The 56,665-nt window shown below is 64.2% G+C and carries 56 protein-coding genes and 1 riboswitch; of the genes, 23 read left to right on the forward strand and 33 right to left on the reverse strand.

Annotated features, from left to right (window positions below; translation table 11 throughout):
• Positions 1-254: 254 nt before the first annotated feature.
• Both CH305_RS25615 and CH305_RS25620 read right to left on the reverse strand, forming a co-directional pair.
• Positions 255-1,676, reverse strand: coding sequence for an FAD-binding oxidoreductase (locus CH305_RS25615; protein WP_094705406.1), 1,422 nt, complete (start codon positions 1,674-1,676; stop codon positions 255-257).
• Positions 1,673-3,178 (reverse strand): gamma-aminobutyraldehyde dehydrogenase, encoded by a 1,506-nt coding sequence (locus tag CH305_RS25620; protein ID WP_094705408.1) that lies wholly within the window; start codon positions 3,176-3,178, stop codon positions 1,673-1,675. Before CH305_RS25620 ends, CH305_RS25615 begins: the two co-directional genes overlap by 4 nt.
• A 142-nt stretch (positions 3,179-3,320) precedes the next feature.
• Between CH305_RS25620 and CH305_RS25625 the strand changes: the two genes are divergently transcribed.
• Complete coding sequence (locus tag CH305_RS25625) at positions 3,321-3,785, forward strand: Lrp/AsnC family transcriptional regulator (protein WP_032376836.1); 465 nt, start codon at positions 3,321-3,323, stop codon at positions 3,783-3,785.
• A complete protein-coding gene (locus CH305_RS25630; protein WP_037147909.1) occupies positions 3,782-5,149 on the forward strand; it encodes an aspartate aminotransferase family protein in 1,368 nt (455 codons plus the stop codon). Before CH305_RS25625 ends, CH305_RS25630 begins: the two co-directional genes overlap by 4 nt.
• A gap of 25 nt (positions 5,150-5,174) precedes the next feature.
• Here the strand turns inward: CH305_RS25630 and CH305_RS25635 are convergent, their stop codons facing one another.
• Both CH305_RS25635 and CH305_RS25640 read right to left on the reverse strand, forming a co-directional pair.
• Positions 5,175-6,458, reverse strand: coding sequence for a thymidine phosphorylase (locus CH305_RS25635; RefSeq protein WP_094705410.1), 1,284 nt, complete (start codon positions 6,456-6,458; stop codon positions 5,175-5,177).
• Complete coding sequence (locus CH305_RS25640) at positions 6,451-6,864, reverse strand: cytidine deaminase (protein ID WP_032405044.1); 414 nt, start codon at positions 6,862-6,864, stop codon at positions 6,451-6,453. The genes CH305_RS25635 and CH305_RS25640 overlap by 8 nt, the downstream gene beginning before the upstream one ends.
• A 334-nt stretch (positions 6,865-7,198) precedes the next feature.
• Between CH305_RS25640 and sdhC the strand changes: the two genes are divergently transcribed.
• Genes sdhC through CH305_RS25660 form a run of 4 tightly spaced genes read left to right on the forward strand, consistent with a single transcriptional unit; the run spans position 7,199 to position 10,541 of the window.
• Positions 7,199-7,540, forward strand: a complete 342-nt coding sequence (gene sdhC / locus CH305_RS25645; RefSeq protein ID WP_032378103.1) for a succinate dehydrogenase, cytochrome b556 subunit — start codon at positions 7,199-7,201, stop codon at positions 7,538-7,540.
• Positions 7,540-7,992, forward strand: a complete 453-nt coding sequence (locus tag CH305_RS25650) for a succinate dehydrogenase hydrophobic membrane anchor subunit (protein ID WP_027496419.1) — start codon at positions 7,540-7,542, stop codon at positions 7,990-7,992. Before sdhC ends, CH305_RS25650 begins: the two co-directional genes overlap by 1 nt.
• A gap of 16 nt (positions 7,993-8,008) precedes the next feature.
• A complete protein-coding gene (sdhA, locus tag CH305_RS25655; RefSeq protein WP_032376833.1) occupies positions 8,009-9,760 on the forward strand; it encodes a succinate dehydrogenase flavoprotein subunit in 1,752 nt (583 codons plus the stop codon).
• A gap of 1 nt (position 9,761) precedes the next feature.
• Positions 9,762-10,541, forward strand: coding sequence for a succinate dehydrogenase iron-sulfur subunit (locus CH305_RS25660; protein ID WP_037147905.1), 780 nt, complete (start codon positions 9,762-9,764; stop codon positions 10,539-10,541).
• Between the two features lie 65 nt (positions 10,542-10,606).
• Here the strand turns inward: CH305_RS25660 and CH305_RS25665 are convergent, their stop codons facing one another.
• The 4 genes from CH305_RS25665 to CH305_RS25680 all read right to left on the reverse strand — a co-directional run bounded on the left by CH305_RS25665 (position 10,607) and on the right by CH305_RS25680 (position 14,786).
• On the reverse strand, positions 10,607-11,812 hold the full coding sequence (locus CH305_RS25665; protein ID WP_052057984.1) for an acyl-CoA dehydrogenase family protein: 1,206 nt from the start codon (positions 11,810-11,812) through the stop codon (positions 10,607-10,609).
• A gap of 95 nt (positions 11,813-11,907) precedes the next feature.
• On the reverse strand, positions 11,908-12,690 hold the full coding sequence (locus tag CH305_RS25670) for an ATP-binding cassette domain-containing protein (RefSeq protein ID WP_094705412.1): 783 nt from the start codon (positions 12,688-12,690) through the stop codon (positions 11,908-11,910).
• A 3-nt stretch (positions 12,691-12,693) separates the two neighbouring features.
• On the reverse strand, positions 12,694-13,752 hold the full coding sequence (locus tag CH305_RS25675; RefSeq protein ID WP_094705414.1) for an ABC transporter permease: 1,059 nt from the start codon (positions 13,750-13,752) through the stop codon (positions 12,694-12,696).
• 29 nt (positions 13,753-13,781) lie between these two features.
• On the reverse strand, positions 13,782-14,786 hold the full coding sequence (locus CH305_RS25680) for a substrate-binding domain-containing protein (protein WP_094608031.1): 1,005 nt from the start codon (positions 14,784-14,786) through the stop codon (positions 13,782-13,784).
• A gap of 215 nt (positions 14,787-15,001) precedes the next feature.
• Between CH305_RS25680 and CH305_RS25685 the strand changes: the two genes are divergently transcribed.
• From CH305_RS25685 to CH305_RS25695, 3 genes are read left to right on the forward strand one after another with little or no spacing between them, the layout of a single operon-like run.
• Positions 15,002-15,313 (forward strand): hypothetical protein, encoded by a 312-nt coding sequence (locus CH305_RS25685; RefSeq protein ID WP_094608032.1) that lies wholly within the window; start codon positions 15,002-15,004, stop codon positions 15,311-15,313.
• A gap of 24 nt (positions 15,314-15,337) precedes the next feature.
• A complete protein-coding gene (locus CH305_RS25690; RefSeq protein WP_094705544.1) occupies positions 15,338-16,807 on the forward strand; it encodes a cell wall metabolism sensor histidine kinase WalK in 1,470 nt (489 codons plus the stop codon).
• A complete protein-coding gene (locus CH305_RS25695) occupies positions 16,792-17,454 on the forward strand; it encodes a response regulator transcription factor (protein ID WP_032404727.1) in 663 nt (220 codons plus the stop codon). Before CH305_RS25690 ends, CH305_RS25695 begins: the two co-directional genes overlap by 16 nt.
• Before the next feature lie 35 nt (positions 17,455-17,489).
• Here the strand turns inward: CH305_RS25695 and CH305_RS25700 are convergent, their stop codons facing one another.
• Positions 17,490-17,915 carry a hypothetical protein gene (locus tag CH305_RS25700; RefSeq protein ID WP_094705546.1) on the reverse strand — a complete coding sequence of 142 codons (426 nt, stop codon included), beginning with the start codon at positions 17,913-17,915 and terminating at the stop codon, positions 17,490-17,492.
• Between the two features lie 247 nt (positions 17,916-18,162).
• Here CH305_RS25700 and CH305_RS25705 point away from each other — a divergent pair, with 247 nt between their 5' ends.
• Positions 18,163-19,473 carry a D-alanyl-D-alanine carboxypeptidase family protein gene (locus CH305_RS25705; protein WP_094705416.1) on the forward strand — a complete coding sequence of 437 codons (1,311 nt, stop codon included), beginning with the start codon at positions 18,163-18,165 and terminating at the stop codon, positions 19,471-19,473.
• 33 nt (positions 19,474-19,506) lie between these two features.
• Here the strand turns inward: CH305_RS25705 and yhjD are convergent, their stop codons facing one another.
• The 9 genes from yhjD to CH305_RS25750 all read right to left on the reverse strand — a co-directional run bounded on the left by yhjD (position 19,507) and on the right by CH305_RS25750 (position 27,461).
• Positions 19,507-20,526, reverse strand: coding sequence for an inner membrane protein YhjD (gene yhjD, locus CH305_RS25710; RefSeq protein ID WP_179278408.1), 1,020 nt, complete (start codon positions 20,524-20,526; stop codon positions 19,507-19,509).
• A gap of 84 nt (positions 20,527-20,610) precedes the next feature.
• Positions 20,611-21,651 carry a tryptophan--tRNA ligase gene (gene trpS, locus CH305_RS25715; protein ID WP_037176679.1) on the reverse strand — a complete coding sequence of 347 codons (1,041 nt, stop codon included), beginning with the start codon at positions 21,649-21,651 and terminating at the stop codon, positions 20,611-20,613.
• Positions 21,652-21,725: 74 nt separating this feature from the next.
• Positions 21,726-22,532 (reverse strand): exodeoxyribonuclease III, encoded by an 807-nt coding sequence (locus tag CH305_RS25720; RefSeq protein WP_094705550.1) that lies wholly within the window; start codon positions 22,530-22,532, stop codon positions 21,726-21,728.
• A gap of 65 nt (positions 22,533-22,597) precedes the next feature.
• Entirely contained in the window at positions 22,598-23,500 is a 903-nt protein-coding gene (yidC, locus tag CH305_RS25725; RefSeq protein ID WP_094705418.1) for a membrane protein insertase YidC, read from the reverse strand.
• Positions 23,501-23,564: 64 nt separating this feature from the next.
• Positions 23,565-23,879, reverse strand: coding sequence for a DUF6412 domain-containing protein (locus CH305_RS25730; RefSeq protein ID WP_052077843.1), 315 nt, complete (start codon positions 23,877-23,879; stop codon positions 23,565-23,567).
• Between the two features lie 92 nt (positions 23,880-23,971).
• The gene (locus CH305_RS25735; RefSeq protein WP_052057980.1) at positions 23,972-24,256 is read right to left on the reverse strand and encodes a DUF6412 domain-containing protein; all 285 of its coding nucleotides are present in this window, start codon (positions 24,254-24,256) and stop codon (positions 23,972-23,974) included.
• A 39-nt stretch (positions 24,257-24,295) separates the two neighbouring features.
• Positions 24,296-25,726, reverse strand: coding sequence for a DUF4153 domain-containing protein (locus CH305_RS25740; protein ID WP_094705420.1), 1,431 nt, complete (start codon positions 25,724-25,726; stop codon positions 24,296-24,298).
• An 89-nt stretch (positions 25,727-25,815) separates the two neighbouring features.
• Positions 25,816-26,787, reverse strand: coding sequence for a HAMP domain-containing sensor histidine kinase (locus tag CH305_RS25745; protein ID WP_094705552.1), 972 nt, complete (start codon positions 26,785-26,787; stop codon positions 25,816-25,818).
• Entirely contained in the window at positions 26,787-27,461 is a 675-nt protein-coding gene (locus CH305_RS25750; protein WP_094705554.1) for a response regulator transcription factor, read from the reverse strand. The genes CH305_RS25745 and CH305_RS25750 overlap by 1 nt, the downstream gene beginning before the upstream one ends.
• Positions 27,462-27,626: 165 nt before the next feature.
• Between CH305_RS25750 and CH305_RS25755 the strand changes: the two genes are divergently transcribed.
• Positions 27,627-28,682 (forward strand): ABC transporter substrate-binding protein, encoded by a 1,056-nt coding sequence (locus CH305_RS25755; protein WP_094705422.1) that lies wholly within the window; start codon positions 27,627-27,629, stop codon positions 28,680-28,682.
• 14 nt (positions 28,683-28,696) lie between these two features.
• On the opposite strand, the gene CH305_RS25760 is transcribed toward CH305_RS25755, so the two are convergent.
• Positions 28,697-29,839, reverse strand: a complete 1,143-nt coding sequence (locus tag CH305_RS25760; protein ID WP_094705556.1) for an MFS transporter — start codon at positions 29,837-29,839, stop codon at positions 28,697-28,699.
• A gap of 351 nt (positions 29,840-30,190) precedes the next feature.
• Positions 30,191-30,314: riboswitch (SAM riboswitch) on the forward strand.
• A gap of 171 nt (positions 30,315-30,485) precedes the next feature.
• Here CH305_RS25760 and CH305_RS25765 point away from each other — a divergent pair.
• Positions 30,486-31,835: a bifunctional o-acetylhomoserine/o-acetylserine sulfhydrylase gene (locus CH305_RS25765; protein ID WP_080734248.1), complete on the forward strand. Its 1,350-nt coding sequence runs from the start codon at positions 30,486-30,488 to the stop codon at positions 31,833-31,835.
• On the forward strand, positions 31,832-32,977 hold the full coding sequence (locus tag CH305_RS25770; protein ID WP_052057977.1) for a homoserine O-acetyltransferase: 1,146 nt from the start codon (positions 31,832-31,834) through the stop codon (positions 32,975-32,977). The genes CH305_RS25765 and CH305_RS25770 overlap by 4 nt, the downstream gene beginning before the upstream one ends.
• Positions 32,978-33,025: 48 nt before the next feature.
• Here the strand turns inward: CH305_RS25770 and CH305_RS25775 are convergent, their stop codons facing one another.
• Genes CH305_RS25775 through CH305_RS25785 form a run of 3 tightly spaced genes read right to left on the reverse strand, consistent with a single transcriptional unit; the run spans position 33,026 to position 34,876 of the window.
• The gene (locus tag CH305_RS25775) at positions 33,026-33,343 is read right to left on the reverse strand and encodes a DUF3017 domain-containing protein (RefSeq protein WP_052057976.1); all 318 of its coding nucleotides are present in this window, start codon (positions 33,341-33,343) and stop codon (positions 33,026-33,028) included.
• An 11-nt stretch (positions 33,344-33,354) separates the two neighbouring features.
• The gene (locus CH305_RS25780) at positions 33,355-34,212 is read right to left on the reverse strand and encodes a bifunctional methylenetetrahydrofolate dehydrogenase/methenyltetrahydrofolate cyclohydrolase (protein WP_037147890.1); all 858 of its coding nucleotides are present in this window, start codon (positions 34,210-34,212) and stop codon (positions 33,355-33,357) included.
• Positions 34,213-34,267: 55 nt separating this feature from the next.
• Entirely contained in the window at positions 34,268-34,876 is a 609-nt protein-coding gene (locus CH305_RS25785) for a pentapeptide repeat-containing protein (protein WP_032404717.1), read from the reverse strand.
• A gap of 33 nt (positions 34,877-34,909) precedes the next feature.
• Between CH305_RS25785 and CH305_RS25790 the strand changes: the two genes are divergently transcribed.
• Genes CH305_RS25790 through CH305_RS25800 form a run of 3 tightly spaced genes read left to right on the forward strand, consistent with a single transcriptional unit; the run spans position 34,910 to position 36,799 of the window.
• Positions 34,910-35,374: a tRNA (cytidine(34)-2'-O)-methyltransferase gene (locus tag CH305_RS25790; RefSeq protein ID WP_170944539.1), complete on the forward strand. Its 465-nt coding sequence runs from the start codon at positions 34,910-34,912 to the stop codon at positions 35,372-35,374.
• Between the two features lie 43 nt (positions 35,375-35,417).
• Entirely contained in the window at positions 35,418-36,302 is an 885-nt protein-coding gene (locus tag CH305_RS25795) for an SDR family oxidoreductase (RefSeq protein ID WP_094705424.1), read from the forward strand.
• 29 nt (positions 36,303-36,331) lie between these two features.
• Positions 36,332-36,799 carry a MerR family transcriptional regulator gene (locus tag CH305_RS25800; protein ID WP_094705426.1) on the forward strand — a complete coding sequence of 156 codons (468 nt, stop codon included), beginning with the start codon at positions 36,332-36,334 and terminating at the stop codon, positions 36,797-36,799.
• Between the two features lie 118 nt (positions 36,800-36,917).
• Here CH305_RS25800 and CH305_RS25805 read toward each other — a convergent pair whose 3' ends face one another.
• On the reverse strand, positions 36,918-37,190 hold the full coding sequence (locus CH305_RS25805; RefSeq protein WP_037147885.1) for a hypothetical protein: 273 nt from the start codon (positions 37,188-37,190) through the stop codon (positions 36,918-36,920).
• Between the two features lie 160 nt (positions 37,191-37,350).
• Between CH305_RS25805 and CH305_RS25810 the strand changes: the two genes are divergently transcribed.
• On the forward strand, positions 37,351-37,905 hold the full coding sequence (locus CH305_RS25810) for a DUF6764 family protein (protein ID WP_176457479.1): 555 nt from the start codon (positions 37,351-37,353) through the stop codon (positions 37,903-37,905).
• A gap of 49 nt (positions 37,906-37,954) precedes the next feature.
• On the opposite strand, the gene CH305_RS25815 is transcribed toward CH305_RS25810, so the two are convergent.
• Positions 37,955-38,701 carry an SDR family oxidoreductase gene (locus CH305_RS25815; RefSeq protein ID WP_218828618.1) on the reverse strand — a complete coding sequence of 249 codons (747 nt, stop codon included), beginning with the start codon at positions 38,699-38,701 and terminating at the stop codon, positions 37,955-37,957.
• Between the two features lie 65 nt (positions 38,702-38,766).
• Here CH305_RS25815 and CH305_RS25820 point away from each other — a divergent pair, with 65 nt between their 5' ends.
• A complete protein-coding gene (locus CH305_RS25820) occupies positions 38,767-39,090 on the forward strand; it encodes a helix-turn-helix domain-containing protein (protein ID WP_256983991.1) in 324 nt (107 codons plus the stop codon).
• 104 nt (positions 39,091-39,194) lie between these two features.
• On the forward strand, positions 39,195-40,148 hold the full coding sequence (locus CH305_RS25825; protein WP_094705432.1) for a HAMP domain-containing protein: 954 nt from the start codon (positions 39,195-39,197) through the stop codon (positions 40,146-40,148).
• A 32-nt stretch (positions 40,149-40,180) separates the two neighbouring features.
• Here the strand turns inward: CH305_RS25825 and CH305_RS25830 are convergent, their stop codons facing one another.
• A complete protein-coding gene (locus tag CH305_RS25830; RefSeq protein WP_094705434.1) occupies positions 40,181-41,110 on the reverse strand; it encodes an SDR family oxidoreductase in 930 nt (309 codons plus the stop codon).
• Positions 41,111-41,229: 119 nt separating this feature from the next.
• Positions 41,230-42,069: a helix-turn-helix transcriptional regulator gene (locus CH305_RS25835; protein WP_032404708.1), complete on the reverse strand. Its 840-nt coding sequence runs from the start codon at positions 42,067-42,069 to the stop codon at positions 41,230-41,232.
• Between the two features lie 74 nt (positions 42,070-42,143).
• Here CH305_RS25835 and CH305_RS25840 point away from each other — a divergent pair, with 74 nt between their 5' ends.
• The gene (locus CH305_RS25840; RefSeq protein ID WP_037147874.1) at positions 42,144-42,869 is read left to right on the forward strand and encodes an SDR family NAD(P)-dependent oxidoreductase; all 726 of its coding nucleotides are present in this window, start codon (positions 42,144-42,146) and stop codon (positions 42,867-42,869) included.
• A 15-nt stretch (positions 42,870-42,884) separates the two neighbouring features.
• Here the strand turns inward: CH305_RS25840 and CH305_RS25845 are convergent, their stop codons facing one another.
• Both CH305_RS25845 and CH305_RS25850 read right to left on the reverse strand, forming a co-directional pair.
• On the reverse strand, positions 42,885-43,385 hold the full coding sequence (locus tag CH305_RS25845; RefSeq protein WP_094705560.1) for a metallophosphoesterase: 501 nt from the start codon (positions 43,383-43,385) through the stop codon (positions 42,885-42,887).
• A gap of 33 nt (positions 43,386-43,418) precedes the next feature.
• Positions 43,419-46,694: an error-prone DNA polymerase gene (locus CH305_RS25850; protein ID WP_094705436.1), complete on the reverse strand. Its 3,276-nt coding sequence runs from the start codon at positions 46,692-46,694 to the stop codon at positions 43,419-43,421.
• Positions 46,695-46,818: 124 nt separating this feature from the next.
• Between CH305_RS25850 and CH305_RS25855 the strand changes: the two genes are divergently transcribed.
• Together CH305_RS25855 and CH305_RS25860 are read left to right on the forward strand one after the other, a co-directional pair.
• A complete protein-coding gene (locus tag CH305_RS25855) occupies positions 46,819-48,948 on the forward strand; it encodes an MMPL family transporter (RefSeq protein ID WP_094705438.1) in 2,130 nt (709 codons plus the stop codon).
• Positions 48,949-48,982: 34 nt separating this feature from the next.
• Entirely contained in the window at positions 48,983-50,983 is a 2,001-nt protein-coding gene (locus tag CH305_RS25860) for an SDR family oxidoreductase (protein ID WP_094705440.1), read from the forward strand.
• A 96-nt stretch (positions 50,984-51,079) separates the two neighbouring features.
• Here the strand turns inward: CH305_RS25860 and CH305_RS25865 are convergent, their stop codons facing one another.
• Positions 51,080-51,844, reverse strand: a complete 765-nt coding sequence (locus CH305_RS25865) for a bifunctional 2-polyprenyl-6-hydroxyphenol methylase/3-demethylubiquinol 3-O-methyltransferase UbiG (protein ID WP_032404703.1) — start codon at positions 51,842-51,844, stop codon at positions 51,080-51,082.
• A 55-nt stretch (positions 51,845-51,899) separates the two neighbouring features.
• Here CH305_RS25865 and CH305_RS25870 point away from each other — a divergent pair, with 55 nt between their 5' ends.
• Positions 51,900-52,850 carry a helix-turn-helix transcriptional regulator gene (locus tag CH305_RS25870; protein WP_179278409.1) on the forward strand — a complete coding sequence of 317 codons (951 nt, stop codon included), beginning with the start codon at positions 51,900-51,902 and terminating at the stop codon, positions 52,848-52,850.
• 23 nt (positions 52,851-52,873) lie between these two features.
• On the opposite strand, the gene CH305_RS25875 is transcribed toward CH305_RS25870, so the two are convergent.
• Genes CH305_RS25875 through CH305_RS25890 form a run of 4 tightly spaced genes read right to left on the reverse strand, consistent with a single transcriptional unit; the run spans position 52,874 to position 56,569 of the window.
• Positions 52,874-53,383, reverse strand: coding sequence for a hypothetical protein (locus CH305_RS25875; RefSeq protein ID WP_032404702.1), 510 nt, complete (start codon positions 53,381-53,383; stop codon positions 52,874-52,876).
• A gap of 9 nt (positions 53,384-53,392) precedes the next feature.
• Positions 53,393-54,157, reverse strand: coding sequence for an alpha/beta fold hydrolase (locus tag CH305_RS25880; protein WP_373454591.1), 765 nt, complete (start codon positions 54,155-54,157; stop codon positions 53,393-53,395).
• 22 nt (positions 54,158-54,179) lie between these two features.
• Positions 54,180-55,754, reverse strand: a complete 1,575-nt coding sequence (locus tag CH305_RS25885) for a DNA polymerase Y family protein (protein WP_094705444.1) — start codon at positions 55,752-55,754, stop codon at positions 54,180-54,182.
• Complete coding sequence (locus CH305_RS25890; protein WP_032404699.1) at positions 55,751-56,569, reverse strand: hypothetical protein; 819 nt, start codon at positions 56,567-56,569, stop codon at positions 55,751-55,753. Before CH305_RS25890 ends, CH305_RS25885 begins: the two co-directional genes overlap by 4 nt.
• Positions 56,570-56,665 lie beyond the last annotated feature (96 nt).

Below are 56,665 nucleotides of genomic sequence, written 5' to 3' on the forward strand. Positions count from 1 at the left end.
CAGTCCGTCCTGCGGTAACCAACCCGCGTATATGAGAGTTGACGACGCGTCGAACACTACGACACGCTCACCTCCCACTCGCATCGATCACCATCCCGGCAACAGGAAGCGGTGGCACACACGACGGTGCGTGCCACCGCTTCACCATGCCGTCGTTGACAGGCCGACCTCCATATGAGAGCGGCTGCGCCGCATGTGAGCGAAACTTCGTAGCAGAGTACGAGTTTCCGTGCACGTGCGGCGCAGCCGCTCCCTCAGCTGTCGAAGCCCAGACCCAGCGCGTCCATTCCCTTGAGCCACAGGCCGCGCTTTCCGCCGTTGCGGTCGGCTCGGGCGAATGCCGCGCGGGTGATGTTGATTCCGATCGACTTGATGGGCTCGGGCGGAAACGGCAGCGGCATGCTGCGCACCATCTTCAGTCGCGTTCGTTCGGTGTCCTTGCCGTCGAGTAGGTCGAGCGCGGTGCGGGCTCCGAAGTGGGACGCGCCGACGCCGAGTCCGGTGAACCCGGCCACCGTCGCCACCCGTCCGTTCATGCCGAGATCCCAGAACGCACTGAACCGCGAGCACGTGTCGATCGATCCGCCCCAGGCGTGGGTGGCGCGGATTCCTTCGAGGCCGGGGAACATCTGCAGCAGGTGTTCGGCGAGCAATGCGAACTCTTCGGGATGCTGGGTTCGACGAGGGTCGGTGTCGCTACCGTAGAAGTAGTGCGCGTCCCACCCGCCGAACAGGATGCGATCGTCCGCCGTCAACCGGAAGTAGTGGAATCGGTTGCCGGAGTCGGCCAATCCTTCGCGGCCGGACCAGCCGATGTCGGCGAGCTGAGACGGACTCAGCGGCTCGGTCATGATGACGTAGTCCCACACGGGCACGATCCAGTGACGGAGCTTTCGTCGCAACGACTTCGATGCCGAGGTGGCCAACAGTACCTTGCCCGCCTCGATGGTTCCGTAGCCCGTCTTCACCCGAATACCGTTGCCGGACTTGTCGATCGACAGTGCCTTGGTGTTCTCGTGAATGTGTACGCCGAGCGACTCGGCCGCGTCGGCCAGGCCCCAAGCCAGTTTGGCCGGGTCGATCATCGCGACATCGGGGTCGAACAGTGCACCGCGCGCCATCGGTGAGGTGATCCTGGACTGCACTGCAGCGGCGTCGAGGTATTCCATCGGCTGCGACAGGCGTGCACCCTCGTCACCGAGCTCGCGCAGGTCGTCCACCTGCCAGTCGAAATTGGCGATGTCGAGCTCGCCGGTGCGTTCGATGTCGGCGTCTATTCCGTACCTCTCCGCAGTCGCGCAGATCGCGTCGAGCGTCTCCGTGCCCATCCGCAGCAACTCGGGGAGTTCGTCGGCATACCGGTCGAGCCCGTTGCTCAGTCCGTGCGTCAGGCTGGCCGCGCAGAAGCCGCCGTTGCGACCGGTTGCACCCTCGGCGATGCGGTCGCCTTCGAGCAGCACGATCGACCGGTTCGGGTTCTCCTCTGCCGCATGCACCGCCGCCCACAGGCCGGTGAATCCGCCGCCGACTATCACCAGATCTGCTGTTGCAGAGCCGGTGTGCCGACTGCGCGGAGCGGGCCGTTCGGGACGGTCGAGCCAATAGGACTCCGGTGCCGCGCCCGCCACCATCGCCACGCCGCGGTCGGTGGGTTCGGTTGCCCATGATGCACTCATCGGGCGTCCTCCTGTGCTTCGGGATCGGCCGACGCGAACACCGTTCGATGCCAAGCCTTTCGAGCCACTCCGGTGATGTCGGTCATGACGTGTTTGACGGTGAGGTACTCGTCGAGCGAGTAGCTCGACATGTCCTTGCCGAAGCCCGAAGCCCCGAATCCTCCGTGTGGCATCTCGCTGATGATCGGAATGTGATCGTTGATCCACACACAGCCGGCCGCGATCTCGCGCGTCGCTCGTCCTGCGCGGTACACGTCTCGGGTCCACGCGGAGGCGGCGAGTCCGAACGCAGTGTCGTTGGCGCGCCGGATCGCATCGTCGTCGCCATGATGCTTGGACACCGTGAGCACCGGGCCGAACACCTCGTCGCGATAGATTTCGTCCTGCTCGCCGACATCGGCGACCAATGTCGGTGGGTAGAACGCACCCCTGCCCTCAGGAACGCGGCCACCGGTGACGATCCTGGCTCCGGTGTCGCGAGCTCGATTCACCATGGCCGCAACACGATCGCGATGAGCGATCGAGATCAACGAACCCATGTCGGTAGCCGGATCGGTCGGGTCTCCCATCACAACGCGTCCCATCAACTCGGCCACTCCAGCAACGAAGTCGTCGTAGAGGGATTCTGCGACGATGGCGCGGGTGGCCGCCGTGCAGTCCTGGCCGCCGTTGATCAGGGATCCGGCGACGGCACCGTGAATGGCGGCATCGAGATCCGCGTCGTCGAACACCACGAAGGGTGCCTTGCCGCCGAGCTCGAGCTGCACCCGAGTGCCGTGGACGGCGGCCTGTGCCATGACTCGCCTGCCGACGGGAGTCGAGCCGGTGAAGGTCATCAGATCGAGGCCCGCGTGCGAGGACAACGCGACCCCGGCATCTTCTCCGGTTCCGGTGACGACGTTGAACACGCCGTCGGGAACTCCCGCCTCGGTGGCCAAGCGCGCCAGACGCAGTGTGGTCAGCGGAGTGAGTTCGCTGGGCTTGAGCACGATGGCGCACCCGGCCGCGAGAGCCGGAATCGCCTTCCACACCGCCATCTGCAGTGGATAGTTCCACGGGGTGATCGACCCGACGACTCCGATGGCGTCGCGGCGAATCGACGAGGTGTGCTCGCCCGAGTACTCCGCAGTGGCCTTGCCGTCGAGGTACCGTGCCGCTCCGGCGAAGAATTCGATGTTGTCGATGCTGCCCGGCACGTCGAACTCCGTTGCCAGCCGCACGGTCTTGCCCGTCTGCGCCACTTCCTCGGCCGCGAAGTTCTCGGCATCGGCGGCAACCAGCCGAGCCAACTCCGTCAGGACCGCGCTGCGCTCAGCGGGCGTTGCGCCGGACCATTCCGAAAATGCCGACCGAGCATGTGCGAGTGCCGAATCGACGTCGTCTGCCGTCGCCAGCCCGACCTCGGCCAAGACCGACCCCGTTGCGGGATCGTCGACGGCATATCGCTGACCACTACCGTCCATCGCGCGTCCGTCGATCCAACAACCAGGAATGTTCGCCATACCTGCACAGTACCGCCGAAGCTACTGATTCTCTCCATTTCACGCCTCGTGACAACTGATTCTGTCGTCCGAATCGACAATTGATACGCATTTCATCGTCGAAGGGTTGTGTTCACCACCGCGACAATGACAAGATCGACGCATGCCCGAGCAGCCACCCATCGCACTCGACGACGTCTCCAAGGCGATCATCGAACAACTCCAGGAGGACGGGCGACGCTCGTACGCCGCGATCGGCAAAGCAGTCGGTCTCTCGGAAGCTGCTGTCCGCCAACGTGTTCAGCGGCTGACGGACTCCGGCGTCATGCAGATCGTCGCGGTGACCGATCCGGTACAGGTCGGATTCAAACGGCAGGCCATGATCGGCATCAAGTGCACCGGAGACAGTTATGCGCTGTCCGAGGAACTGTCGGCCATCGACGCGATCGACTACGTCGTCCTGACCGCAGGGTCGTTCGACGTCGTCGTGGAAGTGGTGTGCGAGGACGACGAACAGCTTCTGCAGATTCTCAACAAGCAGATCCGCAGTCTGGACGGTGTCACCAGTACCGAAACCCTGGTCTATCTCAAACTCGTCAAGCAGCAATACAATTGGGGAACACGATGACACGAACGACAGCCGAACTCGACGCCTCCGCAGCCAAGCACCTGTGGGGCCACTTCACCCGCCACGGTGCCGGGGTCACACCTCCGATCATCACCCGCGGCGAAGGTTCGACCATCTGGGACTCGAACGGCAAGAGTTACATCGACGGACTGTCGGGCCTGTTCGTGGTTCAGGTGGGGCACGGCCGCGAGGAATTGGCCGAGGCGGCGGCCAAGCAGGCAAAGGAATTGGCCTTCTTCCCGCTGTGGTCGTACGTCACCGAACCAGCCATCGAACTTGCCGAGCGCCTCGCCGGCTACGCCCCCGGCGACCTGAACCGGGTCTTCTTCACCACCGGTGGCGGCGAGGCCGTCGAGAGCGCGTGGAAGCTGGCCAAGCAGTACTTCAAGAAGGTCGGCAAGCCCGGCAAGCACAAGGTGATCTCGCGGGCAATCGCCTATCACGGCACCCCACAGGGTGCGCTCGCGATCACCGGAATCCCCGCGCTCAAAGAGCCTTTCGAGCCGTTGACGCCGGGCGCGTTCCGAGTCCCGAACACCAACATCTACCGAGCTCCCGCTCCCCTGGATACCGACCCGAAGGCGTTCGGAATCTGGGCTGCGGATCGGATCGCCGAGGCCATCGAATTCGAGGGCCCCGATTCGGTGGCCGCGGTGTTCCTCGAGCCGGTCCAGAATGCCGGAGGTTGCTTCCCTCCCCCGCCCGGATACTTCGAGCGGGTCCGCGAGATCTGCGACCGCTACGACGTCCTGCTGGTCTCGGACGAGGTGATCTGTGCGTTCGGACGGATCGGATCGATGTTCGCCTGCAACGACTTCGGCTACGTTCCCGACATCATCACCTGCGCCAAGGGATTGACCTCGGGCTACTCCCCGATCGGCGCAATGATCGCCTCCGACAGACTGTTCGAGCCGTTCGACGACGGCACCTCCAGCTTCGCCCACGGCTACACCTTCGGCGGCCACCCCGTCTCCGCTGCGGTCGCCATGGCCAATCTCGACATCTTCGAGCGCGAGGGGATCAACGCGCATGTCGCAGACAAGGCACCGGCGTTTCGCGCGACGCTCGAGAAACTGCACGATCTGCCTATCGTCGGGGACGTGCGCGGCGAAGGATTCTTCTACGGCATCGAACTGGTCAAGGACAAAGCCACGAAGGAAACGTTCAGCGATGCCGAAGCAGAACGCATCCTCCGCGGGTTCCTGTCGACCGCTCTGTTCGACGCAGGGCTGTACTGCCGCGCCGACGATCGCGGCGATCCGGTAGTGCAGCTGGCTCCGCCACTCATCTGTGGTCAGAAGGAGTTCGACGAGATGGAACAGATTCTGCGCAGCGTGTTGACCGAGGCGGGGAACCTGATCTGACCGAGACTGCTACCGACCGAGCTCGTTACCGACCGATGCGGTCGATGACGAGAGAGCTCGGCTCGACAGCCGTTGCACCGATTTCCCAGCTCCCGACGAGTGCTTGCTGCGCGTACTCGAAACGCTCGGGAGTGTCGGTGTACAGGGTTGCGAGCCGATCCCCGGCCCGCACCCGATCCCCCGGCTTGGCGTGCAGCCGCACACCGGCCGCGCTCTGCACCGGCTCACCCTGACGTTCTCGGCCTGCCCCCAGCCGCCACGCAGCGAGTCCGACGCCCATCGCGTCCAACCCGGTGACGACGCCGTCCTGCGTCGCGGTGAATTCCTGACTCTCCCGGGCGACGGGCAGCGCGGCGTCGGGATCGCCGCCCTGTGCCGCGATCATCGTCCGCCACCGGTCCATGGCGGACCCGTCGGCGAGCTTGTCGGCCGGATCGATGCCCTCGATCCCGGCCGCGGCGAGCATGGTGCGTGCCAGCGTGATCGTCAGCTCCACGATGTCGGCGGGGCCGCCTCCGGCGAGCACCTCGACCGACTCCTGCACTTCGAGCGCATTGCCTGCGGTGAGCCCGAGCGGGGTGTCCATCGCCGTCAGCACCGCCAGAGTGCGCACACCCGCATCGGTTCCGAGCTCGACCATCGCGGTCGCGAGTTCGCGCGCATCGTCGATGTTCTTCATGAACGCGCCGGCGCCGACCTTCACGTCCAACACGAGTGCGCCGGTGCCCTCGGCGATCTTCTTGCTCATGATCGAGCTGGCGATCAGCGGAATCGACTCGACGGTTCCGGTCACGTCGCGCAACGCGTAGAGCTTCTTGTCGGCAGGAGCCAGATCGGCACCGGCGGCGCAGACGACCGCACCCACCAACGGATCGGCCAGAATGCGCTGCATCTCCTCACCGCTGAGGTCGGCTCGCCACCCGGGGATGGACTCGAGCTTGTCGAGCGTTCCGCCGGTGTGCCCAAGGCCGCGCCCCGACAGTTGCGGCACCGCTGCCCCGCACGCAGCGACGAGGGGAGCCAACGGCAGCGTGATCTTGTCTCCGACACCGCCGGTCGAGTGCTTGTCGACGGTGGGCAGCGGCAGTGCCGAGAAATCCATGCGTGTGCCCGAGGCGATCATCGCGCCGGTCCACGTACTCAGTTCCCGACGGGACAATCCGCGCAACAGAATTGCCATCGCCAGTGCCGACATCTGTTCCGGCGCGACGGTTCCGCGAGTGAACTCGGCAATCACCCACTCGATCTGCTCGTCGTCGAGAACGCGACCGTCGCGCTTGGCGCTGATGATCGATACGGCGTCAGGCATGGTTGTTCACGCGTCCTTCGTCGAGGTTGTCGGGTCCGAATGCATCCGGAAGCAACTCTGCCAGTCGACGCGGTCCCGAGGTGGTGTCGACGAGCAGATCCGCGCCGCCGAATTCGTACAGCAACTGCCGGCATCGCCCGCACGGCATCAGGATCTCACGCCGAGAATCGCAGCAGGAGAAGGCCACGAGTCTGCCGCCGCCGCTCGAGTGCAGGTTCGAGACCAGCCCGCATTCGGCGCAGAGCCCCAAACCGTATGAGACATTTTCCACATTGCACCCGGTGACTATTCTGTTGTCGTCCACCAGAGCGGCCGCACCGACCGGAAAGTTCGAGTACGGGGCGTAGGCATGTCGCATCGCCTCATGAGCATTGTCGCGCAACGTATTCCAGTCGATTTCGTCCATGGTTACCCATCCAATCACGCCGTCTGAATTGATGCAGATATCTGCCCCGAACTTCGATCGGTAATTGGGAAGGCAAACCTAACACCGAATTTCGGCACCGTACGAACCTCGAGTCGAATTAGTTCCGTGTTTCGAATGGGTTTACAGTTTCGAGTAAGCGGCTAGTACAACCAGCACTAGGGCCGAATCGCGACAAATCGAGCCAGGACAAGACCGGCCACCGGGCTCGAAGCGTCCACCAACGACGTTGGAGGCATTGCACTCGATGAGTAGCACGACGGAAGTCGCTCCGGTCAAGGAGCGCAAGCGGTCTCTGTACCGCGGGGACCCGGGCATGTGGTCCTGGGTTCTGCACCGCATCACTGGCGTGTTGACGTTCTTCTTCTTGTTCGTCCACGTCCTCGACACGGCGATGGTTCGGGTCAACCCCGAAACGTACGACGCCATCATCGAGACCTACAAGACTCCGCTCGTCGGCCTGATGGAACTCGGCCTCGTTGCCGCAGTGCTTTATCACGCGCTGAACGGCATCCGGGTCATGCTGGTCGATTTCTGGTCCAAGGGACCGCAGTACCAGAAGCCGATGCTGTGGGTCATCGCAGTCGTCTGGCTCGTCGTCATGATCCCCGGCGCGGGACGAATCTTCTACAACATGTTCACGGCGGGTGGTCACTGATGTCGACGCAGGGTCCCGAGGCGAAGGTCCTCGGCACGAACTACGACCGTCCGGCCAGCTTGGCCAACCCCCGTTCACCGCGTCGGCAGAGCAAGGGCAACTTCGAGCTCTACGCGTGGCTGTTCATGCGCTTCTCGGGCCTGGCACTCGTCGTGCTGGTGCTGGGACACATGTTCATCATGCTGATGCTCGACGACGGTGTGCACCGCATCAACTTCGCCTTCGTGGCCGGTCGCTGGGCCAGCCCGTTCTGGCAGTTCTGGGACCTGACGATGCTGTGGCTCGCTCAGCTCCACGGCGGCAACGGCCTGCGCACGATCATCGCGGACTACTCCCGCAAGGATTCGACGCGATTCTGGCTGACCACGTTGCTGGTGCTGTCGATGATCCTGATCATGGGCGTCGGCACCTACGTCATCTTCACGTTCGATCCCAACATCTCGGCGAGCTAAGGACACTGACGCTTACATGCAGGAACATCGTTACGACGTACTGATCGTCGGCGCAGGCGGTGCCGGTATGCGTGCTGCGATCGAAGCCGGACCCCGCGCTCGCACCGCCGTACTGACCAAGCTCTACCCCACTCGTTCGCACACCGGTGCAGCCCAGGGCGGCATGTGCGCCGCTCTGGCGAACGTGGAGGAAGACAACTGGGAATGGCACACGTTCGACACCGTCAAGGGTGGCGACTACCTCGCCGACCAGGACGCCGTGGAGATCATGGCGAAGGAAGCAATCGACGCCGTTCTCGACCTCGAGAAGATGGGTCTTCCGTTCAACCGGACGCCCGAGGGCAAGATCGATCAGCGTCGCTTCGGCGGCCACACCCGCGACCACGGCAAGGCACCGGTTCGTCGTGCGTGCTACGCAGCCGACCGCACCGGCCACATGATTCTGCAGACGCTCTACCAGAACTGCGTCAAGCACGACGTCGAGTTCTACAACGAGTTCTATGCGCTGGATCTGTGCCTGACCGAAACCGACGACGGCCCCGTCGCAACCGGCATCATCGCCTACGAGCTCTCCACCGGTGAGCTGCACATCTTCCACGCGAAGTCGATCATCTTCGCCACGGGCGGTTCGGGCCGGATCTACAAGACCACGTCCAACGCCCACACCCTCACCGGTGACGGCATGAGCATCGTGTTCCGCAAGGGTCTTCCCTTGGAGGACATGGAGTTCCACCAGTTCCACCCGACAGGTCTCGCCGGCCTGGGCATCCTCATCTCCGAGGCAGTACGAGGCGAGGGCGGCATCCTGCGCAACGAGTCGGGTGAGCGCTTCATGGAGCGCTACGCACCGACCATCAAGGACCTCGCGCCCCGCGACATCGTTGCTCGCTCGATGGTGCTCGAGGTACTCGAAGGACGCGGCGGTGGCCCCAACAAGGACTACGTCTACATCGACGTCACGCACATCCCCGAGGAAGTACTCGACGAGAAGCTCCCCGACATCATGGAGTTCTCGCGCACGTACCTCGGCGTCGACCCCGTCAAGGAGCCGGTGCCCGTCTACCCGACGTGCCACTACGTCATGGGTGGTATCCCCACCAAGATCCACGGTGAGGTTCTGCGCAACAACACCGACATCGTTCCCGGTCTGTACGCCGCCGGTGAATGCGCCTGCGTCTCCGTGCACGGAGCCAACCGCCTCGGCACCAACTCGTTGCTCGACATCAACGTCTTCGGACGTCGTGCCGGCATCGCCGCGGCCGAGTATGCCAACTCGGTCGACTTCACCCCGCTCCCCGAGGAGCCGGCCAAGATGGTGCAGGACTGGCTCGAGCTGATTCTGTCGGACCACGGTCACGAGCGCGCAGCCGACATCCGTACCGAGATGCAGCAGTCCATGGACAACAACGCATCGGTGTTCCGCACCGAGGAGCGCCTGGAGACGGCACTCAAGGATGTCCGTGCCCTCAAGGAGCGGTACAACAAGATCACCGTCGAGGACAAGGGCAAGCGCTACAACAGCGACCTGCTCGAAGCCATCGAACTCGGCTTCCTGCTCGAGATGGCCGAGGTCACGGTCGTCGGAGCACTGAATCGCAAGGAATCGCGCGGCGGTCACGCCCGCGAGGATTACCCCGAGCGCAACGACGCCGAGTACATGAAGCACACCATGGCCTACAAAGAGGGCGAAGGTCTGCTCACCGAGATTCGCCTGGATTACAAGCCGGTAATCCAAACCCGCTACGAGCCGATGGAGCGGAAGTACTGATATGAGCGCACCTACCCTGGACAAGAAGTCCGAGTCCGATCTGCCACCCGTGCCCGAAGGCGCGGTGATGGTGAACCTCAAGATCGCGCGCTTCAACCCCGAAAGCGGAGACGGACAGCGATGGGACACCTTCCAGGTGCCCACCCTGGAAACCGACCGTCTGCTCAACTTGCTGCTGTACGTCAAGGGCTACCTGGACGGCACACTGACGTTCCGGCGTTCGTGCGCACACGGTGTATGCGGCAGCGATGCGATGCGCATCAACGGCGTCAACCGTCTCGCCTGCAAGGTGCTGATGCGCGATATGCTCCCCAAGGACTCGTCGAAGACGCTCAACATCACCATCGAGCCCATCAAGGGCTTGCCGGTGGAGAAGGACCTCATCGTCGACATGGAGCCGTTCTTCGACGCGTTCCGCGCCGTGAAGCCGTTCCTGATGACGACCGGTAACGAGCCGACTCGTGAGCGGATCCAGTCCGCCGCAGACCGCGCCCGGTTCGACGACACCACCAAGTGCATCCTGTGCGCGTGCTGCACGACCTCGTGCCCCGTGTTCTGGAGCGACGGCAGCTACTTCGGCCCCGCCGCGATCGTCAATGCACACCGGTTCATCTTCGACAGCCGTGACGAGGGTGCAACCGAACGTCTGGACATCCTCAACGACGTCGAGGGTGTGTGGCGTTGCCGCACCACCTTCAACTGCACCGACGCATGCCCCCGCGGCATCCAGGTGACCAAGGCGATTCAGGAAGTCAAGCGCGCGTTGCTCTTCGCTCGCTAGCAGGCACATCGACCGACGGCAAGCGCCCCTTCGCACATGCGAAGGGGCGCTTGCCGTTTCAAGGGTCAGACGAACGCGCTGAAGCCCGTCACACCACGGCCGACGATCAGGTTGTTGATCTGCGCTGTGCCCTCGTAGGAGTACAGCGCCTCGGCATCGGCGAAGAACCTGATGACGTCATGCTCGATCAGAATTCCGTTGCCGCCCATGATCTCTCGGGCCCAACTGACCACTTCGCGCAGCCGCGTCGTACAGAACGTCTTCGCGAGCGCTGCATGCTCGTCGTAGTGGACGCCGTTGTCCTGCAGCTGCGAAACACGAATTGCCATACCGAGCGAGGCGGTGATGTTGGCGGTCATCCGTGCAATGAGATCGGCGATCAGCTGAAACGAGGCGATCGGAGAACCGAACTGCTCGCGTTCACGCGCATACGCGACAGCCCGCTCGTATGCACCCATCATGACGCCCACCGCCTGGAACGCCACTCCCCCACGGGTCAAGCGGAGCACCTTCGCGGTATCGGCGAAGGAGTTGGCCTCGGCGAGCTTGTTGGCGACCGGAACTCGGCAGTTCTCGAGATGTACGTCCGCGTTCTCCACCGCGCGGAGCGAGTACTTGCCCTCGATCTTCTCGGCCCGGAATCCCTCGAAGTGCTTTTCGACCACAAAGCCCTTGACCTCGCCGTCGGCCTCGTCCTTGGCGAAGACGATGGTCAGGTCTGCGAAGGTGGCGTTGCCGATCCAGCGCTTACTACCGTTGAGGACCCAGTGATCGCCTTCGAGGCGGGCTGTCGTTTCCAGCCCGCCCGCGACGTCGGATCCGCCGTGCGGCTCGGACAGGCCGAAGGCACCGATGGTCTCCATCCGGCGCATGGCGGGCAACCACCGCGCGCGCTGCTCCTCGGAGCCGAGAATCGAGACACTGCTCATCGCCAGCGAACTGTGCACGCTGAACATCGTTCCCGTGGACGGATCGATTCGTGCGAACTCCATCTCCAGCCATCCCGTGAGCAGCTTGCGCGAGGCCTTTCGATCGTCGAACTCGTAACCGAGACCGGCGATCTCGAGCTCGGCGATCAGCGGCAACAGATGTACCGGCGAGCTCGCCTTCTCCCAGAATTCGTTCGCCCTCGGCGCGACCTCCTCCTGCAGGAACCGACGGGCGCGCAGTACCACCTCGATCTCGTTGTCGTCGAGCATCCCCTGATATCCGTAGAAATCGGACTCGAGAAAATCGGGCGACAGTGGTCCGAGGGGCTCGTGCTCACTCATGTTCGGCTCCTTCGTCTGGTGCCTCCGTCGGGCACCGCTACCGATCTTCTACCCGCCACACCCGCTTCTCACTCATGCGAAGCAGCGGTCAGAGGTCAGCGGCGCAGTTCGTCGGTGAGGGTCGCCAGTTCGTCGCCGCCCGCCATTTCCCTGGTGAGGTCGTCGAGCGAGATGTCGTCGTAAGCACAGTCGAGCGTCTGGCGACCACGGTTGAGCAGAACGAAATGATTTCCGACCAGGTACGCGTGGTGTGGATTGTGGGTGATGAACACGACGCCGAAGCCTTGCTCTCGGGCCGCGGAGACGTAACGCAGAACCATGCCCGACTGCTTGACGCCCAGCGCGGCCGTCGGCTCGTCGAGGATGAGCACACGCGCACCGAAGAAGATGGCGCGGGCGATGGCCACGCACTGTCGCTGTCCACCGGAGAGAGAGCCGATCGGAGCATCGACGTCGGGCAGATCGATGCCGATCTTGCGAAGTTCCTCGATGGTCGTCGCGCGCATTGCGTGGATGTCGAGTGATTTCAGGACCTTGCCACGACGCAACTCCTGACCGAGAAAGAAGTTGCGCCACACCGGCATCAGGGATACCACCGCGAGGTCCTGATAGACGGTGGCAATCCCCTTGTTTAGGGCGTCTTTCGGCGATCCGAAGGTCGCTGGTTCGCCGTCGACGAGCAACTGACCCTCGGACTGCTGATGTAGGCCGGCCATGATCTTGATCAAGGTGGACTTGCCTGCACCGTTGTCGCCCAGAACGCACGTGACCTCACCGGCACCGACACGCATATCGATTCCCTGCAGCGCAGTGACGTTGCCGTAACTCTTGCCCACGTTCCGAAGTTCGATGAGGGGCGTGTTCGCGGAGGAAGTCATCGATTACCTTTTTGCCGCGAAGTTGCGGAATGAGTTGTTGGCGATCACGGCGAACAGCAGCATCGCGCCGAGAAAGAACTTGAACCAGTCGGGGTTCCACCCGGCATAGACGATGCCCTGATTGGTCATGCCGAAGATGAATGCGCCGATGAATGCGCCGACGGCTGTCCCGTATCCGCCGGTGAGCAAGCACCCGCCGATGACGGCGGCGATGATGTACAGGAACTCGTTGCCGACGCCCTGGCCGGACTGCACGGTGTCGAAGGCGAACAGCAGATGCATGCCGACGAACCAGGCGCAGAAGCCGACGAACATGAACAAGCCGACCTTGACCCTCGTGACCGGCACCCCGACGGCTCGCGCCGATTCCTGATTGCCGCCGACGGCGAAAATCCAGTTGCCGGTACGAGTTCTCATCAACACCCAGGTTGCCGCCAGCGTCAACACGATCCACCACACGACGGTGATTCGGATCGACACTCCGAATACCGAGAACGAAGACGAGAACACAGCTTTGGCCGAATCGAATCCCTCCATATCCGAGATCGACGGGGTGGCAACCTGTCCGGTGACGAGTTTGGTGACGGCGAGATTGATGCCGGTGAGCATCAAGAACGACGCCAGCGTGATCAGGAACGACGGGATTTTGGTCCGCATCACCAGATAGCCGTTGAACACGCCGACCGACAGCGCCAAGAGCAGTGCCAACGCAGAGCCGGCCCACACGTTCAGATGCAGGTTGTAGGCCAACATCGACGCCATGATGGACGAGAAGGTCACTGCAACACCGGTGGAGAGGTCGAACTCGCCGCCGATCATCAACAACGACACCCCGATCGCCATGATGCCGATGGTCGAAGACGCATACAGCACGGTCGCGAGAGCCTCGGGCGATCGAAACGGTGGTGCCACGATGCAGAAGAAGACGAAGATGGCGACCGCGCCGAACAGGGCGCCGACCTCCGGACGGATCAGCAAGCGCTGCAACGGCTTTTGCTTCGTAACGCGCTCGTCCGTGATCACGGTGTGTTTCGACAGAGCCGGATCGGCCTGTGTGGGCATGATGTTCCTTCCGCGCCGAGGCGATGCACTCAGCGTGTGCCGTTACGGGCGTACTCGGCGACCGCGTCGATGTTGGTCGAATCGATGAACGCGGGTCCGGTCAGCACCGGGGTGCCGCCGCCGATCGTGTTGCCGTTGTTGAGGTAGAGCCACAGCGAGTCGATCGCCAGGTAGCCCTGCAGGTACGGCTGCTGATCGATCGCCCACGCCACATCGCCGGACTCGATCGCATCGACCAAGGCGGCATTGGTGTCGAACGTGACAACCGTGGCATCGCTGCCCGCGTTGACCGTGGACTGCACAGCTGTCAATGCGATCGGAGCGGCGAGGGCGATGATGTGATCGATCGTCGGATCCTGCTGCAGCTTGGCCGTGATGGTCGACTCCACGGACGGCATGTCCTTGCTGTTGACGTTCAGGATCTCGGTGGTGCCTCCGGTGAAGCCCTGCCTGACGCCAGCACAGCGAGCCTCGAGCGACACTGCACCCTGCTCCTGGATGATGCACAGTGTCTTTCGAGCACCGTCGGTGGTGAGACGCGCTCCTGCCGCCTGGCCGGCAATGGTCTCGTCCTGACCGAAGTACTGGCCGACTCCCATGTCCTTCCAGGAGTCGTAGCCGGAATTGAACGCGACCACGGGAATGCCCGCGGCAGTGGCCGTCTCGACGGCGGGGGCCATCGCGTCGGGCTTGGCCAGCGTGACCGCGATGCCGTCGACCTTGGAATCGATTGCACTCTGGACGAGGTTGGCCTGATTGGGCGCTTCGGGATCTGCGGAGTAGCGCAGCTCGATGTTGTCCTTCGCTGCCGCGGCTTCGGCACCCTTGCGCACCAGATCCCAGAAGGTGTCGCCGGGAACCTCGTGCGTGATCATCGCTATCGTCGCCGCCGGCGTGTCGGCTACGCCCGCATTGTTTCCGTCGTCGGACGAGCGAGGAGCACCACCGGTGCTCGAACAGGCAGCGACAGTCAGTGCCGCGACCGCACAGACCGCGACGACCGCGATCTGCCCGCGCCTTTGCCGAAACCTCATTGCACTTCCCTTTCCAACAACCGGCTCTCGAACACCGACGAATCCGAGCCGCCGACCTGATCACTGTAAGAAACGATTGGTACTCGTCACGCATCTTCGACGATTATTCGTCAGGCAACACAACCGGTGTGCGCACCACCGGACCTCGGACCACATGAGAGAACTCTCATCTCCGATTCACGTAGCCACAATCCGCCGTCGTCAGACTCGGTTGTGTGCGAACTATCATCGTCTCGGCCCTGGGACTGCTCACGCTCGCCGTTCTCGTCACGGCCTTGCTGACGACGCGATCCACGGGCGAGCAGACCCCGTTGCCCGCACCCATCGTCGCACCCGCCGCACCCGCGCAATCCGCCCCGGGTACCCCGCAACCCGTTACCCCTGCACCGGGGACGGGGAATCCCGCTCCCACCGCCGTGGTTCCGCAGCCGGTGGCACCGGACGGATTCGTGCCCCCGCCGCCATTGCCGCCCGCGGACTGGGACGATGACTTCGACGACGACTGGGATGACGATGACGACGACTGACCCCACTGCGAGACCGACCACGTGATGCGGACCCGACTGCACGCACTGCGCCCGACGAGCGCCCGCAGCCGCATCTTCTCGTGGGTACTGCTGCTCGTGCTGGTGTCGCTGGCGGCCGTCACCGTCACCACCTGGCTGCTGATGATCCGCGCGACCGACAACCGCATGCGCGAATCGCTGCGCACCGAGATCGCCGAGTTCACCACCCTCACCGATGCGGGCGTCGATCCCGGAACCGGCGAACCGTTCGACGGCATCAACGACGTGCTCCGAGTGGTGATCACCTACAACCTCGCTCGCCCCAACGAGAAGTTCCTGGGGTACGTGGACGGACGATTCGCGGTACAGAGCAGGCAGCAGGCACCGGTACGACTGTCCGACGATGGCGGCTTCACCGCTGAGGTCGGCTCTGTCACCGCGCCGGTCGAAGGCTCTTATTCGAGCGCGGCAGGCGAAGTGCTGTACCTCGCTGTGCCGGTCTCGTTGGCGGGCGACCCGGTGCCGGGTGTGGTGGTTGCCGCCTACTTCGCCGATCAGGAACGTGCCTCGGCAGACGAGACCGCAACCTTGATGCTCGTCGTCGGCGGCGTCACCTCGGTTCTCGCGGCGATCGGCGCATGGTTCGTTGCGGGTCGCATCCTGTCCCCGATCAGACACATCACCGCCACCGCCAGAACGATCAACGAAACCGACCTGTCCGGTCGGATCACCGACGCGAGAACGACGGGTCGAGGCGACGACATCGGAGCCCTGGTCGACACACTGAACTCGATGCTCGACCGAATCGAGTCCGGCGCGGCGAGTCAACGCCGATTCCTCGACGACGCCGGCCACGAACTCCGCACTCCCATCACCATCGTCCGCGGTCATCTCGATGTGCTCGACCACGGCGACGCCGCCGATGTTCGCGACACCGTCGCGCTCGTCGACGACGAACTGGACCGGATGAACCGACTCGTCGCCGACCTGTTGCTACTCACCCGTGCCGACCAGACGAGCTTCGTCACGCCTGTGGTCACCGATGTCGATGCGCTCACTCGAAGCGTGTTCGACAAGGTGACCACTCTCGCCGACCGGGAATGGGTGCTGGAGGCGAGCGCAACCGTCCACGCTCCGCTCGACGCACAACGCCTGACTCAAGCTCTGCTGGCGTTGGCGGACAACGCAACTCACCACACGATGCCCGGCAGTCGCGTCGGCATCGGATCGCAACTGTCCGACGGTGACATCCGGTTCTGGGTCACCGACTCGGGCCCGGGGATCGAGCGCGACGAGCAGGAACGGATCTTCGAGCGCTTCGCCCGCGGTCGCAACGGAACCAGACGCACCGAAGGGGCCGGGCTCGGATTGTCCATCGTCACCGCAATTGCTCGAGCCCACCGCGGACGGGTGAGTGTCGGCAGCGCACCGGGCCACGGTGCCACGTTCACTATCACCATTCCACTGATCGATTCCGTTGCCCCGCAGAAGGACCGACCATGGCCCGCATCCTGATCGCCGAAGACGAACCCCGCATCGCCTCGTTCGTTCACAAGGGGCTGAGAGCGAGTGGATTCAGCACGACGACGGTATCCGACGGCAGGTCCGCCTACGAACACGCCCGCAGCGGCGACTTCGATCTGGTGGTGCTCGACATCGGTCTGCCGATCATGGACGGCTTCGAGGTCCTGCACCGCCTCCGCGGAGAGCAGTGCGAGATACCGGTCATCGTGTTGACTGCCCGCGACAGCGTTCAGGACGTGGTGTCCGGTCTCGAAACCGGTGCCGACGACTACATGGCCAAGCCGTTTCGCTTCGAGGAACTGCTCGCCCGTATCCGAGTTCGCTTGGGCACCAAACGAACCGTCGACACCACGCAGCTCACGGTCGCCGATCTCACCCTCGACCTGCGCACCCGGCGAGCTGTGGTGGGAGACCGAACCGTCGACCTGTCGGCCCGTGAGTTCGCCTTGGCCGAGACCTTCATGCGCCACCCCGGCCAGGTCCTTTCGCGAGAGCAACTCCTGTCGCAGGTGTGGGGCTACGACTTCGACCCGGGCTCCAATGTCGTCGACGTCTACGTCCGCTATCTTCGGGCGAAATTCGGTGCCGCACGAATCGAGACCGTCCGCGGAATGGGATACCGACTGTCCGAGACATGAGTGGCGTCGGCCGGTGCCGACGCCACTCCAGAGTCTCAGTCGTCGTTGTCGTCGTCCAGGTCGTCGTTGTCCGGATCGTCGTCGTCCAGATCGTCCCAGTCGTCACGGTCGTCCAGGTCGTCGTTCAGATCGTCCCAGTCGTTGCGGTCGTCCCAGTCGTTGCGGTCGTCCCAGTCGTTGCGGTCGTCCCAGTCGTCGTCACGGTCGTTCAGGTCGTCGTTGCGGTCGTCCCAGTCATCGTCGAAGCGGTCGTCCGGGATCTGTGTGGGTGTCTGCTGCTGCGCTGGGGCCGCCGGCTGGACTGGAGCCGGATCGGCCACAGGCAGCCGCTGTTCCACCGAGATCGAGGACGGACGCTGCTGGGTGGGGTCGTCGTCGGCGATCGCGAGTGCGCCGACGCTTCCGAGGGTGAGTACAACGGCTGCTGCACCGACGATCACGAACTTTCCTGGCATTCTCATGGCTGCTCCTTGAATCCGAGTTCTGTAGGCCACCTTTTCGGTGATGACTCAACGATCGCTGTCGAACGTGAGAAGCGAAGGAGCACAACATGAGCGAGTTCTCATACTGGCGGCGGACGCCTACCCATCAGCGGGGCCGGCCGATTCAGCGATGGACAGTGGCGCCGAACCGCCACCGGACGCGCGAGAGCGCTTCGCCGGTGAGTCGCGGCGTCGACCGACTGCGGAACGCCTATGGTGATTCGCGATGAAAAGGATCAGAAGTTTTGCGGCTGTGTGTGCTGTATCGATTGCGCTCGTCGGAATCGGTGCCGGACCTGCCCTGGCACAGCCGGCCGCCGAACCGCCGGTTCCGACGACGACACCGCCGTTCACGACGCCGGACACAGACAGCTGCCCGTACGCCGCGTCACCTCCCCCGGCGATCGACCTGTCGGAGGTACCGGCCCCTGGAAGCACTGCCCCGCAACCACTTCCGATCCCAGCCGACGCGGTCGGCGGCGATCGCCTCGCCGAGTGCGGAGTGGTGTTGCCGGACGGTGCTCCCCCACTACCGGCGGATATTTCCGCGACCGGGTTCGTGGTGGCGGACATGGACTCGAGGGCGGTTCTTGCGGCCAAGGATCCACACGGACGGTACCGACCTGCCAGCACGATCAAGACCCTGCTGGCCCTTGTCGCACTGGACGAGCTGAATCCGAGCACACAGATCACCGCAACCGCCGAGGATGCCGAAGCCGAGGGCAGCGCCGTCGGCATCGGCAAGAACGGCGTCTACACCAATCTGCAATTGATGCAGGGTTTGGTGATGGCATCGGGAAACGATGCGGCGCACGCGTTGTCGACTCAACTGGGCGGGGATGCCGCTACTGTGGACAAGATGAATGCCAAGGCGGCAGAACTGGGCGCCCTCGACACACGCACGGCCACGCCGTCGGGTCTCGACGGGCCGGGGATGGCGAGTTCCGCCTACGATCTTGCTCTGATCTTCCGCGAGGCGATGCGCAATCCGACGTTCGCCCAACTGATTTCGACGGAGACCGTGCAGTTTCCGGGCTACCCGAAAGATCCTGCGATCCCAGAAGATCAGGACAGACCCGGTTTCGCACTCTCCAACGACAACCAGCTGCTCTACAACTACGAGGGTGCCCTCGGAGGAAAAACCGGATACACCGATGACGCCCGCCAGACCTTCGTCGCCGGGGCCGAACGCAATGGCCGCCGGCTCGTCGTGACGATCATGAAGGGCGATGTGCTGCCTATACGTCCGTGGGAGCAGGCGGCGCGGCTGCTGGACTACGGGTTCGCCATGGATCCGAACGACACCGTCGGTGATCTCGTCGAACCGCAGTCGACGGCGGCGGTGACCAGCACACGAGCGAGCGAGGCCACGCCGACTCTCGCCCAGCCACCCGCGACTGCATCGGGGTCTGGCTTCCGCCAGTCCGAGATGCAGGCCCAGGGTGACACCGTTGTCCGTATCTCGATCGGTGTCATCGGTGCGATCGTGGTGATCGGCTTGCTGTGGGGCGCGCGCAGACTTTCCCGCAACCGCTGATCAGACCTTCGGTCGTGCGCCGTCGCGAGGCATTCAGCGGCGCCGGTTACGCAGTCCCGCGACTCCGACCGCGGCGAGAACACCTGCACCCACCAGCGCCAACCCGCCGGTCACGCCAGGACCTTCACTGACCTCGACCCTCGTGTTGATCACTGCCGGTTCCGGTGCCGGAACGTGGGCTTCGGCGAGGCTTTCACGAGTCGTGGCAGCGAACGACGTGGAGAACAGCACCAGTCGTGAAGTCGTGAACACGAACACCAACAGACCGATGATGGGTCCGAAGACGACGCCTGCAGGACCGGTGGTCACCGACGCCAGATAGAGGGCACCGAGCTGCTTGAAGATCTCGAACCCGATTGCGGCCAGCAGAGCACCCTTGGCTGCGCTACGCCACGACACCGGTTCGCGCGGCAGGCGCGAGATCACCCAAGTGAACAGGGCCCAGGTGCCCGCCAGCGCGAGGAGCACCGAGAATATGCGCAGCGCAATTCCCACTCCCGGTACGGAGTCGAGATTCGCCCATTCGAGGATGCTGCGCATGACGCCGCCGCCGGCCAGAGCCGAGAGGGCGAGCGAAAGAACCAATGCGGTCCCGAGCCCCAGCAACGCAGCGAAGTCCTTGGCCTTGGTCGCCAGAAAGCCACCCTGCTCGTGCTGGCTCTCCCACATGGCGGTCAGCGCTTCACGAAGGTTGGCGATCCATCCGAGACCGGCGTACAAGGCACCGAGCAAACCGATGATGCCGACACTCGTGCGCGATTCGATGGCCGTCTCGATCAGAGAACTGATCGTTTCGCCGAAGCTCCCCGGCACGTTCTCCGCGATCTGCGACTGGATCTCGGCAAGCCACTCGGGCTGGTTCACGAGCACGAAGCCGGCGACCGCAAACGCGACCATCAGCAGCGGAAACAACGCCAGCACACTGAAATACGTCATACCGGCCGCGTAGTAGTCACCCTTCTGACCTTGATAACGCTGCGCCGCAACGACGGTGTGATCGAGCCAGGGCCACCGGGCGCGCCGGTCGTCGAGCATGGCCTTGAAATCGGGCATCGCGCTCACCTTCTCGCTGTCGTCGGCCGCTGTCGGATGGTGTTGCCGCATCGCTGCGCAACGAAACCCGGTGTGTCGTAAATGCTATGCGCCGGGAGGCAGGAAACCCACCCGGTCGTACACCTGAGCGAGCGTTCGACTCGCCACTTCTCTGGCTCGATCCGCCCCAGCCGCGAGGATGCGATCGAGTTCGGCGACGTCGGCCATGAACCCGTCCATCCGCTCACGCAGCGGAACGACGAACTCGGTCAGTACCTCGGCGGTATCGGACTTGAGGTCTCCGTATCCCTTGCCCGCGTAGCCGGCCACGAGATCCTCGATGCTCGTACCCGAGAGAGCAGACTGGATGACCAGCAGATTACTGACTCCGGCCTTGTTCTCCGTATCGAACACGATGTCGCGTTCGTTGTCGGTCACCGCCGAGCGAATCTTCTTCGCAGACACCTTCGGATCGTCGAGGATGTTGACGATGCCCGCCGGATTCGACGAGGACTTGCTCATCTTCGCGGTGGGATCCTGCAGGTCGAATATCTTCGCGGTGCCCTTGATGATGTGTGCGTCGGGAACGACGAATGTCTTCTTGAACCTCGTGTTGAAGCGCTGCGCCAGATCACGAGTCAACTCGAGATGTTGACGCTGATCCTCGCCTACCGGAACCAGATTCGGACGGTAGAGCAGGATGTCGGCGGCTTGCAGAATCGGGTAGGTGAACAGACCGACGCTGGTGTGATCGCGACCCTGCTTGGCAGACTTGTCCTTGAACTGCGTCATCCGCGCTGCTTCACCGAACCCGGTGATGCAATTGAGGACCCACGCCAGCTGCGCGTGCTCGGGCACCTGACTCTGTACGAACAGCGTCGACTTCTCCGGATCGATGCCTACCGCGAGCAACTGCGCCGCGGCCACTCTGGTGCGACGACGCAACTCCTTGGGATCCTGCGGAACAGTGATGGCATGCAGATCCGGGATGAAGTAGAACGCGTCGAACTCGTCCTGCAACTCCACCCAGTTCCGCACCGCACCCAGGTAATTGCCGAGATGGAACGAATCGGCCGTCGGTTGAATGCCGGAGAGCACCCGCCGACGCGGACCCTGCGGAGTGTCGATGGAGTCGGGAGAAGACATGGTGCAATCTTTTCACGAACCGATCGACACCTGGGTCTCGCCTAGCCAACACGGGTCACTCCGCAGGCTCCGCTCTAGCGGTAGCGCACTGTCACCGGTGCGTGATCCGACCATCGCTGGTCGTAGGCCTCGGCGCGCTCGGTGATCGCTTCCTTGGCGCGCTCGGCCAGATCACTCGTGGCCAATTGGTAGTCGATGCGCCAACCGGCGTCGTTGTCGAACGCCTTCCCGCGATACGACCACCAGCTGTACGGACCCTCGACCTCCGGGTGCAACGCCCGAACGACATCGGTCCACGGTGCCTTCTCGGCGAGCAACCGCGACACCCACTCACGTTCCTCCGGCAAGAACCCCGAGTTCTTGCGGTTCGTCTTCCACGCCTTCAAGTCGGCCTCGGTATGGGCGATGTTCCAGTCGCCGCACACCACCACGTCCCGGTCGGCGGTCTTCGCTGCCTTGGCCAACTTGCTCAGGTACTTCGCGAACGCGGCCATGAAGCGTTCCTTCTCGTCCTGGCGGTCGGTACCCACCTCGCCCGACGGCAGGTACAGGCTCGCCACGGTGACATCTCCGAAATCGCCTTCGATGTAACGACCGGCGTCGGCGAACTCGGCAGCGCCGATGCCGGTGCGAATCGCGTCGGGCGCTGCCTTGGACAGCAACGCCACGCCGTTGCGTCCCTTCGCCGACGGTTCGGCCGACGCAAGGTGCCACCCCGCATCGAGAGCCGGAGCCAGCGCCTTGGTCAGTTCCCCGTCGTTGGCCCGAGTCTCCTGCAGGCAGATGACGTCGGCATCGGTGGCCTCCAGCCACTGCAGCATGCCCTTGCGGGCAGCAGCACGTATTCCGTTGACGTTGACTGTGGAAATTGTGATCGGCACGCCGACGACGGTAGCGGAGACCACCGACAGACGGCAGGTCGCCTTCTGTCGGCGGCACTGGCCCGTTACCGACGCCTGGGCTTGGCCCCGGGCTTCGGAGCGGTGACCACCGATGTCACCTCCGGCACCACTGTCGGTTCACGGTCGATCCGCCGGTAGACGATGTGCTGTTGGGCATACGTCCAGATGTTGTTGCTGACCCAGTACAGCAGCACCGCGACCGGCAACACCGGGCCGCCGACGAGCACACCGGCCGGGAACACCCAGAGGGTGAGCTTGTTCATGATCGCCGTCTGCGGATTGGCAGCTGCCGCTGCATCCTGGCGGGCGATCGATGCCCGGGAGTTCAGGTGGGTGGCAACCGCGGCGACGATCATCAACGGGACCGCAACGAACGCGATGCTCCAGATCGACGGCACTCCCCCGAACGGACCGAACGCTTCGAGCACGTCCCGAGAGCTGTTGATGGCAGCGGAGATCGGCGCACCGAAGAGCCGTGCGTCGAGAAAGGACTGCACATCGGCGGCACTGAAGACGTAGTTCGCGGTGTTCGCATTCTCCTGCGCCGTCATACCGAGGTGCCCGAATCCGGTACCGGTTCGGTTGAACGAGCGCAGCACGTGGAGCAAACCGATGAAGACTGGGCCCTGCGCAAGCAGAGGCAGACATCCCATCAAGGGATTGAATCCGTGTTCCTGCTGCAGCTTCCGCGTTTCGGTGGCCAGTCGAGCCCGGTCCCCGGAGTGCTTCTTCCGGATGGCCTCGAGCTGGGGCTTCAGCTGCTTCATCAGGAGCTGGGAACGAATTTGGCTGACGAACGGCTTGATCAACACCGCTCGCAGAGTGAAGACGAGAAAGATCACCGCCAATGCCCAGGCGAAGCCGTTGTCGGGTCCGAGGACGAAGCCGAAGACTCGGTGCCAGAACCAGAGGACTGCGGAGACGGGATAGTAGACGAAATCGAGCATGGTGGAGCACCTCACTGTGAGAGAAAGTCGGTCGGAAGGCGTCTCGACCGGATCTCGCAGTGACTCAGCAGAATACGAGCCACCGGTCCGGTCGAAAGACCGAACCGGGCGCTCTCGGCATGGGGCGGCCGGGAGTATCGGGGTGCTCCTGCCTACGGAAGGATCCTCGAAGACGTCGGCCGTCCGCAGCTCCGGCGCACGTCGACCGTGGTGCGACCGCCCCAGGATCGACCGGCGCGCCGAATGTCAGCAGCGATGCGGCCACCAACGCACCGAACATCGCGATCTGGGCGGCGGGTTGCGCATCGACAACGGTGAAGACGACGAGCAGGACGGAGAGGATGCCGACGAGTGTGATTGCGTGGCGTCGAACAGCCAAGCGACATGCGTGTGATCGAAATCCGAGCATCTTCGGTTCCTTGTGACAGCCTCGCGGATAATGGATTGCGAAGGCGTGGGGGAACTTTCGAGCTACAGTGCCCCCACCGGAGCACCGGGTGCTCGTGGCTGTGGACGGCCCGGGGCATCCGGGCGGTGTTGACGTCGGAACGCACCTCGTAGATGACGTTCCTCGGCAGTGGGTCCGACGTTCGGCAGCCGGCGTAGGAGCGTCAGTACATCGACACGGTGCGCGAGCACCATCAAGACCGCCAGTGCGGCAACGAGAACGAGTGCAACGTCCGCTGTTCCGGCCGGCGTCGTCAGCAGCAGCGACAGAAGAAGCAGCGAGGTGACGACGAAGTTCTGGTATCCCATCCCCCACCTCCCTGGTGTGCCGCTGATCCGAGTCGTTGCTCAGGGTACAGATACCGACGGGTCTGTGCACTGTTGCCACGTGTTGCCCACTCGCGCCAGGCCGCGGCCGTGCACACACGCTCGCGTGAAATCAGGCAATCGATCGAGCTCCGCGTCGGCGTCGGACGACAACCCACTCAGGTAGCCGACATCGATACGCCCGGTCTGCTCGAATCGCTCCACGTTGTGACGCGCGATGTACGCATCGGGATTCAGGGCCGCCAATGCGAGCACGGTGAGTACCGCCCCGGCGCCCACTGCTCGTGGAATCCAGCGACCCGACATCCGCACACCAACGGCGAGCAGGAGCACGAACACCGATCCCAGCCACCACTCGACAGCCGTGACGAACAACCTCAAAGTGGTGTATCCGTACTGCTCCTCGTACAACGACATTCGATGCAGGGCCGACGCCACGATCACCATCGACAAGACACAGAGCGCGCCCAACAGGGCACGCAACGCAATACGGTCGCGTCGGGCGATGCGCTCGGCCTTGGTCACGGTGACCGCGATGACGAGCAAAGTCAGCACCGTCACCGCGAGCAACTGCCAGAAGCCCTGCCGCGCGTACTCGGCGTTGGTCAGACCCTCGGTGGTCAGAACGTGCCCCTGGCCGCCGAACAGCGTCGGCACCTGGAATCCGACGAACACGACGAACAGCGCGACCACCGCCCCCAGGGGAACCATCCACTCCCACAACTGCAGTGTTCGACGCGGCGACGGTGCGAGGCGATCGAACCGAGGCGGGTGCAGTGCAACGTACGACACGGCCAGCGCACCCGCTGCGGTGAGCAGGAAAACGAGGGTGCGTCCGACGATCGATGCGGCGTCGAACTCGGGCGTCACCGCGCCCAGTGCATCCGCGAACCGCTTGTCGGCCGCACCGAACAACGCCGCGAACACGACGCAGAGCGCAACGGTCACGACGGCCACCATGCCGATCCGCACCGGCCGCGGCCCCTCCAGGTCGATCGAACCGGCTCCGCGTCGGGTCCACCGAGCCACGCGCATCGGCAGAAACAACGGCAGGAGAGCGCCGAGTGCGATTCCCGTCCACGTCCAGGCACGGGAGAGGACCACCACTGCGACCACGATGGCAAGCGTCGTCGACATCGTCACGATCCATTCGGCCGCTCGCAGTGCAGACACACTCGCCAGTGCCAGCACTCCTGCCACGCCGGCCCATTCCCACCGCGATAGCCTGCCGCTGCGTGCTGCGAGCACAACGACCACGAAGGTCACGGCAGTGATCAGCACACCGAACGTGTTGTCCACCAACGTCACTGCACCGATCAGTCCAGCAAGAGCCGACCCGATGAGCGCCGCACGAGGGGGCTGCGAATACCGCAGCACCGGCCAGGTGCGCGGCCCCCAGGGAAAGCGCCCGTGCTTCGTTCTCGGATGAATCGGAATGTCGATCGTGCTCATGGCTCGTCCCTTTTTCTGTGTTTCGGGCATGGAAGGTCGGCGGCTGTAGTCCGGAGACGAGCAGTCGCGGTTCGGATGGATCGAGAAAGTCAGTGCTCGGGGATGGCCACTCTGATGTGGCAGCCGATTTCGCTGTCGAGAACTTCGATGGTTCCACCGTGCAGTTCGGTGGCCCAGCGGGCGATGCCGAGGCCGAGACCTGTTCCGCCGTCGGTGGATCCGCCGCGAGTGAATCGATCGAACACCGCGTGGCGATCGGCGAGCGCAATACCGGGGCCCTGGTCGATGACGTCGAATGCATACGCTCCGACGATTCGATGGGCCCGCAGCGTCACGGTGCTCGAAGAGGGCGAATGCCGCACGGCGTTGTCGACGAGGTTGGTGATCACCTGGGTCATGCGAGATCGGTCGGCCACGACGGTCGAATCGGCGGGCGAGACAACGATCGACACTCGTTCACGGTGAACGGAGGTCGCATCCTCGAGGAATTGCCGCACCGCGAACTCCTCCGGGGCAATGGTGAGAACACCGCCCTCCACCCGCGACAGGTCGAGCAGTTCACTGACCAGATCGCCGAGTCTTTCGGTCTGGCTCAGCGCCACCGACAGTGTTGCGGGATTCGCGTCGGTCACCCCGTCGACCATGTTCTCGAGCACGGCTTGCAGGGCAGCGATGGGCGTCTTCAACTCGTGCGAGACGTTGCCGATCAGTTCACGGCGATACTTCTCTGCGGCTTCCAGATCGTCTGCCATGGTGTTGAATGCGGTGGCGAGCTCTCCCACCTCGTCCCGCGAGGTGGCCCGCACGCGTTTCGAGTAGTCGCCACGCGCCATCGCCTTGGCCGCCGAGGTCATCTCGCGCAGCGGCGACGTCATTCCGTGAGCGACGAATTGTGTTGCGGCCAAGGAGACCACGAGCGCCGCGAGCAGTGTGTAGCGAAATTGCCAGCCCGCCCCGATCCAGAAGACGACACTGGCCAACACCAACACAGTGCCCACGACGAACGAGACCTTGAGCTTGAACGAGCGCAAGGGATCCAGCGGGCGCGGCAGCATGCGCATCATCGCGGCGACTCCACGGCATACCCGACGCCGTGCACCGTTCGAATGAGATCGCCACCGAGTTTGCGGCGCAATGCTTTCACGTGAGAGTCGACGGTTCGGCTGCTCGCGGAATCGTCCCAGCCCCACAATTGCGACAGCAGGGTCTCTCGCGAGACCGCGGTACGAGGACGAGCAGCGAGATAAGCCAGGATGTCGAATTCCGTTCTGGTCAAATGGATGTCGCCGGATTCGTTGGACACGCGTCGTTCACGGTGATCGATCTGCAGGTCGCCGACGCGGACGGAGTGGGTCTCGGCGGTCGCCGATCGCTCGGCGCGGCGAATCAGCGCGTGCACGCGAGCGACCAACTCTCGCATGCTGAACGGCTTGCCCAGATAGTCGTCCGCGCCGACGCCCAGGCCGACGAGCATGTCGGTCTCGTCGGACTTGGCCGTCAGCATCAACACCGGCACCGGCCGTGACGCTTGAATGCGGCGGCACACCTCGAGCCCGTCGAAACCGGGCAGCATCAGGTCCAGAACCACGAGGTCGGGATCGAATCGCGCACAGGCCTCCACAGCGGCGGGGCCATCGGCTGCGGTGACGACCTGGTACCCCTCGCCGCGGAGTCGCGCCGCTACGGCCTCGGAGATCGTGGGCTCGTCGTCCACGACGAGAACTGTGCGGCTCATGAGAACTGACCCTAGAGGGCGCAGATGGAGGAGTCCGTCGGGAAATGTGGAGGTTCGGTGAAGGTTCGAGCCGGACCGTCGGGTCGATCCCGAACTCGGCCGCACGTTCGATTTAGGGTCGGCTATCCTTCCGTTCGTTAGCCAACCCTTCCGAAAGGCGTCTCGATGCACTTCCGACCACTACATACGACTCTTGCGGTGTGCGCGATAGCGCTGACCACCGCAGGATTGCTCAGTGCTTGCTCGAACTCGAGTGACGAGGCGTCGCCTGCCGGAGGGACGGACACGGGCTCCTCGTCCAACTCGTCCGCATTTCCGGTCACGATCGAGCACGCGTTCGGTGAGACCGTCGTTCCCCAGGAACCCACTCGCATCGTCGTGGCGGGGTACACCGAGCAGGACACCGTGCTGGCGCTCGGCGTCATACCCGTCGGCGTCACGGAATGGTACGGCGAACAGCCGTACGCAACCTGGCCCTGGGCGCAGGCAGCGCTCGGCGACGCGCAACCAGAAGTGCTCTCGAACGACGATGGATTCGAGACGGAGAAGATTGCCGCACTCGAACCCGATCTGATCATCGCCACCAATGCCGGCCTGACGGCGGACACCTACGACATGCTCAGCGACATCGCACCGACGCTCGCGCAGTCCGACGCATCGACCGCCTACTTCGAGCCCTGGGACGTCCAGGCCGAGAAGATAGGACGCGCACTGGGCCAGAAGACCGAGGTCGATGCGTTGATCGACGGAGTGAACCAGAAGTTCGCGGACGCCGCTGCCGCACACCCGGAGTTCGCCGGCAAGAAGGCGATTTTCTTGCAGAACGCGTTCTACGAGGGCAAGGCGATTGCGTACCAGGACGGACTGAGCACAGACTTTCTCACCAAGCTCGGCTTCGCGATCCCCGACGACATCGACGCGTACGTTCCGGCCGACGGTAGCGCTCAGGCCAGTATTCCGCTGGAGAACCTGTCTGTACTCAACGTCGCCGACGTGCTGATCTGGGGAACCGAAGGACCCGGCGACCGCGCCCAGTTGGAGAAAGAAGCGGTGTACAACGCACTGGAGCCGGTGCAGGACGGCAACCTGGTCTTCACCGACGGGGTGACGGCCGGTGCGATCTACTTCACCAGCGTGCTGAGCCTGCCGTACGTCATCGACAAGCTGACCCCAGCGCTGACCGAAGCACTCGGCGGAACGGCAGCGACGATCACCAGCTGACAGGACCTGGCGGCCTAACGTGCGGCCGCGCGCTTGTCCATCCACATGGCGGTGGCCAGCACACCGAGGCCGGCCACCGCCAGGCCGGAGCCGACAGCGGCGGGTGCCGTGTAGCCGAAGCCGGCGGCGATCACGGCACCACCGACTGCCGCACCGATGGCATTGGCCAGGTTGAATGCGGCGTGGTTCAGCGATGCGGCCAGCGTCTGGGCGTCCTCGGCCACGTCCATCAACCTCGTCTGCAGACCGGGAACCACCGAGGAGCCGGATGCGCCGATCAGAAACACCAGTAGCAGAGCAGTGATCGGATTGTGTGCCGCTGCCACGAACAGCGCCAGGAACACTGCGGTCGCGGCCAGCCCGACGAAGGTGCCCTTGAGCTGGTACCGGTCTGCCAACCAGCCACCGGCGTAGTTGCCGGCGACCATTCCGAGTCCGTAGATCATCAGGGCGACCGGAACGAGCGCGCGAGCGAGACCGGCGACATCGGTCAACGTCGACGCGATGTAGGTGTACACCGCGAACATGCCACCGAATCCGACGATGCCCACGAACAGGGTCATCCACACCTGGCTGCGGCGCCGTGCACCGAGCTCGGTGATGGGGCTGGTGGTCGGCATGGCGTCGAGTCGCGGCATCCACACAGCGAGCGCGGCGACGGTGAGGGCTCCGATGACCGCCACGAGAGCGAACGCACTGCGCCAACCCAGCGCCTGCCCGATCCAGGTTGCCACCGGTACGCCGACGACGTTGGCGACCGAGAGACCCATCATCACCATCGCGACGGCTTTGGCCCGTTTACCTGGTTCGGCGAGATGGGCAGCCACCAGGGCGGCCACTCCGAAGTACGCACCGTGCGGCAGGCCCGCGACGAATCGCGAGGCGACGAGCTCGTTGAAACTGGGTGCGAACACCGTTCCGAGGTTGCCCAGAGTGAAGGCGACCATCAACACCAGCAGCAACATCCGCCGAGGAACGCGCGCGGCCAGGGCAGCGATGGTGGGCGCACCGACCACCACGCCGAGCGCGTAGGCAGAGATCATGTGGCCCGCGGAGGGCTCGGAGATCCCCATCGTGGTGGCGATGTCCGGCAGCAATCCCATCGACGCGAATTCCGTGGTGCCGATGCCGAAGCCGCCGATGGACAGGGCCAACATGGCGAGCCTGCGACGGGTCGAGTGCGGTCGATGACTGACACTCAGACCACTCGAGACCTTGCCGCGCACAGCGCTGACTCGGGAAAGAGCGGAATCGGTGACAGTCACAGCGGTACTACCTTCGTTTCGATCGGGGAATCGAGCAACAGGAACGGCGGCCGGCCGAATCGATTCAGCAGAGCGCAACCGAGTAAGAGAACAGCCAACCCGACCATTGTCTTCCCTCGGGCAACCTGTTTTCGAGTCGCAGCGCGGTGATTGTCCTCACCCGAGCATCTGCTCGAGTCCCACCGGCCGCCGCACCGAGCCCTTGTTCCTGCGACACGTCCGCACCCGCTAAGATCTTCGCCAGGTCATGAGTGCCAGCATCGAGCCCCGGCTTGCTGGCCGGCAACCCTCCAACCGCGGTGGGGTGCCCCGGGTGAACGACCGGGCCGATTCGGCACGCCGAGTGCCGAATCGACAAGCGCGGGTCCGCAGGCAGCGGACCCACTGAATCTTCGGCCTCCTGGGGCCGAGGCCTGTCAGGAGGTTCTCTCATGTGTTGCTGTACCGATACGCCCCGTAACGCTCGACTTCTCGAGCATCATTCGACATTCGATTCGTCTCAGACAGACTCGTCTCAGAAAACGGAGTATCACCAGCCATGACCGATTCGACCCCCGACATCGTCGACGCCACCGGAGCACCCACCGAGGATCCGTTCACCGACCCGGCGGCCAACTGGAGTTTCGAGACCAAGCAGATCCACTCGGGTCAGACCCCGGACGGCGCTACCAACGCCCGCGCATTGCCGATCTACCAGACCACCTCGTACACGTTCGACAACACCGATCACGCGGCCGCATTGTTCGGACTCGCAGAGCCGGGCAACATCTACACCCGCATCATCAACCCCACCCAGGACGTCGTGGAGCAGCGCATCGCCGCTCTCGAGGGTGGCGTCGCGGCACTGTTGCTCGCGTCGGGTCAGGCGGCCGAGACGTTCGCGATTCTCAATCTTGCGGAGGCAGGCGACCACATCGTCTCGAGCCCGCGGCTGTACGGCGGTACATACAACCTCTTCCACTACACGCTCCCCAAGCTGGGCATCACCGTCTCGTTCGTCGACGATCCCGATGATCTCGAGCAGTGGCGAGCCGCGATCACGCCGTCGACCAAGGCGTTCTACGGCGAATCGATCTCCAACCCGAAGAACGACATTCTCGATATCCCCGGCATCTCGGCGGTGGCCCACGAGAACGGCATCCCGTTGATCGTGGACAACACGGTGGCGACGCCGTACCTGCTGCAGCCGTTGAAGCACGGTGCCGACATCGTCGTGCATTCGGCGACCAAGTACCTGGGCGGGCACGGCACGGCGATCGCGGGCGTCATCGTCGACGGTGGCACCTTCGATTGGACGCAGGGCCGTCACCCCAACTTCACCACCGCGGATCCGAGCTACCACGGTGTGGTCTTCGCCGATCTCGGCGCGCCTGCATTCGCATTGAAAGCACGCGTGCAGTTGCTGCGTGACATCGGTGCGGCGGTCTCCCCGTTCAACGCCTTCCTCATCAGCCAAGGTATCGAGACGTTGAGCCTCCGAATCGAGCGGCACGTGGCGAACGCACAGAAGGTGGCGGAGTTCCTCGCCGGCCGCGACGACGTCGTCTCGATCAACTACGCCGGACTCGAATCGTCGCCGTGGTACCGACGCGGCCAGGAGTTGTTGCCCAAGGGGCAGGGTGCGATCGTCGCATTCGAGTTGAAGGGCGGAGTGGACGCGGGCAAGAAGTTCGTCAACGCGCTCACACTGCACAGTCACGTCGCTAACATCGGAGACGTGCGCTCACTCGTCATCCATCCCGCGTCCACCACCCATTCCCAGCTGACTCCCGACGAGCAGTTGGCATCGGGCGTGACGCCGGGTCTGGTTCGTCTGGCCGTGGGAATCGAGGGAATCGACGACATCATCGCCGATCTCGAGGTCGGCTTCAGCGCGGCGGCATCTTGAGTCACAGCTGCGACACAGGCGTTCGTCCGGAGGCGGTTCTTCCGTCTCCGGACGGGCGGCTGGGCACCATCGACATCGGCGGTCTCGATCTCGAGAACGGCGCTCGCATCCCCCAGGTCACCGTGGCGGTGCAGCGGTGGGGCGAACTCGCCACCGACCGCAGCAATGTCGTGCTCGTCGAACACGCCCTGACGGGCGATTCGCATGTGTCCGGTCCGCCGGATGCAGATCATGCGCTGCCCGGTTGGTGGAACGGAATGGTCGGACCCGGGCGCCCTATCGACACCGACGAGTGGTGCGTAGTGGCAACCAACGTGCTCGGCGGGTGCGGCGGCACCACCGGACCGAGCAGCATCTCGCCCGACGGCACACCGTACGGTTCGACGTTCCCCGAGATCTCCATCCGCGACCAGGTCGCGGCCGAGGCAGCCGTCGCCGACGCCCTGGGCATCGACCGCTTCGCCGCAGTCGTCGGCGGTTCGATGGGCGGCATGCGCACCCTCGAATGGATCGTCAGTCGCCCCGATCGAGTGGCGGCGGCACTGATTCTGGCAGTCGGAGCCCGGGCAACAGCCGACCAGATCGGCACGCAGACAACGCAGATCGCCGCGATCAAGGCGGATCCGGGTTGGCTCGGTGGCAACTACCACGCCACCGGAACATCTCCGACGGCCGGACTGGGTATCGCACGACGCATCGCGCATCTGACGTATCGCACCGAGAGCGAACTCGACATTCGGTTCGGCAACTCTGCGCAGAACGACGAGGATCCGTGGGCCGGCGGTCGCTACTCGGTGCAGAGCTACCTCGAGCACCAGGCCGCAAAGCTGGTCAATCGATTCGACGCGGCGACATATGTCCTACTCACCGAGGCAATGAACCGTCACGATGTGGGTCGTGGCCGCGGCGGTGTAGCCGAAGCTCTTGCGTCGGTACCGGTTCCGACCATCGTCGGCGGCGTCGATTCGGATCGTCTGTATCCACTGCGCTTGCAGAAGGAGATCGCTCGCGAACTCCCACAGTGCCGCGGACTCGAAGTGATCCAATCTCGCGACGGTCACGACGGCTTCCTCACCGAAGCCGACTCGGTGGCGAAACTGCTCGCCGAGACGATGGAACTCGCTCGCCTCGGACGCCGCTGACACCGACGGACCCTGGTCCGGTCGCTCCCCCAGGGTCCGCTCCTGGTATCAGTCGGTGCCCAGTGGGTCGATCGACAGCGACAAGAACACGATCGCTCCGCCGACGCAGCCCAACGCGAGCACGTCGAATCCGCGACTGCGCACGCTCAGGGTTCCGACCCGAGATTCGGGCAGGCACAATCGCAGCACCGCGGCCAGTAGCGCCGCACATCCGAAGATGAACGCGCCGCGCCGCCAGCGATCCGCCAGCACCAGAACGAGCGCGGCAAGCACGACGACCGACACCGCAACGATCGGTAGGTTACGTGCTACCGCTGCACGAAACCCCTGGTCGGATTCAGCTCGCGAATCCTCGGCGGCGTTCATCCTCGGATCGCTCAGCTCTCGGCTGCGGTGCGCTCGGCGCGCTCGACGACATTGGTGAGCAGGAAGGCTCGCGTCAGAGGTCCGACACCACCGGGGTTGGGCGAGAGGAAACCTGCTACCTCGGCAACACCGTCGGCGACGTCCCCGCGCAATCCGTCCTCGGTGCGGGTCACACCGACATCGAGGACGGCAGCACCGGGCTTGACCATGTCCGCGGTGATCAATCCCGGAACTCCGGCGGCGGCAACGATGATGTCGGCACGGGAGACCTCGGCGGCAAGATCGCGAGTTCCTGTGTGGCACAACGTCACCGTGGCGTTCTCCGACCGTCTCGTGAGCAACAGCCCGATAGGCCGACCGACCGTGACGCCGCGGCCGATGACCACCGCGTGCGCACCGTCGAGGGCCACGTCGTAACGACGCAGCAGGTGCACGATCCCGCGAGGGGTACACGGCAGCGCGGCGTCCTTACCGAGCACCAAACGGCCCAGGTTGATCGGATGTAGGCCGTCGGCGTCCTTGTCCGGATCGATCCGCTCCAGAGCAGCATTCTCGTCGAGATGCTTCGGCAGCGGCAGCTGCACGATGTATCCGGTGCACTCGGGGTTGGCGTTGAGTTCGTCGATCACTGCTTCGAGATCCGACTGGGTGATGTCCGCGGGTAGATCGCGACGAATCGAGGTGATCCCGACCTTGGCGCAGTCGTTGTGCTTGCCTCGGACGTACGCCGCAGAACCCGGGTCGTCTCCCACCAGGACAGTGGCCAGCCCTGGGGTTATGCCCTTCTCACGGAGCGCTGCCACGCGGGCGGTGAGATCGACGAATATCTCGTCACGGGTCGCTTTGCCATCGAGAATCGTTGCAGTCACCCGGCCATTGTTCCAGGCTCGAGGTCGACCGCGCCGCGCCGGTCCGAAGACCGCGTCAACCCTCCACGACGAGACCGTGCGCTCCGGCGTATGCCACGGCCTGCATCAGCTCGATCTTGGCACCCCGCACACTCGCGCTCACCCACAGGGACGGATCGGCGACGGCTCCGCGCAGGTCGGCCTCGTCGAACTTGGCGTCGACGGTGCGGGCTCCAGCGAAGTCGACCGAGCGCACTGTTGCTTTCCGAAAATCTGCAGACACCAGGTTCGCCTCCCGCATTCGACACCCCGTGAGGTCGAGACCGCGCAGGTCGACGTTCCCCAACGCCGCGAGAGTGAAATCGACCTCGTCGTAGGTCGCGGGCCGCATCCGACTGTCCACGAACACCGAACCCATCATGGTCGAGTGACGAAATGTGCTGTGCTGCAAGTTCGTCCGAGTGAAGGTGCACGATCGAAATGCAGAGTTCGTGTGGATCGATTCGGTCAGGTCGGTGCCGGTGAAATCGCATTCGGTGAACACGACCGACTCGGTTCGCACTCCACTCATGTCGGCATCGCGGAAGGTGCACCGGACGAATTTCCTGCCGTTCCACTCCTGCCCGTCCAATCGAGTGTCGGAAAAATCTTCACCGATGATCTGCTCGTCGTCCACCTGCCCCATACTTCCCCGGTTCGTGGTGGCAGAGTGAACCGGGTGTTTCGACTGATGTTCTTCGAGCCCCGAATCCCCCAGAACACCGGCAATGCAATTCGCCTGGTCGCCGGCACCGGATGCGAGCTGCACCTGGTGGGTCCGCTCGGCTTCGACATGTCCGAGCCGAAGCTCAAACGGGCCGGCTTGGACTACCACGATCTGGCGTCCGTCACCGTGCACCGAGACCTGCCGTCGGCCTGGTCGGCTCTGGCACCGACGCGAGTGTTCGCCTACACCGCCCACGCCACACGCTCGTACGCCGACGTTGCGTACGAGCCCGGCGATGTTCTCCTCTTCGGACCGGAACCCACAGGACTCCCCGACGAGGTCCTCGACGACCCGCACGTGAGCGACCGCCTTCGCATACCGATGATTCCCGGCCGTCGATCGCTCAACCTCGCCAACGCAGCGGCTGTGACGATGTACGAGGCATGGCGGCAACACGGGTACGAGGGCAGCGTCTGAGGAGTTTGCGTTCGAGTGCGCTCGAACCCCTAGCGTGCGTTTCATGACATCTGCAGCACAACGGACCGATTCACCACGTACCTGGCTCGTCACCGGAGCATCGTCCGGGTTGGGACGGGCGCTCACCGTAGCGGCCCTGGAAGCGGGCGACACCGTCGTCGCGGCCATGCGACGCCCCGAACGACTCGGCGACCTGATGGCCGAGTACCCGAAGTCGCTACTGCCCATGGCTTTCGACGTACGAGACACCGAGTCCGCGCCGACCGTCGTCGAGAGGACGATCGATCGATTCGGACGGGTCGACGTACTCGTCAACAACGGCGGCGTCGGGCAGATCGGTGCGGCCGAGGAAATCGACGACGCACGACTGCGCGACATGCTCGAACAGCATGTCGTCGGACCCGCCGCCCTGACCAGGGCCGTACTGCCGGGAATGCGTGCGCGTCGCGCAGGAACGATCGAGCAGATGAGTAGCCAGGGCGGCCGCATCTCATTCCCTGGAGCCGGTTCCTACTCGGCTGGAAAATTTGCACTGGAGGGTTGGTCGGAGGCACTGGCCGGCGAGGTCGCACCGTTCGGGATTCGAGTTCTGATCGTCGAGCCGAGTCGCTTTCGGACCGGTTTCAACAGTGCCGACGTACTCGAGCGCGCTGCGTCCACAGATGCGTACGCCGACGCTCTCGGCGCGATGAGAACCGACATGCTCGCCGCGAACGGACGACAGGAAGGTGATCCTCACCGCGCGGCGCGAATCATCCGTGACCTGGTCGAGGCCGACTCGGCTCCCCTTCGTATTCCGCTGGGACGCGAGGCCGTCCGACGGCTGCGCGAGTCCTACCGGCGGGAGCTCGCCTCACTCGAGACCCATGCCGAGGCGAGTGCCGGTGCGGATTTCCCGGGTGTTCCCGAATCTGTCCGGCCGGTCTGACACCGCTCGCCGGACTATCTTCTGTACTCATGGCGACGACGGACTTGATGAACAGGGCGCTGGCAGCCGCGGCGGATTCGGACGCACCGCTGACCGTCGAACTGGTACACGAGCTGATCGAGCCCGGAGAGCTCTCCGAACCACTCGGCATCTCAGAGGTTTCCGAGTTGCTCGATATCTCCGCACACACCCTTCGGTACTACGAACGGTGCGGTCTGATCGAGGTGGCCCGCGACGGGCTCGACCATCGCAGCTACGACAACGTAGCCATTCGTAGACTCGTGTTTCTCACCCGCATGCGGCTGTCGGGAATGCCGATGCGCGACTTGCAGCACTACGTCGAGCTCGTCGACGGCGGAGAGCACACCGTTCCGGAACGACTCGACATGCTCGTCGAGCATCGAGACACCGTTCGACGCCGCATCCGCGAACTGCAGCTCTCGCTGGTGGCAACCGAATACAAGATTGCTAGGTACGGCGGTACAACCGGTCCCTGACGCCGCGAGGTCAGGCCGAAGCCCGGACCGGTTCGGGCGTGCCACCCCCTTCCTCGGACGCGAAATCAATTGTGAGCGTCGATAAATGGGCAGGCCGATCGTCTGTGACAACGAACCGTCACACGTGCCCCCACGGCTCGACACTGACGATCCGGTCTCGATGAGATCGGCAGTGTTCGACGCGTCTGCGCCACAGCGGCGGGCGGTAGCTGTCGGTAACGATTTCCTTGCGATCGGCGGGCATCGGCGCTTGCGCCCCCGCCCCGCCGAGTACCGACTCGGGCGTGACGGACAACCCTGATGCGAACACCGAAATATCAAGCGAAGGAACAGAATTCGATTTATCGACCGAAGCGAAGGACAGTGCCGCGAACGCACCACCGGCGGCCACGACAGCTCCGGCAAGGGTACGCAAAACCGGACTTCCACGACGATTCATTCCCGGATGTCGGCGGCACCGTTACACAAACCGAGCAGGTTGCTGCCGTGAACGACTCGAGCGGGGTACCGTGTGCCGCACCGACCCGTTTCGCTCGTGAAGGAGCTTTCTGTTGTTCTCTGTTTCCCAGCCCCGCCGTTCTTCGTCCTCCTCCTCCACCACGCGCACGTCGAGTCGGTTCGGTAGCCGAATTGCCCGCACCGCAGCAATATTCGCCCTCGGCTCAGGAATGACCGCCGCGGCGCTGGTGGGTGCCGGCACCGCGTCGGCTGCCCCCGTCAACTGCGTGTCTCCGCCCTCGGCCAACGACATCCAGGTCGACGGCACCGCCAGCTGCGGCGCCACCTCGGAGGGCACCGGCCGTGCCACCGCCGGTGCTGCTGACAGCGGTACCGCGGTCAGCGTCAACGACGGCCCAGGCGCAACGACCACCTACGCCAACGGATACGGCGTCGCACTCGGAGCCAGCAAGAATGCGGGTACGGCCTACGCTCTCGCGCTCGGCGGGGGCATCGCACACTCGTGGGCCGACGCCGGCCAAACGACTCTCGCCGTCGCCGGGTGGGGATCCGGTGCTACATCCGAAGGTCAGGGTGTCGATTGCGTCGGCCCGCTGTCTCTCGCTCTGAATCTTTCCAGCGGCCAGTTCTGCGTCCTCGGTAGCTGATCTTCGGGGACACGATCTCCCGTCGTCGAACGGAGCCGATTACCCGCAGCTACTGCTCGAGGTAATCGGCTCCGCCGACGTAGACGACATGCCCTGATTTTTCGATCGGATCGGCGCATGCTTCCACCACAGCCGTAGCGAATTCGGCGACTGTCGGAAGCGCACCGTGAGCGGTACGAGCGGCCACCGCGTCGGGGTTGCGGCGTTCCAGCAGAGTGACGACGATCGTGCCCTCGATCATGTCTCCCGAGACGACGACCAATTCGATGCCTCGACTCTCGAAGTGGGGAATCGAGTCGCGCAGGGCGTCTTCTCCTGCACGCTTGCTGGCGGCAATGGGCTCGTACTCGACAGGCACCGGCTTTCGGCCGTGAAAATGCGCCTGATGACTGGTGAGGAAAACGATGCGCGAGCCGGGCTTCATCCGACCAGTGGCCGCGCGAGCCAATGCAACCTGGGCGTCGCGGTTGATGCTCATCGCGTAGCCGGGATCGGCACCGAGCTCGAGTCCACCGGATGCGTTGAGCACCAGTACATCGAGAGCGCCGAACTCGGTGACAACCGAGTCGAGCATCGCCTCGATTGCGACTGGATCGGTGACGTCGGCTCCGACAGCCAGAGCTCGCCCCCCACCCTCCTCGATCGTTCGCACCACGGCGTCGGCCCTGCGCTTCTTCTCTCGGTAGTTCACTGCAACCATCGCACCTTCCGCACCCAGCTGCACCGCGGCTTCGGCTCCGATGCCACGGGATGCGCCGGTGATCAACACCGACTTTCCTGCCATACGTCGGGTCATCGAGATCCTCCTCGAGCTTCGATTTTCGAACTGCTTCGATTTTCGAACCACTATGATGAAGCGCGATGGAAATGGCAAACGCACCCCGCCGATCGATGATGGCCGTGCTCGATCTCCTGGGGCAGCGATGGAACATGCGCATTTTGTGGGAACTACGCGACGGGCCGCTCGGGTTCCTCGAACTCAGGCGACGAACCGACGACGTCTCGTCCAGCGTTCTCGCCACCCGACTGCGCACGCTCGTCGATGCGCGAGTGCTACTGAAAGACTCGGATGGGACCTATCGCCTGACCGAACTCGGCGACGAGCTGGGGCCGGCACTGGAACCACTATGGCAATGGGCGCAACGATGGGACGAAGGCAACGCGCCCGCCGACCGGCGACCCTGAGCAACTGCGTCGAACCCCTCACCCACCGCGCTCTGCTCCATCACCCCGACACTCTGGACTGGTCTGCGGAGTCATGGACTCGCGCCGACCGGCATACTCGAAAAATGAGGAATTCGCGCGCGGCCGCTCGCCCTAGGGCGCTGTCGCTGCACGGCCGGATACGAGTGTTGACGATGAGTGTGGCGGCCCTCGCCGTAGCCGTGAGCGCGCTGGCGATCTATCTCGTTGCGGAGCAAGCCTTACGTTCGCAGATCATCGACCGCGTCGGCCGCAACAGCGACGCCATCATCGCCAGCGCGACATCCGGCCTGCCTGCCGGTTTGCTCGGCTTCGGCATCGAAGACACCGAGGGCACCAAGGTAAAAGTAGCGCTGGTGACGAGCGACGGCGCGTTGGTGACGTCGACGAACGGTAGCGAACCGTTCATCAACTCGGACGGCACCCTGGACGGCCCTGAACAATCTGTCGTCGACGGTAGCGTCGATCGGTCGCTGCGTGAGGTCCGTGGCTACTACCTCTCGGCCCAACGCACCGACTCAGGCGCAACAATCATGGTGGCCGAATCGCTCAGCGAAGCGTCACCACTGCTCGCCAAGCTCACACTTGCACTCGTTATCGTCGGGGCATTCCTCGTAGCGCTGGCCGGTGTCGCCGGTGCCGCTGTTGCCCGAACCGGACTCCGACCGGTCCGACGCCTCCGTGCCGGCACCGAAAGAGTCGCCAGAACTGGAAGTTTCGAGCCGATCGACGTCAACGGAGACGACGAACTGGCCTCACTCGCCAACAGCTTCAACGAAATGTTGGCAGCGCTGTCGCGATCGCGAGAACGCCAAGGGCAGTTGATCGTCGATGCAGGTGCCGAACTGATGCAGCCGTTGACGGCACTGCGGACGAACATCGACCTACTGATGTCTCTCGACCGGCCCGACTCACCGGACATGCCCGAGGAAGAGCAGGATCGTCTACGCGTCGAGGTGATCGCTCAGATGGATGTCATCATCGGGTTGGTGCACGATTTGGTCGACCATGCCCGGGAACCCGCGCCGACACCCCGCTGACACTCGATGCGACGCAGTCGAAGTCGATCGCTTCACGACGAGAGTCGCGCACCGGTCAGCTCTTCGGACGCTTCCCACAGCCGGCGTGCGTCGTCCATGTTGCGCAGTGGCTTCCACAGCCCGACCTCGGCCGGCGGTCCACCGATCAACCGGGTGGGACCGACGAACTGATCACCGCGCGAGGCTGTACCCGCCGCGGCGATAACGCCCGGTTGCGCGGCGCTGTCCACTGTTCCTGCGATGCCGACGCGGGCAAGAACACCGATGAGCCGTCGTCCCGCAGAGTCTTTCGGACGCCCCAGACCTGGTTGGGCCGCAAGCAGATTGGTCGGTGAAATTCCGGGATGGGCCATGTTGCTGGCGATTCCCCACCCACCGGCCCTGCTGCGTGCGTCGAGTTCGCGAGCGAACAAGGCCACCGCGAGCTTCGACTGACTGTATGCCTTCATGACGTCGTAGGAACGCTCCCAGTTCAGGTCGTCCCAGTTGATGGTCCCCGATCGCGCCGCGATGCTCGTCTGATGGGTAACTCGCGCACGACCGGCCCGAAGAAGCGGCAACAGGGCCAGGGTGAGTGCGAAATGACCGAGGTGGTTGGTTCCGAACTGCAGCTCGAATCCGTCCTGAGTGACTTGGCGCTCGGGTGGCTGCATGACTCCTGCGTTGTTGACGAGCACATCGATCGGCCGTCCTTCGGAGACGAGCTGGCTCGCCAGCGCTGTAACCGAATTCAGTGACGACAGGTCCAACTCGCGGGTGCTGACCTGCGCGCCGGGTACCGAAGCCCGGATCGACTCGGCTGCGCGCTCCCCCTTGGCGGCAGAGCGCACCGGCATGACGACCTCTGCTCCGGCCCGCGCGAGCCGCGTCGCGATGACCGTGCCGATCCCGTCACTGGCTCCCGTGACGACGGCGCGCTTGCCGGTCAGGTCGGGGATGGATAGATCTGCGATGCGGCCCATATCAAGCTCCTCGGGTGTTGTGATCGTCCGGCTCGGACGTGCAGAACCCATGTTCGACTACCGTTTCGGGCTTATCCAGGACTTCCCGATCCACTGATACTCCGACACCCTGCACCGAGTCAGGACAGGACCTGTGTTCCCACCACCGCGAGCAGTTCCAATTTGGCGTAGCTCTCGCTGCCGGGTACTGCCGTGTACACCAACAGCCGATGCGCTTGCTCCGGGTCGAGAAGGGTCTGGCAGTTCAGTTGCAACATGCCGACCGTCGGGTGCAGGAACCGCTTGGACTCGGGTGGATGCACCCCCACTTCGCGCTTCTCCCACAGGGTTCGGAACTCCTCGCTGACCTCGTGCAGCTCGGCGGCCAGATGCGCTGCTGTCGAGTCCGGCCCGCGAAGAGTGACGATCTCGCGCAGCCCCGACGCATACACCCGAGACAGCACGGCACGCTCGTCGGGCGGGTACGACTGCTGGGTAGCGGGGTCGGTGAACCAGCGATATCCCAGACTCCGGTTCGGCCCGGTGCGCAACGACGCATCGCCGGTCAATGCCGCGCCCAGCGGCGTCTGGCGCAGAGTTTCACCGAGCTCGGACACGATCTCGGCGGGGGTGTCGTTCAGTCGGTCCAGTATCCGCAGCAATCCTGGGCTGATGTGGTCGGTCGAGATCCCGCGCACAGGAGGAGCGTGCCCGGCGAGGCGGAACACGTGATCACGCTCGCCCAGCGACAGGTGCAAACCCTGCGCGATCGACGCAATCATCTGCTCCGACGGCGCCGGACCGGACCCACGTTCGAGCCGGGCGTAGTAGTCGGTCGACATATGGCACAGTTCGGCGACCTCCTCGCGTCGAAGGCCCTGCGTTCGCCTGCGCTGTCCGCGTGGAAGGCCGATGTCCTCGGGCTGCAACGACTCACGCCGCTGCCGAAGAAAAGCGGCCAACTCCGGCCGATCGATCATCACAGACCTCCTTCCGTCGAATGCGGTTGGTGCTTCCGCAATTGTGCCCTCTCCACGGTGGCTATTGTCGAACGATGAGCGCTCCCTTGACCATCGTCACCGGTGGCAGCCGCGGGATCGGTGCCGCCGTGTCCCGACGGTTGGCTGCCGACGGGCACGATGTGGTGATCGGCTACCGTTCCGATGCCGTCGCTGCCGAGAGACTCGCCACCGAGTTGTCGACATCCGGCCGAACTGTGGTCGCGGTATGCGCCGACACCACCGACGAGCAGGCGGTCTCCGCCCTGTTCGCCGCGGCCGCGGAGATCGGCACCCTCACCGGATTGGTGAACAACGCGGGCTCGGCACGCGCCGTCGGGATGCTGGTGGACAACGACATCGAGACCATCAGAGCAGACCTCGATGTCAACTTGATCGGGGTGATCACCTGCTGCAAATATGCGATCGCAGCGATGGCCGAATCGGGTGGAGCAATCGTCAACATGTCCTCTGCTGCCGCCACCCTCGGTAGCCCCGGAATGTACGTGCACTACGCGGCAGCCAAGGCTGCGGTCGATACACTGACCGTGGGTCTGTCCAAAGAGGTTGCCGCGCAAAATATTCGGGTCAATGCAGTGGCACCCGGAATCATCGAAACCGACTTCCACCGAGATCGACAACGGCCGCAGAAGATGGCGTCGAACATCCCCCTCGGTCGCCCAGGTGTGCCGGACGAGATTGCCGGTGCGGTGTCGTGGCTGCTCTCCGCCGATGCGCGGTACGCCACCGGAACCGTCGTTCGGGTGGCCGGCGGTATGTGAACGCCTCGGCTGCCACTAACGAGGTGCGATGCGGTGCAGTTCGACTTCGTCGAGCGCCCCGTTCTCGGCAACGGCCGTCATGTAGGTGCAGAACGGTTGCCGACGCCGATCCGTAGGAGATCCAGGGTTGAGCAGCCGTAGACCGTTGTCCGCGAAGGTGTCCCACGGTATGTGACTGTGCCCGAACACGAGGACGTCCGCCTCCGGGTATGCCGCCGCCATGCGTCGTTCACGGCCCGTCGCGGCACCGGTCTCGTGCACCACGGTGAACCGAACTCCGCCGAGCAAGACGTCGGCGCGCTCGGGCATCAGAGCCCGCAACTCGTCACCGTCGTTGTTCCCCCAGCACGCGACCAGAGAACGCGACCGCTGCGACAGTGCCTCGAACGATGCGAGGTCCACCCAATCACCGGCATGGATCACGACATCTGCGTCGTCGACAGCCGACCACACTTCGTCGGGCAGGTCGCGAGCACGCTTCGGGAGATGAGTGTCGGCAATCAGCAGCAGCTTCACCACTCGATTGTGCACGCGAGCGGTGCGGCCCGGTCAACGAAAGTCCCTCGACCTGGATGCGACTCGCAGATCCATCAGTTGCAGATGGTCTGCCACCACGGTCACCGCGCCCTCTGCGTTCTGCACTTTGCCTCGAATGAGCAACGCCGGAGCCGTGATTGCCAACTTGCGGTACTTGGCCCACAATCCCACCGAGCACACCACGTTGACCATGCCGGTTTCGTCCTCGAGGTTGATGAACGTGACGCCTCCGGCAGTGGAAGGCCGCTGGCGATGCGTCACCGCACCGCCGACGAGGACTCGGTCTCCATCGGGGATCTGCAGCAGCCGATTCGCAGGAACCACCCCGAGAGATTCGAGCCGATCTCGAAAGAATTGGGTGGGGTAGGAATTCGGCGAGACCCCGGTTGCCCAGACATCGGCCGACGCCAGATCGAGGTCCGTCATACCCGGCAGCGCAGGCGCTTTCGTCGACGCGCCGATGCCGGGGAGAAGACCAGGCCGCTCCCCCGCGGCCGCGCCGGCAGCCCACAACGCCTCTCGACGTGTGATGCCGAAACACCCTAGTGCGCCGGCCGTGGCCAGTGCTTCCGCCTGCGCAACCGACAGTTCGACACGACCGGTCAGATCCAGGAACGAGACGTACGGCCCGTGCGAGTTCCGAGCATCGACGATCTTCTGAGCCAGTGCGGTACCGATGAACTTCACATCGGCCAACCCCATGCGAATCTCGAGGCCGTCTCCCTCGAGATTCGCATGACCGAGACTGGCATTCACGTCGGCACCGTGTACCAGCACGCCGTGCCGCCTGGCATCGGCGACCAAGGACTGCGGTGAGTAGAAACCCATCGGCTGGGCGCGCAGCAAGCCTGCACAGAAGGCCGCCGGATGATGCAACTTGAACCACGACGAATAGAAGACCAACGAGGCAAAACTCTGCGAATGACTCTCGGGGAAGCCGAAATTGGCGAATGCCGACAGCTTTTCGTAGATTCGGTCGGCAGCCTCACCGGTGATGCCGTGCAGATCGCGCATCCCGTCGTAGAATCGCCCGCGCAGCAGCTCCATCTTCTCCGGTGATCGCTTCGATCCCATGGCACGACGCAATTGATCTGCGTCGGCGGCACTGAAACCGGCGACATCGATGGCCATCTGCATCAGCTGTTCCTGGAACAGCGGAACTCCGAGAGTTCGATCGAGTGCCTTCTTGAGCGACGGGTGCTCGAAGATCACCGGCTCCAGCCCGTTGCGACGCTTGATGTACGGGTGCACCGAACCACCCTGGATCGGACCGGGACGGATCAGGGCGACCTCGACCACCAGATCGTAGAAGTTACGTGGCTTGAGCCTCGGCAGAGTGGCCATCTGCGCGCGGGATTCGACCTGGAACACCCCCACCGAATCGGCTCGTTGAAGCATCTCGTACACCTCGGGCTCGGACAGGTCGATCGAGGCGAGGTCGATGTCGATGCCCTTGTGCTCGGCGATCAGGTCCATCATGTAGTGCAGAGCCGAGAGCATGCCCAGCCCGAGCATGTCGAACTTCACCAAACCCACTGCAGCACAATCGTCTTTGTCCCACTGCAGCACACTGCGATTCTCCATCGTCGCCCACTCCACCGGGCAGACATCTGCGATCGGCCGATCGCAGATCACCATGCCGCCGGAGTGAATGCCGAGGTGCCGCGGGAACCCCTCGATCTGCCGCGCGAGTTGGAGAACCGACTCGGGAATACCGTCACCTTCCTGATCACCGATTCCGGACCAGCGGGTGATCTGCTTGCTCCACGCGTCCTGTTGCCCCTGCGAGAAGCCGAGTGCGCGGGCCATGTCTCGTACCGAGGACTTGCCGCGGTAGGTGATGACGTTGGCCACCTGAGCGGCATGGGTACGGCCGTACTTGGCGTAGACGTGCTGGATCGCCTCCTCGCGGCGATCCGATTCGATGTCGATGTCGATATCGGGTGGGCCGTCGCGTTCGGGTGCCAGGAACCGCTCGAACAGCAACTTGTTGGCCACCGGGTCGACGTTGGTGATGCCGATGGCGTAGCAGACAGCAGAGTTCGCTGCCGAACCTCTTCCCTGACAGAGAATGTCGTGTGTCTTGCAGAAATGGACGATGTCGTGGACCACCAGAAAGTAGCCCGGGAACTCGAGCCGCTCGATGATGTCGAGTTCGTATTCGAGCTGCGAATACGCCGCCGGATTCGCCGATTGCGGGCCATAGCGTCGGGCCGCGCCCTCGAACGTGAGTCGCCGCAGATAACTGATCTCGGTGTAACCGTCGGGCACCTCGAACGGCGGCAGGCGTGGCGCGATCAGTTTCAGATCGAACGAGCACTCACGACCGAGCTCGACGGCACCGCGTACCGCGCCCGGATAGTGCTCGAACAATTCGGCCATCTCCGCCCCGGACCGAAGATGTGCGCCGCCTGTCGGTGCCATCCAACCGGCGGCCTCGTCCAAGCTGCTGCGCGCACGTACCGCAGCCATTGCCATGGCCAACCTCCTGCTGCGCGGACTCGCGTAGTGCGCGGCCGTGGTCGCGATCATCGGAAGGCTGTACTTGCGAGCCAGTGCCGCGAGCGCATCGTTGCGCTCGTCGTCGTCGGCAACTCCGTGCCGGGTGAGTTCGACGGTCACGCGGTCGGGACCGAAGCGGTCGACGAGAGTGCGCAGTGCGGCCTCGGCCGCCTCCGGACCACCGCGCGAGAGTGCCTGCCGAACATGACCCTTCCGGCAACCGGTGAGAATCTGCCAGTGCCCGCCTGCAGCTTCGGTGAGCTCGTCGATGTCGTACTGCGGCTTGCCTTTGACCCCACCGGCCAGGTGCGCGGCCGCGATCCGACGCGAGAGCCGTCGATACCCCTCTTGACCGCGGGCGAGCACCAACAGATGAGTGCCGTCGGGGTCGGTTGCTCCGGCCCTGGATCGGTCGCTGTCGAGCGATAGTTCGGCACCGAACACGGTTCCGATGCCGAGAGCTCTGGCCGCCTCTGCGAAGCGAACGACTCCGTAGAAACCATCGTGATCGGTGATGGCGATGGATTCGAGGCCGAGGCGTACCGCTTCTTCGACCATCTCCTCCGGCTGCGAGGCACCGTCGAGAAAGCTGAACGCCGAGTGCGCATGCAATTCTGCATACGGCGTCGTGGACAGCACGGGCTTGTCGATGGTGCGGTCGTAGACGTCCCTCTTTCGCGACCACGCCGGGCTGTCGCCGCCGTCGCCCTCGGCCGCAGGCTTGGGACGTCCGGACAGGACGCGCTCCATCTCCGACCACGTGGGTGGTCCGTCGTTCCATCCCATCGAGCCCTCCCCACACCACATTGCCGTTGCATCGAACACTTGTTCTAATGAGAGCACGAGGGTCCGACACGATCAACTACAGTCGAGTCGCCACTGACCCCTTCCACAGAGCCGGAGCACCGTCGTGACCCGTTGGGCCTCGTTCGTCGTATCGCACAAACGATGGGTACTGGCAGTCGTCGTTGTCGTCGTCGCCGTCGGCGGGGTGTTGGGACTGAGCGTCTTCTCGAAACTGAGCGAGGGCGGCTACGCCGACGCCGGCAGTGAGTCGTCCGAGGTAGCACGGCTGGTGCAGGGCATCGGTCAGCCGACACCGGATATCGTGGCGATCTACACCGCACCCGACGGCGAAACGATCGACGACATCGGGCCCCGAGTACAGGCGACGCTCGACGAGTTCACCGGTCGATACACCCTCGGCAACGTGAATTCGTACTGGACCGCAGACCCGGTCAGCAAAGAATTCCTGGTCTCGAAGGACCGAACGAAGGCGCTGGTGACGGTATCCCTCGGCGCCAACTCGGGCGTCACGTTCAATACCTTCGGCGAACTTCCGCCCCAGCTCGAAGTGCCCGGCGTCGAATCGCAGTTCGCCGGAGCGTCGGTGGTCGGAGTTTCGCTCAGTGAGACCCTCGAAAGCGACCTCGTCCGCTCGGAGCTCATCGCTGTTCCCATCACACTGCTGCTGCTGATCTTCATCTTCGGCGGCGTGATCGCCGCGGCGGTTCCGGTGTTCGTCGGCATCCTGAGCGTGCTCAGCTCCCTGGCGATCCTGCGTGTCCTCACCGAGTTCACCGAAGTCAGTTCGTTCTCGATCAACGTCGCGTCTCTGTTGGGGCTCGGCCTGGCCATCGACTACGGATTGTTCATCGTCAGCAGGTTCCGTGAGGAATTGCGAAGCGGGTCGACGTCGGTCGACGCGACCGTCCGCACTGTGGCCACTGCCGGCAAGACCGTCGTCTTCTCGGGACTGCTGTTGGTCTGTGCGTTCGCCGGCATGCTCGTCTTCCCCCAGGCGGTGATCCGGTCCCTCGGATTCGGTGCCATGGCCGCGGTGGCGAGCGCCGCGGCCCTGTCACTGACCGTCGTTCCGGCACTGCTCGCAATTCTCGGCACCCGAATCAATTCCTGGACCTGGTCACGCACCGTGTCCGATCGCAGCGATGCACGCGCACACAAGTTCTGGGGTGGTGTGGTCACCCGTGTGATGAAGCATCCGGGGATCGTCGCAGCCGTCATCGTCGCTGGGTTGCTGATCATCGCCACCCCGATCCTCAAGGTCTCGCTCGGCGAGGTCGACTACACGGCGTTGCCGAAAGACAACCCTGCGCGCATGGCGTTCGAGACACTCGGTGCCGACTTCGAGTCGACCGGTGACGGTGCCACCGTCGTTCTTCGTGGCCTGGACGGCGTCAAGCCTCAGGGCGCACCCATTGCGGCTCTGACTTCGGCTGTGGAATCCACGCCCGGTATCGCCCGCGCCGAATTCATCGGTTCCAAAGACGATTTCGTGACCCTCGAGGCGGCCTACAGTGAACCGACCGGTGGACTGACCGAGGCCGAATCCCAATCCGACTCAGTGTCTGCATTGCGTTCGATCACCCCTCCGGACGGGACCGAGATCCTCGTCGGCGGCAGCCGCGCGAACATCGACGACGGAAATGCGGCCATTGCGAAGTGGCTACCGGTGATGATCTCGATCATGGTGGTCTCGACGCTGGTACTGCTGTTCCTGGCGTTCGGCTCGATCGTGTTGCCGATCAAGGCCGTACTGATGGCAGGGCTGAGCTTGGGCGCGACATTCGGTGCCCTGACGTGGGTGTTTCAGGAAGGCCACGGGGCAGGACTGATCGGCGTCACTCCAGGACCACTCGAATCGACGTTCGTGGTCCTCATCCTCGCGGTCATCTTCGGCTTGTCGACCGACTACGAAGTGTTCCTGATGTCTCGCATGGTCGAAGCTCGCGCGGCGGGAGCGAGCACCGAAGAAGCCGTTGTCTTCGGTGCTCAGCGCACCGGACGTATCGTCACCGCCGCAGCGCTGATTCTGATCGTGGTCACCGGGGCGTTCACCATCTCGGGTCTGTCGATCATGAAGTTTCTCGGCTTCGGCGTCATTCTCGCCCTGATCATCGACGCCACCATCATCCGCATGCTGCTGGTTCCGTCCTTGGTCAAGCTCATGGGTGAGGCCAATTGGTGGGCTCCGGCATGGATGAAGAAAGTGCACGACAAGGCCGGTATAGGCCACTAGCCCAGGAACTTACTTCGGAGTAAGGTCGGCTCGCATGGCGAACTACATCGTGACCGGCGGTACCGGGTTTCTCGGTAAGAACGTCCTACCCCGACTGCTGGAGCGCGACGCGAACGCCGTGATCCACGTGCTGGTGCGTCCGAACTCGGTGGCTCGCCTCGAGCGACATGCACAGCAGCTCGAGGGCGGCGATCGGATTCGTCCGTTGATCGGCGATCTCACCGAGCCCGAACTCGGACTCTCCGACGTGCCGTCCGACATCGACCACATCCTCCATCTCGGTGCCGTCTACGACCTGACCGCAGGCGACGAGCAGGCACCGACCAATGTCGCCGGAACCGCCTCGGTCATCGGCCTGGCCGAGAAGACCGGCGCTCGGCTGCATCACATCTCGTCGATCGCCGTTGCCGGAGACCACCGAGGAACGTTTTCCGAGAACGATTTCGACCTCGGCCAGAGGTTCCCGACGGCCTATCACCGCACCAAGTTCGAATCCGAGAAATTGGTACGCGACAGCACCGCGGACTGGCGGGTCTACCGGCCTGCCGCGATCATCGGGCATTCGGAGACCGGAGCCATCGACAAGATCGACGGCCCGTACTACTTCTTTCCATTCTTTGCACAACTGGCCAAGCTGCCCTCCGTGCTACCGATCACGGTGCCGAAGATGGGCGCTACCAACCTGGTACCGGTCGACTACGTCGCCGACGCCATCGTCGAGCTCGTACATCGAGACACCTCTCCCGGCAGCGTGTTCCATCTGGTCAATCCGACGCCTCAGTCGATGGCAGAGGTCTATGCCGCGTTCTCGTCGGCTGCCGGATCTCACGCGAGAATCGTCGACGTACCCGGAGCGTTGGTCGCTCCGGTCGTCTCCCCCAAGTCCAGGGCGGTACGAAAGCAGCGCAATGCCGCCCTCCGTGATCTCGGCGTCCCACCGGTCATGCTCGATCACCTGACGCTGCCCACGGTGTTCGAGTCGGCAGCGACGCAGAAAGCGTTGCAGGGCAGCTCGATTACGCCGCCGCCACTGCGTACGTACGCAGATCGAGTGTGGACGTACTGGCAGAAGAATTTCGATCCCAAGCGCAACCGCCGAAACGACCCACGCGGGCCGTTGTTCGGCCGTCACATCGTCATCACCGGTGGCTCGTCCGGCATCGGCCGAGCCAGTGCCGAGGCGGCTGCCCGCAAGGGCGCGGTGGTCATTCTGCTCGCGCGCGGCCAGGATCAGCTCGACGAGGTGGTCGAGCACATCCGCGAATCGGGCGGCACCGCCTACGGCTACCCGTGCGATGTCACCGACAGCGAATCGGTGGATCAGACCGTGAAAACCGTTCTGAGCGAACACGGTCATGTCGACATGCTGGTGAACAGCGCCGGTCGATCCATCCGCCGGTCACTCTATCGATCCACCGATCGGTTGCACGACTACGAACGCACCATGGCCGTCAACTACTTCGGGGCGATTCGATTGGTACTGGCGTTGCTGCCACACATGCGCGAACGTCAGTTCGGGCACGTCGTCAATATCTCCAGCGCTGCGGTCCTGGGACACCCTCCTCGATTCTCGGCCTACGTGGCCAGCAAGGCCGCGCTCGACGGCTTCACCGATGTTGCTGCCGCAGAAACACTCTCGGACGGAATCACCTACACCACCATCCACATGCCCCTGGTGGACACCCCGATGATCACCCCGACGGGTGACAAGAACGTCGGCCCTGTGTTCTCACCCGAAAAGGCCGGGGCGATGGTGATCCGCGCTCTGAGCGACAAGCCCAAACGCATCGACACACCGCTGGGAACGCTCGGACAATTCGGAGCCATCTTCGCCCCCAAGGGTAAAGACCGCACGATGCACCAGCACTACCGCACGTTCGCCGAATCCGCGGCGGCCAAGGGCGAGGTGGCAACACCCATCGAGGACGGGACGGTGCCCTATCGAGTCCGCCCCTACGATCCGAAAGCTCCGACCGCACGCATCGGCAAAGTTGTCCGGCGTGTCGGGAGATTGGTTCCCGGCACCAGTTGGTGACAAGTCAGTCCCAGGTACCGCCAGTGTCCACAATTTCCATTCGCGATCGCGATCCCGTGTGTGGTCGCACAGAGTGGACACTCAGTGCAGTGGCTATCAGGGGGCCACGGCGGTCCAGAGAGTCCAACGATCCCGTTCGATCAACTCACCGGCGGCCAGGCGACCGCGTAGATACTCGACCAACTCCGCGAGTTCGACGTCGGAGAGTTCGTGCAGGATGGAGCGCCCGGTTCTGCCGGCGATTTCTGTCAGGTACTGCTCGCGATTCTCGTAGCGTCGACGGGTTTCCCAGAGTGGTTGCGTGGCTACATCGGTGAATCCTGCCCCAGCGAATGCGGCCACGACGTCGTCGACGTCGTGGCGGCGGCGGCCCTCGACCTCCGTCAACCGGGGAAACGCGTCGAAGAGATATCCGCGCGGGTTCGTAGGCGATCCTGTCAGTGTCGCGTCCTCGCTCGTCCGATCCTGGACGATCGCGATACCACCCGGCCGCAGCAGCCGGAGCGCTTCGGCCGCCACCGCGGAGGCATCGGGCAGATGATGGACCAGAGCGCGAGCGAACACGATATCTGCCAGGCCGTGGGGTAGGCCGGTGCGCTCGGCGGGTGCACACTCGAACGCAATGTCCGCGGGCGACGATCGGCGAGCGGACTCCAGGATCGGTGCACTCGAATCGACTGCTGTGACATGCGCTCCCAGCGTGCGCCATGCACGCGCATAGGTACCCCCGCCACATCCGAGATCGATGACGTGCGCGCCGACCGGATCGACGATGTCGGTGATCGCGGCACCCCAGGAAGGGTCGGCCTCGCGGCCGGAATAGGTGTCGCCGTTGGCTGGATCTTCGAAGTCGATGGGCATGTGGATCAGTACATCGAGCACGGTTGCCGGTCGCCACCATTTAGTGTGGGACTACATGCTCGCACTTCATCTCCGGGCCGCCGACCTGGCGGACACCTCGTTGACCGTCTCGCCGCTGTTCGAGACGGTCCTGAGCCTGCGCGCCTGGACCTCGCCGAATCGGCACCGTCTGCACGAGCCGTGGCGTCGACGCGTCCGGACGGCATGGCAGCAGTGTGACACCGAGATGCTGACGGCGTTGGTCTCTCCCGAGGGCAGGATCCCGGACTTTCTCGCTCCCCGTCCGCCCACCGAATCCCCGGCCTTCGACGACGAGATCGCCGTGGTCGGGGCGACACCGGCAGAGGAGATGCGACGCGATATCGCTGCCGCCTTCTCCGCTGACATTCCTGCGGTCCTCATCGGTTCGGCCCGAGCGGTGCGCACCCGTACAGTCCGGGCGCTCTCACAGTATTGGGCCACGTGCCTCGAACCCGACTGGTCCCGGATCCGAGCGGTACTGGACGGTGATGTGGACTACCGAGCACAACAGCTCTCGCACTTCGGGGCACGAAAGATGTTCGAGCACCTCGATTCCCGAGTTCGATGGGACGACGGTGTGCTGTGGGTCGATCGGCTCGAAGACCAGGTGTGGGTCGACGTCGACGGACGTGGACTTCCACTGATTCCGTCGGTGTTCGTACACGGTGCGATCACTCAGATCAGCCCGACGCGGGCTCCGTCACTGGTGTATCCAGCCCGCGGGCGCGGCGCAGTGTGGAACATGGCACGGACAGCTCCGAACCGAGCGCTGACCAATCTCCTCGGCACCCACCGTGCCACGATTCTCACGCTGCTCGACGCGCCCACCACCACCGGGGAAATCGCTGCCGCACTTGGTGTCTCACCCAGCGCGGCGAGCCAGCATCTTCGTGTTCTGCGCGAAGCGGCCGTGGTGCGACGCGTCAGACAGGGACGATCGGTGCTGTACGTACGCACTCCCCTCGGGGAGGAGTTGGTCGAATGACAGGGGTAAGGCTGTCGCGAGGTTCAGCGCAACAGAGCCTTTGCCCACACGCGCAGAAATCCCTGACTCAGGTACGCCAGTGAGCCGATCGCAAGTATCCACTTGACGGTGCTGACCACGGTGGTGGCGCGGACGACGGTGTCGGTGATCTGTTCTCGGTTGTCCACCAGCATCAGTCCGACGATGTTCTCGATGTAGTCACCGGCAGCGGAGGCCACGGGCGCGACGGCCAATGCCGTCGTCGCCGCAGGGCTCAGCGGCGTCTTCGCCGCCAGGCTGCGTGCACCGGCCCTGAGTGCGATGGCATAGATCGCCGGATGCACGAAGTCGGGAAAGTAGTGGCTGCGGAATCTGGCGATCTCGGTCTCGTCCATGCTCGCGAGGATCTGCCGGTAGCGCCGCGCGGACCAGGCCGTCTGCACCTCGAGTACTTTCGGGGCCGCGGGTCCGAGCAACCGAGCGATGTTGGCTTGCGACACGACGAACAGTGACGACCACGCCAACAGCTTTCCATCGAGCACGCTGAGGGACATGAGTGCAGATTACTGCGTCAGAAACGGAAGAACGGTGGCCTCGAACGCCGAATAACCGTCGCGATGGATGCTGTGTCCGGTGCGAAACGCTTCGACGCGGCAGGTCGAGATCTCGGTGACCATCGCGTCGAGCCGAACCGGATCGACCATGCCGCCGGGACCTCCGCGAAGCACCAATGTCGGAGCAGTGATGTCGGCCAACGACTCCCACCACTGCGGATTCGGCCGACGGAACTGCTCGAGAGCAGTGGCAGTCATCGACCGATCGAACGCGAGTACCGCACGGGGATGTAGGACAACGCTGGTTGCGGCGTGCCAGAGCTCGGTGACCGACGGCATCTTGCCGGTGAGGCTCGGCGGGGCATCCCCCGGCCGAATCGGTATCGGAAGTTCCTCGAGTACCAGACGGCGCACGAGCGGCGGGCGACGCTGTGCGACGAGCGAGACCGCATATCCGCCGAGGGAATGCCCGACGAGATCGACTTCGGTGAGCCCGAGGTGATCGATCAGAGCAAGGAGATCGCCACCGAACGAGTCGAACTCGTACGTGGGTGTGTGGGCGCTCTTACCGTGCCCGCGCAGATCGACGGTGATCACTCGGCGACCTCGAGCTGTCAGTGCTCGGGCGAAGCGATCCCAGGTTCCGCTGTCCCCGCCCATCCCGTGCACCAGCATGACCGGCACCGGTGCCGCGCTGGGGTGTTCCTGCGGGACGAACGAGCGATACGCGATATCGACGCCACCGAGGTCGACCGTCTCCGACATCATCTGCATTCACTCGAATGTAGCGGTGTCACTATTCGTAGATTCCCTCCACCCGCCACCGACCTTCGTCGAACACGAGCAGCAGGGCCCTTTCGTCGTCGAGCACCACCTGGGCCCGCGCTGTCGGACCCGTCGATGCGTTGCCACTGTCCCACCACCGCTCGTCCACCGGCCACGGCCCGGCCAATCCCGTCAGTTCCCATTCCTTGGTTCCCCAGCGCAACCGTGCCGGTGGCGCGTCGAACACACCGCGGTCGGTGACGCCGATTCCCGTACCCGTCCGATTCATCAGCGTCACCATCGGACGGGTCTCTATCACTGCCGCCGGAGCAGGCTCGGGTAATCGTCCTGGCCATGGATGGGATGGATCGGACATCGGTACCAGCTCGTCGCCGAGTGGGCGCAGCGTTATCCGTTCGGCCGGCCCGCGTCCACCGCTGAGAACACCGCCCAGCACCGATTCGCCACCGAGCAGACCCTGAACGCGCACCAATGCCCGACGCGCTCTGTCGTCCTCGTCGCCGACACTGCCCCACAACCCCAGTTGCAGCTCACCGGCTGCCACCACCTCGATCGGTTCGAGCCTCAGGACAGTGATCGCGGACGTCGGCTTGTTCTCGCTGCGCCCGGTGAGCCAGCCGTCCAGTTGCCACCGCACGCGATCGGCTGTTCCCTCCGGCGTCAACGGCTCCGCGCAGCGCCAGATCCGCGACAGGTTCTCACCGTTACCGGTACTGGCATGCACCAGCAGACGAGTACACGCAACGGCAGCGGCAGCAAGCTTGGTGTGCAACTGTTCGGCAAGACCGCGCCCGGCGAATGCAGCGGCGTCGACCCGATCGATCGGCGGATCGCACCGATACTCCACATCGAGATCCGGCGGCAGCGCCCGGGCCGAGGGCGGACGCTCGGGCTCGCCCCGAGCACTGCGATGCGCCAACACCGCATCGGTACCGAACCGCGACGCGACATCGCCCGGAGACAGCGCGGCGAAGTCGCCGATGGTCCGTAGACCCAAGCGTCGCAACAGGTCCACCAACTCACCACGATCGGCAGCGGACATACTCGGTTCTGCCGAGAGTTCTGCCACCGGTAACGGAGCGAGAAAGCCGGCACCACCTCCGCGCGGTACCACCTGTGCATACCGAGCGGCGACGACCGCAGTGGACAACTCGTCGGCGATACCGATCTGGCATTCCACACCGGCAGCCGATGCCTGGTCGATCAGCCGTTCCGCAGCCCGATGCTCGGTACCGAAATACCGTCCGACACCGCGAGCGGCGAGAACCAACAGACCCGGCCGCAGCACTTCGACTCCCGGTGCGATGGCGGCGACGGCAGAGACCACGGGCTCGAACAGTCGCGCATCACGATCGGTATCGGCGAGAGCGACATGCACATCCGGGCACCGCGCCTGGGCTTCCCGACGCCGTAGTCCGCGTTTGATACCCGACGCACGTGCCGTCGCCGAGCACGCGACGACCCGATTGGCCGAGGTGACGACCACCGGATGCGTCGCAGGCAGATCGGCCTGAGCAGCTGCTGCAACAGCGGGCCAATCAGGACACCACAGCGCGAGAACACGGCTGGAACGATCGATGCTCATGTCGAGACCGCGATCGACAATGGATTCTGTTCGCGCTCCTCGGCATGCCACTCGATGCGGCCGTTCTCCGAACGCAGGTCGAGCCGAACGGTGCGGGGCCGCATCGCCTTGCCGCGCGCACACACCGACAATCGGACACCGCGGAGCCGGCCACGTCCCAGCTCCCGACCCGTACCGAGACCGTCGTAACCGTGCACCGATGCGTCCAGTCGTAGCTCTGCCCCGTCCCAGTGTCCATCGGTCACCAGCAGCGTCGAACCCTTGCTCCGTGCCCTGGCCACCACGGCTCTGGCCCGAGTGGGCGATACCGACAGACCACCGAGACCGAGCACCACGAGGTCCACGCCGTCGAGCAGGATTGCCGCCACTTCCACCGGATCGGGGCCCGGATCGGGAATCAGAGCCAGTTTGCTCAGCTGTGCGCCCATCTCCACCGCGGCGAGAACTCCGAAACGAGGCTGCCCGATGACGGCGACATGCCCACCGGCACCTGTCACTGCAGCCACCAAACCGATCAGCAGCGAGCCGGCACCGGACACCGAGGCCACCGTTCCACGCACCAGTCCACCGTGCGGCAGCACGTCGATCAGCGCAGAGGGCACCGGAAGAACGGCCCGCTGACGGACCGCACGTTTCGGCTCGGCCTCGCCGAAATCGGAACGAACGGGGTCGGGGTCCGAACTCTCGATGCGCACCGACGCCGTTTCGCCACGGGACGGCACGGCAGCCATCCGGCTACGCAGCAACGCGACACGCTCCGGCAGCGACAACCCGTCGAGCACATCCGGCGTGACAGAAGCTCCCGATACAGTCATGTCACTCCCCTTCACGATGTAGAAAATCGAGCCGAAACATCGGTGTTCGCCGAACGCGGGAAGTGGCGTATTCGAACACAATTTCGATCTGCACTC

The organism is Rhodococcus sp. 15-649-2-2 (assembly GCF_002258645.1).
GTDB lineage: Bacteria > Actinomycetota > Actinomycetes > Mycobacteriales > Mycobacteriaceae > Rhodococcoides.

Coding starts and splice junctions, on each gene's coding strand:
- CH305_RS25695 (WP_032404727.1), top strand. CDS start 16,792: ATGGCCCGCATCCTGATCGCCGAAGACGAACCCCGCATCGCCTCGTTC.
- CH305_RS25665 (WP_052057984.1), bottom strand. CDS start 11,812: ATGAGTGAGCACGAGCCCCTCGGACCACTGTCGCCCGATTTTCTCGAG.
- sdhC (WP_032378103.1), top strand. CDS start 7,199: ATGTGGTCCTGGGTTCTGCACCGCATCACTGGCGTGTTGACGTTCTTC.
- CH305_RS25865 (WP_032404703.1), bottom strand. CDS start 51,844: ATGCCCATCGACTTCGAAGATCCAGCCAACGGCGACACCTATTCCGGC.
- CH305_RS25775 (WP_052057976.1), bottom strand. CDS start 33,343: ATGAACGCCGCCGAGGATTCGCGAGCTGAATCCGACCAGGGGTTTCGT.
- CH305_RS25785 (WP_032404717.1), bottom strand. CDS start 34,876: ATGGGGCAGGTGGACGACGAGCAGATCATCGGTGAAGATTTTTCCGAC.
- CH305_RS25650 (WP_027496419.1), top strand. CDS start 7,540: ATGTCGACGCAGGGTCCCGAGGCGAAGGTCCTCGGCACGAACTACGAC.
- CH305_RS25760 (WP_094705556.1), bottom strand. CDS start 29,839: ATGTTGGCCCTGTCCATCGGCGGCTTCGGCATCGGCACCACGGAATTC.
- CH305_RS25765 (WP_080734248.1), top strand. CDS start 30,486: ATGACCGATTCGACCCCCGACATCGTCGACGCCACCGGAGCACCCACC.
- CH305_RS25885 (WP_094705444.1), bottom strand. CDS start 55,754: ATGAGCATCGATCGTTCCAGCCGTGTTCTCGCGCTGTGGTGTCCTGAT.
- CH305_RS25820 (WP_256983991.1), top strand. CDS start 38,767: ATGGAAATGGCAAACGCACCCCGCCGATCGATGATGGCCGTGCTCGAT.
- CH305_RS25860 (WP_094705440.1), top strand. CDS start 48,983: ATGGCGAACTACATCGTGACCGGCGGTACCGGGTTTCTCGGTAAGAAC.
- CH305_RS25840 (WP_037147874.1), top strand. CDS start 42,144: ATGAGCGCTCCCTTGACCATCGTCACCGGTGGCAGCCGCGGGATCGGT.
- yidC (WP_094705418.1), bottom strand. CDS start 23,500: ATGCTCGATTTCGTCTACTATCCCGTCTCCGCAGTCCTCTGGTTCTGG.
- CH305_RS25880 (WP_373454591.1), bottom strand. CDS start 54,157: ATGCAGATGATGTCGGAGACGGTCGACCTCGGTGGCGTCGATATCGCG.
- CH305_RS25670 (WP_094705412.1), bottom strand. CDS start 12,690: ATGACTTCCTCCGCGAACACGCCCCTCATCGAACTTCGGAACGTGGGC.
- CH305_RS25635 (WP_094705410.1), bottom strand. CDS start 6,458: ATGCCTGACGCCGTATCGATCATCAGCGCCAAGCGCGACGGTCGCGTT.
- CH305_RS25630 (WP_037147909.1), top strand. CDS start 3,782: ATGACACGAACGACAGCCGAACTCGACGCCTCCGCAGCCAAGCACCTG.
- CH305_RS25745 (WP_094705552.1), bottom strand. CDS start 26,787: ATGCGCATGCTGCCGCGCCCGCTGGATCCCTTGCGCTCGTTCAAGCTC.
- CH305_RS25825 (WP_094705432.1), top strand. CDS start 39,195: ATGAGGAATTCGCGCGCGGCCGCTCGCCCTAGGGCGCTGTCGCTGCAC.
- CH305_RS25830 (WP_094705434.1), bottom strand. CDS start 41,110: ATGGGCCGCATCGCAGATCTATCCATCCCCGACCTGACCGGCAAGCGC.
- CH305_RS25835 (WP_032404708.1), bottom strand. CDS start 42,069: ATGATCGATCGGCCGGAGTTGGCCGCTTTTCTTCGGCAGCGGCGTGAG.
- CH305_RS25700 (WP_094705546.1), bottom strand. CDS start 17,915: ATGAGAATGCCAGGAAAGTTCGTGATCGTCGGTGCAGCAGCCGTTGTA.
- CH305_RS25740 (WP_094705420.1), bottom strand. CDS start 25,726: ATGAGCACGATCGACATTCCGATTCATCCGAGAACGAAGCACGGGCGC.
- CH305_RS25675 (WP_094705414.1), bottom strand. CDS start 13,752: ATGCCCACACAGGCCGATCCGGCTCTGTCGAAACACACCGTGATCACG.
- CH305_RS25890 (WP_032404699.1), bottom strand. CDS start 56,569: ATGACTGTATCGGGAGCTTCTGTCACGCCGGATGTGCTCGACGGGTTG.
- CH305_RS25680 (WP_094608031.1), bottom strand. CDS start 14,786: ATGAGGTTTCGGCAAAGGCGCGGGCAGATCGCGGTCGTCGCGGTCTGT.
- CH305_RS25870 (WP_179278409.1), top strand. CDS start 51,900: ATGCTCGCACTTCATCTCCGGGCCGCCGACCTGGCGGACACCTCGTTG.
- CH305_RS25620 (WP_094705408.1), bottom strand. CDS start 3,178: ATGGCGAACATTCCTGGTTGTTGGATCGACGGACGCGCGATGGACGGT.
- CH305_RS25875 (WP_032404702.1), bottom strand. CDS start 53,383: ATGTCCCTCAGCGTGCTCGATGGAAAGCTGTTGGCGTGGTCGTCACTG.
- CH305_RS25815 (WP_218828618.1), bottom strand. CDS start 38,701: ATGACCCGACGTATGGCAGGAAAGTCGGTGTTGATCACCGGCGCATCC.
- yhjD (WP_179278408.1), bottom strand. CDS start 20,526: ATGCCCGATTTCAAGGCCATGCTCGACGACCGGCGCGCCCGGTGGCCC.
- CH305_RS25750 (WP_094705554.1), bottom strand. CDS start 27,461: ATGAGCCGCACAGTTCTCGTCGTGGACGACGAGCCCACGATCTCCGAG.
- trpS (WP_037176679.1), bottom strand. CDS start 21,651: ATGTCTTCTCCCGACTCCATCGACACTCCGCAGGGTCCGCGTCGGCGG.
- CH305_RS25705 (WP_094705416.1), top strand. CDS start 18,163: ATGAAAAGGATCAGAAGTTTTGCGGCTGTGTGTGCTGTATCGATTGCG.
- CH305_RS25795 (WP_094705424.1), top strand. CDS start 35,418: ATGACATCTGCAGCACAACGGACCGATTCACCACGTACCTGGCTCGTC.
- CH305_RS25660 (WP_037147905.1), top strand. CDS start 9,762: ATGAGCGCACCTACCCTGGACAAGAAGTCCGAGTCCGATCTGCCACCC.
- CH305_RS25800 (WP_094705426.1), top strand. CDS start 36,332: ATGGCGACGACGGACTTGATGAACAGGGCGCTGGCAGCCGCGGCGGAT.
- CH305_RS25755 (WP_094705422.1), top strand. CDS start 27,627: ATGCACTTCCGACCACTACATACGACTCTTGCGGTGTGCGCGATAGCG.
- sdhA (WP_032376833.1), top strand. CDS start 8,009: ATGCAGGAACATCGTTACGACGTACTGATCGTCGGCGCAGGCGGTGCC.
- CH305_RS25625 (WP_032376836.1), top strand. CDS start 3,321: ATGCCCGAGCAGCCACCCATCGCACTCGACGACGTCTCCAAGGCGATC.
- CH305_RS25640 (WP_032405044.1), bottom strand. CDS start 6,864: ATGGACGAAATCGACTGGAATACGTTGCGCGACAATGCTCATGAGGCG.
- CH305_RS25735 (WP_052057980.1), bottom strand. CDS start 24,256: ATGGGATACCAGAACTTCGTCGTCACCTCGCTGCTTCTTCTGTCGCTG.
- CH305_RS25850 (WP_094705436.1), bottom strand. CDS start 46,694: ATGGGATGGAACGACGGACCACCCACGTGGTCGGAGATGGAGCGCGTC.
- CH305_RS25615 (WP_094705406.1), bottom strand. CDS start 1,676: ATGAGTGCATCATGGGCAACCGAACCCACCGACCGCGGCGTGGCGATG.
- CH305_RS25690 (WP_094705544.1), top strand. CDS start 15,338: ATGCGGACCCGACTGCACGCACTGCGCCCGACGAGCGCCCGCAGCCGC.